General features: G+C 67.7%; 38 protein-coding genes and 3 pseudogenes (1 of these 41 running past the window's edge). 22 read left to right on the forward strand and 19 right to left on the reverse strand.

Features of this window, described 5'->3' with window-relative positions; translation table 11 throughout:
* On the forward strand, positions 1-27 hold the final stretch of the coding sequence (locus BN4251_RS17670) for a hypothetical protein (RefSeq protein ID WP_087486287.1). The gene continues 681 nt to the left of window position 1, outside the view; 27 of the gene's 708 nt are visible here — the last part of the coding sequence; the start codon falls outside the window, past its left edge; its stop codon occupies positions 25-27.
* 17 nt (positions 28-44) lie between these two features.
* On the opposite strand, the gene BN4251_RS17675 is transcribed toward BN4251_RS17670, so the two are convergent.
* On the reverse strand, positions 45-827 hold the full coding sequence (locus BN4251_RS17675) for a hypothetical protein (RefSeq protein ID WP_140398472.1): 783 nt from the start codon (positions 825-827) through the stop codon (positions 45-47).
* Positions 828-837: 10 nt separating this feature from the next.
* Positions 838-2,058, reverse strand: a pseudogene (locus tag BN4251_RS17680) (IS110 family RNA-guided transposase).
* A 72-nt stretch (positions 2,059-2,130) separates the two neighbouring features.
* Between BN4251_RS17680 and BN4251_RS17685 the strand changes: the two are divergent.
* Positions 2,131-3,204, forward strand: a pseudogene (locus BN4251_RS17685) (IS256 family transposase); the annotation flags it as partial.
* A 24-nt stretch (positions 3,205-3,228) separates the two neighbouring features.
* On the opposite strand, the pseudogene BN4251_RS17690 reads toward BN4251_RS17685, so the two are convergent.
* Together BN4251_RS17690 and BN4251_RS17695 are read right to left on the reverse strand one after the other, a co-directional pair.
* Positions 3,229-4,517, reverse strand: a pseudogene (locus BN4251_RS17690) (IS3 family transposase).
* 61 nt (positions 4,518-4,578) lie between these two features.
* Positions 4,579-5,376: an IclR family transcriptional regulator gene (locus BN4251_RS17695; protein ID WP_087486289.1), complete on the reverse strand. Its 798-nt coding sequence runs from the start codon at positions 5,374-5,376 to the stop codon at positions 4,579-4,581.
* A 728-nt stretch (positions 5,377-6,104) separates the two neighbouring features.
* Here BN4251_RS17695 and BN4251_RS17700 point away from each other — a divergent pair.
* The 9 genes from BN4251_RS17700 to BN4251_RS17740 all read left to right on the forward strand — a co-directional run bounded on the left by BN4251_RS17700 (position 6,105) and on the right by BN4251_RS17740 (position 16,271).
* Entirely contained in the window at positions 6,105-7,403 is a 1,299-nt protein-coding gene (locus BN4251_RS17700; protein WP_087486290.1) for an ABC transporter substrate-binding protein, read from the forward strand.
* 67 nt (positions 7,404-7,470) lie between these two features.
* Entirely contained in the window at positions 7,471-8,358 is an 888-nt protein-coding gene (locus BN4251_RS17705) for a carbohydrate ABC transporter permease (RefSeq protein ID WP_087486291.1), read from the forward strand.
* Position 8,359: 1 nt separating this feature from the next.
* On the forward strand, positions 8,360-9,229 hold the full coding sequence (locus BN4251_RS17710; RefSeq protein WP_087486292.1) for a carbohydrate ABC transporter permease: 870 nt from the start codon (positions 8,360-8,362) through the stop codon (positions 9,227-9,229).
* Positions 9,230-9,293: 64 nt separating this feature from the next.
* On the forward strand, positions 9,294-10,508 hold the full coding sequence (manD, locus tag BN4251_RS17715; protein ID WP_087486293.1) for a D-mannonate dehydratase ManD: 1,215 nt from the start codon (positions 9,294-9,296) through the stop codon (positions 10,506-10,508).
* Positions 10,509-10,583: 75 nt separating this feature from the next.
* On the forward strand, positions 10,584-11,708 hold the full coding sequence (dgoD, locus tag BN4251_RS17720; protein ID WP_245810412.1) for a galactonate dehydratase: 1,125 nt from the start codon (positions 10,584-10,586) through the stop codon (positions 11,706-11,708).
* 68 nt (positions 11,709-11,776) lie between these two features.
* Positions 11,777-13,015, forward strand: coding sequence for a D-mannonate dehydratase ManD (gene manD, locus BN4251_RS17725; RefSeq protein WP_087486294.1), 1,239 nt, complete (start codon positions 11,777-11,779; stop codon positions 13,013-13,015).
* Between the two features lie 305 nt (positions 13,016-13,320).
* Positions 13,321-13,953 (forward strand): 2-dehydro-3-deoxy-6-phosphogalactonate aldolase, encoded by a 633-nt coding sequence (locus BN4251_RS17730; RefSeq protein ID WP_087486295.1) that lies wholly within the window; start codon positions 13,321-13,323, stop codon positions 13,951-13,953.
* Entirely contained in the window at positions 13,950-15,098 is a 1,149-nt protein-coding gene (gene dgoD, locus BN4251_RS17735; protein WP_087486296.1) for a galactonate dehydratase, read from the forward strand. The genes BN4251_RS17730 and dgoD (BN4251_RS17735) overlap by 4 nt, the downstream gene beginning before the upstream one ends.
* 138 nt (positions 15,099-15,236) lie before the next feature.
* Positions 15,237-16,271 (forward strand): IS30 family transposase, encoded by a 1,035-nt coding sequence (locus BN4251_RS17740; protein ID WP_087486297.1) that lies wholly within the window; start codon positions 15,237-15,239, stop codon positions 16,269-16,271.
* A gap of 80 nt (positions 16,272-16,351) precedes the next feature.
* Here BN4251_RS17740 and BN4251_RS17745 read toward each other — a convergent pair whose 3' ends face one another.
* Both BN4251_RS17745 and BN4251_RS17750 read right to left on the reverse strand, forming a co-directional pair.
* Positions 16,352-17,314, reverse strand: coding sequence for a sugar kinase (locus BN4251_RS17745; protein WP_087486298.1), 963 nt, complete (start codon positions 17,312-17,314; stop codon positions 16,352-16,354).
* A complete protein-coding gene (locus BN4251_RS17750) occupies positions 17,311-17,964 on the reverse strand; it encodes a bifunctional 4-hydroxy-2-oxoglutarate aldolase/2-dehydro-3-deoxy-phosphogluconate aldolase (protein ID WP_087486299.1) in 654 nt (217 codons plus the stop codon). Before BN4251_RS17750 ends, BN4251_RS17745 begins: the two co-directional genes overlap by 4 nt.
* A 165-nt stretch (positions 17,965-18,129) precedes the next feature.
* Here BN4251_RS17750 and mgtE point away from each other — a divergent pair, with 165 nt between their 5' ends.
* Together mgtE and yicI are read left to right on the forward strand one after the other, a co-directional pair.
* On the forward strand, positions 18,130-19,488 hold the full coding sequence (gene mgtE / locus BN4251_RS17755) for a magnesium transporter (RefSeq protein WP_087486300.1): 1,359 nt from the start codon (positions 18,130-18,132) through the stop codon (positions 19,486-19,488).
* 145 nt (positions 19,489-19,633) lie between these two features.
* Positions 19,634-21,679, forward strand: a complete 2,046-nt coding sequence (gene yicI, locus BN4251_RS17760; RefSeq protein ID WP_087486301.1) for an alpha-xylosidase — start codon at positions 19,634-19,636, stop codon at positions 21,677-21,679.
* Between the two features lie 49 nt (positions 21,680-21,728).
* Here yicI and BN4251_RS17765 read toward each other — a convergent pair whose 3' ends face one another.
* Complete coding sequence (locus BN4251_RS17765; protein WP_087486302.1) at positions 21,729-22,502, reverse strand: isocitrate lyase/PEP mutase family protein; 774 nt, start codon at positions 22,500-22,502, stop codon at positions 21,729-21,731.
* Positions 22,503-22,859: 357 nt separating this feature from the next.
* Between BN4251_RS17765 and BN4251_RS17770 the strand changes: the two genes are divergently transcribed.
* Entirely contained in the window at positions 22,860-23,297 is a 438-nt protein-coding gene (locus tag BN4251_RS17770; RefSeq protein WP_087486303.1) for an HNH endonuclease signature motif containing protein, read from the forward strand.
* A 73-nt stretch (positions 23,298-23,370) separates the two neighbouring features.
* On the opposite strand, the gene BN4251_RS17775 is transcribed toward BN4251_RS17770, so the two are convergent.
* The 4 genes from BN4251_RS17775 to BN4251_RS17790 form a co-directional block, all read right to left on the reverse strand.
* Positions 23,371-24,201: a carbohydrate ABC transporter permease gene (locus BN4251_RS17775; RefSeq protein WP_087486304.1), complete on the reverse strand. Its 831-nt coding sequence runs from the start codon at positions 24,199-24,201 to the stop codon at positions 23,371-23,373.
* 1 nt (position 24,202) lies between these two features.
* A complete protein-coding gene (locus tag BN4251_RS17780) occupies positions 24,203-25,210 on the reverse strand; it encodes a carbohydrate ABC transporter permease (protein ID WP_245810413.1) in 1,008 nt (335 codons plus the stop codon).
* Positions 25,207-26,523 (reverse strand): extracellular solute-binding protein, encoded by a 1,317-nt coding sequence (locus BN4251_RS17785; RefSeq protein WP_087486305.1) that lies wholly within the window; start codon positions 26,521-26,523, stop codon positions 25,207-25,209. The genes BN4251_RS17780 and BN4251_RS17785 overlap by 4 nt, the downstream gene beginning before the upstream one ends.
* A 350-nt stretch (positions 26,524-26,873) precedes the next feature.
* A complete protein-coding gene (locus tag BN4251_RS17790; protein ID WP_087486306.1) occupies positions 26,874-27,959 on the reverse strand; it encodes a Gfo/Idh/MocA family protein in 1,086 nt (361 codons plus the stop codon).
* Between the two features lie 272 nt (positions 27,960-28,231).
* Between BN4251_RS17790 and BN4251_RS17795 the strand changes: the two genes are divergently transcribed.
* A complete protein-coding gene (locus tag BN4251_RS17795) occupies positions 28,232-29,851 on the forward strand; it encodes an aspartate-alanine antiporter-like transporter (protein WP_170932020.1) in 1,620 nt (539 codons plus the stop codon).
* A 55-nt stretch (positions 29,852-29,906) separates the two neighbouring features.
* Here the strand turns inward: BN4251_RS17795 and BN4251_RS17800 are convergent, their stop codons facing one another.
* The 4 genes from BN4251_RS17800 to BN4251_RS17815 are packed head-to-tail and all read right to left on the reverse strand — an operon-like array spanning position 29,907 to position 34,228.
* Entirely contained in the window at positions 29,907-31,061 is a 1,155-nt protein-coding gene (locus BN4251_RS17800) for a Gfo/Idh/MocA family protein (protein ID WP_087486308.1), read from the reverse strand.
* Positions 31,062-31,083: 22 nt separating this feature from the next.
* Entirely contained in the window at positions 31,084-32,202 is a 1,119-nt protein-coding gene (locus tag BN4251_RS17805) for a Gfo/Idh/MocA family protein (RefSeq protein ID WP_087486309.1), read from the reverse strand.
* Entirely contained in the window at positions 32,199-33,008 is an 810-nt protein-coding gene (locus BN4251_RS17810; protein WP_087486310.1) for a ThuA domain-containing protein, read from the reverse strand. Before BN4251_RS17810 ends, BN4251_RS17805 begins: the two co-directional genes overlap by 4 nt.
* A complete protein-coding gene (locus tag BN4251_RS17815) occupies positions 33,005-34,228 on the reverse strand; it encodes a Gfo/Idh/MocA family protein (protein ID WP_087486311.1) in 1,224 nt (407 codons plus the stop codon). The genes BN4251_RS17810 and BN4251_RS17815 overlap by 4 nt, the downstream gene beginning before the upstream one ends.
* Before the next feature lie 364 nt (positions 34,229-34,592).
* On the opposite strand from BN4251_RS17815, the gene BN4251_RS17820 reads away from it, so the two are divergent.
* Both BN4251_RS17820 and BN4251_RS17825 read left to right on the forward strand, forming a co-directional pair.
* Entirely contained in the window at positions 34,593-36,992 is a 2,400-nt protein-coding gene (locus BN4251_RS17820) for a glycoside hydrolase family 3 protein (RefSeq protein WP_087486312.1), read from the forward strand.
* Positions 36,989-38,224 carry an endo-1,4-beta-xylanase gene (locus BN4251_RS17825; protein ID WP_087486313.1) on the forward strand — a complete coding sequence of 412 codons (1,236 nt, stop codon included), beginning with the start codon at positions 36,989-36,991 and terminating at the stop codon, positions 38,222-38,224. The genes BN4251_RS17820 and BN4251_RS17825 overlap by 4 nt, the downstream gene beginning before the upstream one ends.
* Here the strand turns inward: BN4251_RS17825 and BN4251_RS17830 are convergent.
* Positions 38,193-38,885 carry a DUF624 domain-containing protein gene (locus BN4251_RS17830; protein WP_087486314.1) on the reverse strand — a complete coding sequence of 231 codons (693 nt, stop codon included), beginning with the start codon at positions 38,883-38,885 and terminating at the stop codon, positions 38,193-38,195. The genes BN4251_RS17825 and BN4251_RS17830 overlap by 32 nt on opposite strands.
* A gap of 454 nt (positions 38,886-39,339) precedes the next feature.
* On the opposite strand from BN4251_RS17830, the gene BN4251_RS17835 reads away from it, so the two are divergent.
* The 4 genes from BN4251_RS17835 (at position 39,340) to BN4251_RS17850 (ending at position 44,234) form a co-directional block, all read left to right on the forward strand.
* The gene (locus BN4251_RS17835; RefSeq protein WP_087486315.1) at positions 39,340-41,010 is read left to right on the forward strand and encodes an ABC transporter substrate-binding protein; all 1,671 of its coding nucleotides are present in this window, start codon (positions 39,340-39,342) and stop codon (positions 41,008-41,010) included.
* A gap of 34 nt (positions 41,011-41,044) precedes the next feature.
* On the forward strand, positions 41,045-42,019 hold the full coding sequence (locus tag BN4251_RS17840; RefSeq protein ID WP_087486316.1) for an ABC transporter permease: 975 nt from the start codon (positions 41,045-41,047) through the stop codon (positions 42,017-42,019).
* Positions 42,020-42,027: 8 nt separating this feature from the next.
* Positions 42,028-42,954, forward strand: a complete 927-nt coding sequence (locus tag BN4251_RS17845; protein ID WP_087486317.1) for a carbohydrate ABC transporter permease — start codon at positions 42,028-42,030, stop codon at positions 42,952-42,954.
* Positions 42,955-43,055: 101 nt separating this feature from the next.
* Positions 43,056-44,234, forward strand: coding sequence for an endo-1,4-beta-xylanase (locus tag BN4251_RS17850; RefSeq protein ID WP_087486318.1), 1,179 nt, complete (start codon positions 43,056-43,058; stop codon positions 44,232-44,234).
* Between the two features lie 129 nt (positions 44,235-44,363).
* Here the strand turns inward: BN4251_RS17850 and BN4251_RS17855 are convergent, their stop codons facing one another.
* A complete protein-coding gene (locus BN4251_RS17855) occupies positions 44,364-46,361 on the reverse strand; it encodes an alpha-glucuronidase (protein WP_212647632.1) in 1,998 nt (665 codons plus the stop codon).
* Positions 46,358-47,341: an acetylxylan esterase gene (locus tag BN4251_RS17860; protein WP_087486320.1), complete on the reverse strand. Its 984-nt coding sequence runs from the start codon at positions 47,339-47,341 to the stop codon at positions 46,358-46,360. Before BN4251_RS17860 ends, BN4251_RS17855 begins: the two co-directional genes overlap by 4 nt.
* A gap of 199 nt (positions 47,342-47,540) precedes the next feature.
* Between BN4251_RS17860 and BN4251_RS17865 the strand changes: the two genes are divergently transcribed.
* Positions 47,541-48,587, forward strand: a complete 1,047-nt coding sequence (locus BN4251_RS17865) for a LacI family DNA-binding transcriptional regulator (RefSeq protein ID WP_087486321.1) — start codon at positions 47,541-47,543, stop codon at positions 48,585-48,587.
* Here the strand turns inward: BN4251_RS17865 and BN4251_RS17870 are convergent.
* Positions 48,517-49,722: an ROK family protein gene (locus BN4251_RS17870; protein WP_087486322.1), complete on the reverse strand. Its 1,206-nt coding sequence runs from the start codon at positions 49,720-49,722 to the stop codon at positions 48,517-48,519. The genes BN4251_RS17865 and BN4251_RS17870 overlap by 71 nt on opposite strands.
* Between the last annotated feature and the right edge of the window lie 225 nt (positions 49,723-49,947).

The raw sequence follows: 49,947 nt of genomic DNA on the forward strand, positions 1-49,947 counted from the left end.
CAGCGGGTCACTGCCGGGGAGGCCTGAGCGCGCCGTCGCCCCGCTCAGCGCAGAGCTTCGACGCGCTCCCGCAGCGCCCGGAACCAGCGCAGCTCGTACGCGCTGCGGGGCATCGCGAGCGCCTGCTCGCACCACTGCAGCACCTGCTCACGCTCCCAGTGCCCCTCCCGGATCAGCCGCGGAACGAGGTGCCGGCCCAGGCTCAGTCCGGGCATCGTCTCGTCCCGCTGCGCGGTCGACGCCCCCGAGCGGCCCTCGACCGTGAACAGCAGCGGCAGCGTGGTCCCGATCAGCACCGGGTGCTGGTCGAGGTATCCGGAGAGGTCATGCTGCGCGATGAGCAGCAGCACTGCGCCGCGCTGGGTGGGCGGCGGGACCAGGCCCTGCTGCGCCCAGTCGAACATTGCCTCGACGCCGCGCAGCCGGTCCCAGGCCCTGGGGTTGCTGAGGAAGGCCTGCGACCACACCTCCACGAAGACGTCCAGCTGCTCGGGGAACAGCCGTGGGATGAGATCCCTCGCCACCGGCAGCTCGATCGGATGGACCCGCTTGGCTGCGATCTGCGCTTCGCGGGTGCCCAGCCTCGCCACGGTCGCGGCATCCCAGTGCGCCTGACGCAGCCTGCCCACCCAGCGCCCCTGGGGATCGCGGGCGCTGTCCGGGGACAGGTCGATGCCGTCGGCCGCCTCCCGCAGCGCCGGGGTCCAGGCGCGCCTGCGCTGCGCGGGGGGCAGCGGCTCGAGCACCTCGAGCGCATCGAGCGGCCGACCGTTCCGCACCGCGACCAGCAGGGCCTCGGCGGGGAAGGGCGCACCTGGGGCAGCCAATGCAGGGGGCCTATGTTCTGAGCCAAGCCGCGAGAGCGGCCGGCTCAGGCGTCGGGGCAGGTATGGATGCTTTGTAGTAGGTGCTGTTGACAGCCGTCGCGGAGCATCGCGAAGATGACGTTGCAGTGGCGGCGGGCCAGGCAGATCACGGCAGCGTTGTGGCGCTTGCCCTCGGCTCGTTTGCGATCGTAGTAGGCCGTGGAGATCGGGTCGGAGTGCGAGGCGACCCAGGCGGAGTAGAACAGCGCGTTCTTCAACCGCTTGTTACCTGAACGCGCGGGGAACTCGCCGCGGATCGAGGTGCCGGATCTTCGCGTGACCGGCGCGATTCCGGCATAGGCCGCGAGGTGGCCTGGGGTATCGAACGCGGAGCCGTCGCCGATGTTCAGGAGAATCTGGGCGGCGGTCTTGATGCCGATCCCCGGCATGCTCATTAAGACCGAGGCGAGAGGAAGTCCCCCAGCATGGTCTCGACCTCCCTCGCCACGGCCGCTCGCTGCTCCTTCAGCTCCTTCACCTGACCGGCGACTCTGGGAATCACGAGTCCCACTGCCGCGGTTGCCGGCACGATCACGGTCTGCTCCGCGAGCGCGGTGAAGATCTGGTCGATCAGCGCTTCGGGGTCACGGCGCGAGTGGGCCCGGGCGAACCGTAGGACCCTGCTTCGACCTGCAGTCTTGAACTTGGTCGGGCCGCCGAACTTCTCCAGCAGGTCCAGCACGAGTCCGGTCGATAGGGTCCCGCCGACGAAGGCGCGTTCGAGCGCTGGGCGGATCTGTGTGAGCAGAGATTGGATCCGGTTCAGCGCCCGGGTGGTCTCGTGGGCGAGGTCTTCGTCGAAGCCGGCGAGGACCTTCAGGGCGGAGAGGATGTCGTTGTCGCGATCGACCTGCCGGAGGGTGCGGGGCATGGTGCGGGCCGCGTCAGCGATGATGAATGCGTCGCGCGCGTCGGTCTTTGACCTGCACGGATAGAGGTCTGCGGCCTTCCGCATCGCCAGACCGGGCAGGTAGGCGACAGAGCAGCCAGAGTCGCGGGCGACCGCGATCGGCAGTGCTCCGATGGTGTTGGGCTGGTCGACGACCATCAGTACTTCGCCGTGGTTCTGTAGCTGGGTGAACAGCTCACGGAGCTTGGTCTCGTCCTGCGGGAGGGGCTTGTCGAACAGCTTGTTCCCGTCCGGGTCGAGCGCGCACGCGTGGTGGGCGGTCTTCCCGACATCCAGACCGATGACGACCGCGAATCGGGGCGTGTCAGATGGTCTGTGTAAGCCGTACCGAGAGGAACGGTAAGAATCATGACCATGACGGACGAGAAGAAGCAGGGCGAGCCATCGGGCCAGGACTTGGTCGAGCAGCTGAAGGCCTCTGGCCAGCTTGATGCCCTCTTCGAGCAGATCGATGCCGGGAAGGTCGAGCTGACCGGCGATGGAGGGTTCGTGCCCGCGCTGGTCAAAGCAGCGCTCGAACGCGGACTGCAGGCCGAGCTGACCAGCCATCTGGGCTGTGAGAAGGGCTCGAGCGAGGCGTCGAAGCACTCCAACTCCCGGAACGGGACCACGTCGAAGAAGGTCGAGTCCGAAGTCGGACCGATCCAGCTCGACGTCCCCCGGGATCGGGGTGGGTCGTTCATGCCGCGCCTGGTCCCCAAGGGTCAGCGGCGGCTGGGAGGCCTTGATGACATGATCATCAGCCTCTATGCCGGCGGGATGACGATCCGGGACATCCAGCACCATCTGGCCTCCACGCTCGGCACGGATCTGTCGCACGAGATGATCTCCAACATCACCGACGCCGTCAGCGAAGAGGTGCTGGCCTGGCAGTCGCGGCCGCTGGAGGAGTTCTATCCGGTGATCTATCTCGACGCGATCCGGATCAAGATCCGAGAGAACAGCCAGGTCATCAACCGTGTCGCCTATATCGCCGTCGGCGTGGACCTCGAGGGGATCAAGCACGTGCTGGGGATCTGGGTCCAGGACACCGAGGGCTCGGCGTTTTGGGCCCACGTCTGCGCGGACCTGGCCAACCGGGGCGTGCGGGACGTGCTGATCGTCTGCTGCGACGGCCTCAAGGGCCTGCCAGAGGCGATCGAGGCGACCTGGCCGGACTCGATGGTCCAAACCTGCGTCGTCCACCTGATCCGGGCCGCGATGCGGTTCGTGGCCTACTCCGACCGCAAGAAGGTCGCCAAGGCGCTCAAGCCGATCTACACCGCACCCAACGAGGAGATCGCCCGGAAGGCGCTGGCAGAGTTCGAGGCCTCCGAGCTCGGGAAGAAGTACCCCTCCGCTGCTACGACCTGGGCGAACTCCTGGGAGCGGTTCATTCCGTTCCTGCAGTTCCCGCCGATGTTGCGCAAGGTCATCTACACGACCAACTGAATCGGCCCAGGTTTTCTGCCGCTACTTTGCGGGTTCGGGCTCTCGGGCGAGGGCCTCGTAGTGGAGCGCCTCGGACTCTACCGGGGTCAACATCCCCAGGGAGCCGTGGAGGCGTCGGTTGTTGTACCAGTCGACCCAGCCGGCAGTCGCGAACTCGACGTCCGAGAGCGTCCGGAACGGGCCGTGGTGGAAGACGGTGGTGCGGATTCACTCGGTCTTGAACAGCCCATTGACCGTCTCCATGAGCGCGTTATCGAACGCATCGCCGACGGTCCCGATCGAGGGAGCGATGCCCTCGAGGTCGAGGTGCTCGGTGTACCGGATCGACGTGTACTGCGATCCGGCATCGCTGTGCGCCACCAAAGAGCCTGGTGAGACCTGGTTTCCCTCGCGTTCCCGCTGCCACAGCGCGATCCGCAGTGGCGTCATGACGAGATCGGTGCGCATGCTCGAGGACGCGTGCCAGCCCACGATCCGCTGAGCGAACACGTCGACGACGAAAGCGACGTACACGAACCCGGCCCAGGTGCGAACGTAGGTGAAATCGGTGACCCAGACCAGGTTCGGAACCGGGGCCGTGAAGTCGCGATTGAGCAGGTCACCCGCCCGTTTCCCATTAGGGTTCGGGATGGTGGTGCGCAGCTTCTTCGCCCGCCGAATACCTTCGAGGCCGAGGGTGCGCATCGCCCGGTCCACCGCCCCACGGGAGGTGCCGGCCAGGCCTTCCTGACGGCGGAGCAGCGCGACCCACTTCCGGCGCCCGTAGAGGCCTTCAGGGGTCATCTGCCACCGCTGGGTGGTGGCGTTGAACGTCCAGGCCAGCTCACGGATCTTGTCCTCGACCAGAGCGTCTGTGACGGTGCGGGCCGCGATGCGGGGCGGTCTCTTCCAGGCCCGGTAGGTGCGTGCAGCGATCTTCAGGCCCTGCTGGCGCAGGACGCGGAGGATCGGCTCGACTGCATACCCTTCGGCTCTCATCTCGTCGATGAACGCGCAGATCAGCGGTTTCGGGGGTCGAGCTCCCCCGCGAAGAAAATTGAAGCCCGGCGGAGGATCTCGTTGTCCTCCCGCAACCGCTTGTTCTCGGCCTTCAACCGTTTGACCTCGGCAGACTCCTCGGTCGTGACGCCGGGACGGGTTCCGTCGTCGACCTCGGCCTGGGCCAGCCAGCGCCGCACGGACTCGCGAGAGACGCCCTCTTGACGGGCCACCGCAGCGGTGGCCGCGGTCAGGGTGGGGTACTCCTGCTGGTGCTCGCGCACGAGCCGCACGCACCTCGCGCGCAGCTGGGGATCGATCTTCTTCGGCATGCTGTCCATCCTTCCGGACTCAAACAGCAGCGGCATCAAACCCGGGCCGATTCAACTCGCCTCATGGGACGCTCGCGACTTGGAAGCCGTGAGGTCCGAGTTCCGTGAGTCTGTCGCGCAGCAGTGCCCCAATCTCCGCGCGCCGTTGCTCGTCCATCCGCTCGATTGGGCCGGTGATGCTCACTGCGAAGGAGCGTCCTCCTGGTCGAGTGAGGGCGACCCCCACGCAAGCAATACCGGGCTCGTTCTCCTCAACCTCAATAGACCAGCCACGTGCAGCGGTATCGGCAATCACTGACTCGAGCCGAGGCAGAGAGATGACGGCCCCCGGGCTCTGCTGAGGATCTTCGGTTGCTCTCGAGTACGGAGCTAGAGCCTGGCCGTTCACCCCGTCGGCGGCCAACATCGCCCTTCCCATGGCTGTCCGGGCTGCGAGGGCACGACTGCCCACGCGGGACCAAACTCTGAGCGCACGCTCGGGTTCGACTTTGTCCAGGTAGAGAACGTGGGCTCCATCCAGGCGTCCGAGATGGACCAGCTCTCGAGCTTCCTGTGAAATTGCGGCGAGCGCTGGTGCGAGCAAGAGTGCCATGTTCTCCTCCTGCTCGAAACGGCTGGCCAGAATTGGAAGTGCGCTGCCGAGACGATAGTTCTGCTCAGGTAGCACCTGTTCGGCGAATCCTCGGTACATCAGAGCTCGTAGTAGGCGGTGCACCGAGGCCTTGTTGAGCGCGCTCTCCGAGGCGATCTCGCGCAGTGTCATCCCCGTTGGTCCAGCCCCGGCAAGGATCTCTAGAACGATAAGCGCTCTGTCGACACTGCCGACGGGGGAAGATTCGGGCGGAGGCGAGATGGTCATAGAGTAATCAATTCTAAGAGTCATTGGGGAGGAGCCTCATTGCTTGGTATGCCATTCGGAGCGAATGGCTCAGAAAGGCAATTCCACCTCCAGTGTAAAAGCGACATGTTTCAGAATCGGTCGAGAGCGATCACTTGCCTGCGGCAAGCCAACTGATCGCCAAGTTTCATTTCAATTGGGGGGCTGGGGCGGCACGCTGGAGTCGTGTGCGAGAGATGCACTGGCGCGGCGTAGGCAATGCCGTGCGTGAAATGTAGGCTCGAGATCCCTCAACACTATAGCGCAGACCTTCCTTCGGTAGCACCTGCCCTAGATTGCTCCACCCAATCAAGGCTCCGATTCGACCCGCGAGTCCGGGCCGGCATCCAGCGACCACGACCTCCGGGCTAGGTTGCGGTCTGGTCTCGGTGTGGACTCCGTCTGTTGCGGGACCGATGCCGATGATCTACTCTCGAGCAACGCAGAGCGAAACGAACGTTCCGCAACGTGGAATGTGGGGGCGTTGGCGCTGGCCGCTCCCCCCGTCCCGCGTAGAGGGTCGGTCGCCCCAGGGAGGGGCGGACGGTCATCTCGGCGTAGGAAGTCGCATTACCGCCAGTGTCAGGGCGGGCATGTACTCGGGGCCGCCGCGCGGTGGCTCTAAGCCCGCAAGGTATTGGCGACGAAAGTTCGTGAGTGGCAAAACGCGGGGTCGATGAAGCCCTGCGGTGGTGAGCAAAGGAGACATCATGAGGCTCAACAGGCGACAGTTCCTTGGTGGCGCGGCCACAGTGGCGGGTGCCGCAGCCCTGAGCGGCTGTGGAGGTGGTGGAAGCGGAGGCGGCAACGTCCTCAACGTCTCCGCGTGTAACCATCCTTGGTCAAACTACATCAAGGATCTCCTTCCCGAGTTCGAGGAAGAGCATGATGTAAAGGTTCAGCTGAACGAGTTTCAGGCAGATCAGCTCTCAACCATGTACAGCACGAGGCTCAGCGCGAACGCAACTGACCTCGATGTGATGATGTACCGCCCACTCCAGGAGGGCGTGCAGTTCATGAGGAACGAGTGGCTTCTGGATCTCGACGCGAGTGCGGCGGGCGATACAGCCTACGATCTTGCGGACTTCCAGGAAGCCGCTATGGAAGTCGTGAAGGTCGACAGTGCAGTTTACGGGATCCCCATCGTTACGGAGCGGGAGGTTCTCTTCTATCGAAAAGACCTCTTAGACGTAGCGGGCATCTCGGTGCCAGAGACGATGGAGGATCTCGAAGACGCGGCCGAGATGCTCACTGACCCTGCCTCAGGCGTGTTCGGGATTGCCATGCGGGGGCAGAAAGCAGCAGCCGTGACCCAGTTCTCCGGCTTCCTCTACAGCTACGGGGCGGATTTTATGACAGAATCCGGCGAGGCCTCCATCGATACGCCGGAAGCTATTGCTGCTTATACGATGTACGGTGATCTTTTGCGGAACTACGGCCCCGAGGGCGTTGAATCGATGTCGACCGAGCAGATCAACCCGCTGTTCCAGCAGGGAAAGATCGCGATGTTCATCGACGCCGAGGTGTTCTGGTCGGAACTCATCCGAGAAGGGACCTCCACGGTCGCCGCAGACCAGTTGGGTGTTGCTCCGTTGCCGGCGGGCCCTGCCGGTTCCAAGCCCTACAGCGTACCGTCCTGGGCGCTCGCAGTGAACGCGAAGACTACAAAGGCAGATCTCTCTTGGGAGTTCGTGAAGTGGGCGACGAGCCCCGACATGGTTCTGGCTGCACAGCAGGCTGGAGTTTCTGGAGCTCGGACGTCGGTGTGGGAGAACCCGGATAGCCTCACTGGCATTCCGGAGGATTTCCAGGAAACCCTTCGTGTCTCCACAGAAAACGGAGTCGGTTACGACCGTCCTCGCGTGGTCCAGGTCGGTCGAGCCCGCGACATCGTAGGTGAACCCCTGATCGCAGCTATTCGCGGTGAAGATGTGACGGCGGCTGCGCAGACTGCTCAGGCCAATTTTGCGGCCTTCCTGGAAGAGGACGCGACTGCGACTGGCGAGTAAAGCGGCAGCCAGCGGAACACCTCGAGGGGCCACAAAGTGCTCCTTCCCGCCATTTAGAAGGACATTTATGAGCACACTCCAGCGCAAGTCTCGGCTGCTGCAGTGGGGGATGATTCTTCCCGCACTTCTAGCGATCGTAGCTCTCATTGCGTTTCCGATCGGTTACACGATCAACTTGAGCCTTACCGACACCTCTGGTCCCGCTTCTGCGGGCCCGGCGCCGTTCGCTGGACTTGAGAACTATGCGGACGCCCTTAGGGACACGGCTAGATTCTGGCCTGCGCTGGGGAGGACGATCGTGTTCACCGTGGTTGCCCTTTCCATCGAGTTGATCCTTGGTATCGCCATCGCCCTGCTGCTGCGGAAAGATTTCCGCGGCAGCATGGTGGCCCGCACGATCATGTTGGTCCCGCTTGTTACCAGCCCGGTCGCTGTTGGAGCCATCTGGATGCTGATCCTCGACCCAAACACGGGATTCGCGAACACGATGATCTCGGCAATGGGGCTAGATAGGATTGGATTCCTCACCAATCCCGACTACGCCTTGTGGACCATTATTGGCTTGGATGCCTGGCAATGGACCCCCCTGGTCATTCTCATCGTGCTTGCGGGGCTCGCGGGAGTTCCCGACGAGCCGGAGGAAGCGGCTCTAGTTGATGGAGCAAGCACCTCGCAGAGGATTAGATTCGTGACGCTCCCGATGATCAGGAACACAATTGTTGTTGCCGCAGTTCTCCGGGGGATTGACGCCCTGAAAACATTCGACATCATTTATGCCACAAAAGGGCCAGGGGGTGGATCGTCGAACGAGGCGGAGACGCTAAATGTGCTGGTCTATGGCTTGAGCTTTGACTATATGGAGTTCGGCCTGGCCTCGGCGATACTCGTGCTGTTCTTCGTGCTTGTACTTGTGGCTGCTGTTTTCGTGGTCCGTCAGTCGACGAGGGATGTGTGACATGACTACCTCCACCATGCCAAGGAAGAGTATGAACCCCGCTATCAAGGCCCGTAAGCGCAGAGCCCGTCCTGCTGACATCGCGCGCATGGCTTTGATCGTTGTTGTGTGCCTGGTCTTTGCCTTCCCGTACTTCTGGATGCTACTTGCTTCGTTGAAGACGAACGTGCAGATCAGCGACCCAAGTCAAACATTTGTTTTCACGCCGACGCTCGAGAATTACGTCAGAGTGTTTGAGACCAACAACTATGGTCAATATCTTACCAACAGTATTGTTGTGGCGGTTGCGTCTACTGGAATATCCTTACTGCTGGGAGTTCCGGCAGCTTGGGCTATCGCGCGGTTCAATATGGGGAAGTTCAATGGCTTGATCCTGCTGGCTCGAATCGTCCCCGCAATCTTGCTTCTGGTGCCTTGGTACTATGTTTTTTCGCTTGCCGGATTGGTGGGTACTAGTTGGGTTCTTGTGATCAGTCATGTCTTCGTGGGCTTGCCTCTCGTTACCTGGATCATGACGGGATTCTTCCGCTCGCTCCCAGAGGAGTTACGTGAGGCTGGGCTGGTTGACGGGCTTACGGAGGCAGGGACCTTCTTGCGAATATCACTTCCTTTGTCGGTCCCGGGAATCGCGACTGCGTCGATGCTCTCGGTAATCTTCAGCTGGAACAACTTCCTGTTCTCCCTGGTGCTCACAGACTCGACCACGCTAACCCTCCCTGTTGCGCTCTATCAATTCATGGCCTATGCCGGGGTCGACTGGGCTGGCCTCATGGCTGCGGCTGCCGTCATGAGCGCACCGATCATTCTGTTTGCTCTGTTTGCTCAGCGTTATGTCGTCAGCGGCCTGACCGCTGGCGCGACGAAGGGCTGATTTCGGACTATCGCAATGGCCCGTCGAATCTCGCCGGGCCCCATACAAGGAAGAGAAAATTCCCATGGCCACCATCCAGAGCGCTGAGGTTCTGGTGTCCTCGCCGGGACGCAACTTTGTAACTCTGAAGATCTCGACGAGCGATGGCGTCGTCGGCTGGGGTGATGCAACAGTCAATGGGCGCGAGCTCGCTGTTGTTGCATACCTGCAGGAGCATGTATGCCCTCTCCTGATCGGCAGGGATCCGGCCCAAATTGAGCAAACCTGGCAGTACCTATATCGAGGTGCGTACTGGAGAAGGGGCCCGATCACGATGGCGGCCATCGCCGCCGTGGACATGTGTTTGTGGGACATCAAAGGCAAGATTGCGGGGATGCCTGTCTATCAACTCCTTGGGGGAGCGTCACGCGATGGGTTGCGAGCCTATGGGCATGCTTCGGGCAGCACAATTGAGGAGGTCCTCGTTGCTGTGGAAGGACTCCTCAACGAGGGGTATCGAGCTGTCCGGGTGCAGTGCGCAGTGCCGGGATTGCAGCGTGTCTATGGCGTAGCCCATGGTGATGACCGCCCGACAGGTGGTGACGGTGGCGCACTGCCAGTGGTGGAGGATTGGGACAGTGCGAAGTACCTTGCGTATATCCCTCGAGTATTTGCTGCTGTGCGCGAGCGTTTCGGCCCAGATCTGCCCCTCCTCCATGATGTACACCACCGCCTGACACCCAATGAGGCCGGTCGATTGGGACGCGCTCTCGAGCCGTTCAATCTCTTCTGGCTGGAAGATTTCACCCCGGCTGAGAATCAGGAATCTGCTCGGGTGGTCCGATCAATGACTTCACAACCGCTCGCAATAGGCGAAATTTTTAATACCGTGTGGGACTATCAGACGTTGATCTCTGAGCAGCTCATCGATTACGTGCGCAGTGCCGTGACGCACGCCGGGGGCATCTCCCATCTACGAAAGATTGCCGAATATGCGGCTATTTATCAGATTAAGACGGGTTTCCATGGCCCGGCCGACATCTCTCCGATCGGACAGGCTGCTGCATTGCATCTGGGTCTGGCTATCCACAACTTCGGCATTCAAGAGTACGCAAAGCATCCTGACGATACCGCGAGTGTTTTTAAGACCACTTTCACTTGGCGCGACGGTTTGCTTCATCCAGGGCACGAGGCGGGCCTTGGGGTGGAGTACGACGAGGTTGCCGCTCGAGCGTATCCATACGTTCGGGATTACCTTCCTGTGAATCAGCTTCTAGACGGCGCGGTCCATGATTGGTGAATGCCGAATCGGTTCGGCATGGGATTCAAGGGATCTCGCGTCGGCGCCTAAGAAATGGGTCCGATAGTGAAAATAGTGCAGATTGAGACTTACCACATCAAACCACGATGGCTTTTCGTTCGAGTTGAGGCGTCAGGTGGTTTTGTGGGGTGGGGCGAGGCGATCGTCGAGGGTGCCTCTAGGACGGTTGCTTCGCTGATTGATGAGTTATCCGACTTGGTACTGGGGCAGGACCCTCGTCGCATCGAGCACATTTGGCAGATGCTGTATCGAGGCAATTTCTATCGCGGCGGCCCTCATCTCATGAGTGCGATCAGCGGGCTCGATCAGGCCCTATGGGATATCAAGGGTAAGGCCCTTGGGGCTCCTGTGTACGAGCTGTTGGGTGGGCGGGTTCGTGACCATGTGAGGGTGTACGCGCATTCGCGTGCGAACGGGACGGAGACCGCCGTAGAATCCGCGACGCGGCTTGTCGCAGCAGGTTTCGATGCGCTGAAGCTAGGGATTACAGTTCCTTTCCCGGTCCAGCCGAGCCCAGCAATGATTGATGCCGAGCTGGCATCCTTGATGGTTGTGAGGGAAGCTGTCGGTCGGGAAGTAGATATCGCGATCGACTTTCACGGCCGAACTTCGGGCGATGCAGCTATCTCGCTTATTCGCGGGTTGGACGAATTTGCGCCACTGTTCATTGAGGAGCCGGTAGTGCCGGAAGATCCTGGTGAGATGGCGAGGGTTCGTCGTGCTACGGGGGCGGTTATTGCGACAGGGGAACGCCTGTTTAGTCGCTGGGATTTTCGAAAGACGATAGAGGCTGGCGCCGTATCTATCGTGCAGCCTGACCTCTGTCATGCTGGTGGGATTTCAGAGGTGCGGCGCATTGCATCGTACGCGGAAGCCAATTCGCTGCAGATTGCCCCCCATAATCCGCTCGGGCCGATTTCTCTTGCGGCCTGCATTCAGATTGCTGCGGCATCCCCGAACTTTCTCATTCAGGAGCATCCGACGCTCCCGGACGGCTCGGATCTCGGGCATGGAATCCTTCAGGAACCATTTGTTGTCGAGGGCAGTCGGATTGCTATTCCCGAGCGGTCTGGACTTGGCGTGGAGGTCTCGGAGGAAAGCCTGATCGAGCGGGTCTACGACGGAGGGTGGAGAACCCCTCAAGTGCGGCATTCAGACGGTGCCGTCGCGGATTGGTGACGCTTTGGTGATCTATCGATAGCATCACCCACTCCCGACGTACACATACGAGACTTAGGATTTCGATAATGGCCATCGAACGCATCGACGTGAACGTCACCAGCCCCGGCCGCAACTTCGTGACCGTCACGGTCACCACGACCGACGGCGTCACCGGTCTCGGCGACGGCACTCTCAACGGGCGCGAGCTGTCGGTGGTCTCCTACCTGCGAGACCATGTCGCCCCCACCCTCATCGGGCGTGACGAGTCGCAGATCGAATCGATCTGGCAGTACCTCTACCGCGGCCCCTACTGGCGGCGCGGGCCGGTCACCATGAGCGCGATCGCCGCGATCGACATGGCGCTGTGGGACATCGCCGCGAAGAAGGCCGGGGTGCCGCTGTACAAGCTGCTCGGCGGTGCCTCCCGCACCGGTCTGCTCGCCTACGCCCACGCCTCCGGCACCACCCTCGAGCGCCTGAACGAGGCGATCCACGGCTACGTCGAGGAGGGCTTCGGCGCGGTGCGGATCCAGGCGGGCGTGCCGGGGCTCGACCAGATCTACGGCGTCCACGACGCAGCCCCCGGCGGGACGTACGAGTACGAGCCGGCCGGCCGCACCGCGGCAGGAGCGTCGATGCGGCCGACGGAGGAGGTCTGGGACACCCGTGCCTACCTCCGCCACCTGCCCACCGTGTTCGAAGGCGTGCGCGAGGAGTTCGGCCCCGCGCTGCGTCTGCTGCACGACGGCCACCACCGCATGAGCCCGATCGAGGCGGCGCGCCTGGCCAAGGACATCGAGCCCTACGACCCGTTCTGGCTCGAGGACTGCACCCCCGGCGAGGACCAGGCCGTGCTGCGCCTGGTGCGCCAGCACTCGGTGACCCCGCTCGCGATCGGCGAGGTGTTCAACTCCGTCCACGACTACCAACAGCTGATCACCGAGCGGCTGATCGACTACGTGCGCTCCTCCGCCACCCACGCCGGTGGCATCACGGGACTGCGCCAGATCATGACCTTCGCCGGGATCTACGGGATCCGTTCCGGCTTCCACGGCCCCACGGACGTCTCGCCGGTGGGCATGGCCGCGAACCTGCACCTGGGGCTCGCGATCCACAACTTCGGCATCCAGGAGTACATGCCCCACTCCGAGACCACGAAGTCCGTGTTCCGCACCAGCTACCGATTCGAGGAGGGCCTGCTGCATCCGGGTGAGGCCCCGGGCCTGGGCGTCGAGCTCGACGAGGAGGCCGCGGCCGCGCACGAGTACCAGCCTGCCTACCTGCCGGTGAACCGCCTGCGCGACGGGTCTGTGCACGACTGGTGAGCGGCGCGATAAGACGTGCCGAGCCCGCTGCGAATCGGCCGGTTGCTCCTTGGTCTTTCGAGGTCGGCGGGGATGTAGGCAGTGACTTATGATCGCTATTTATTCATTGCGTAACGCCGGCAATTGGTGAGATGGTCGCGGTCGATAATTGGAAATAGAGCGGAAGCAAATGGGGGTCACTTAAGTTCTGCGTTCGGCAGTGGTGAACTGCTAGTCGATCCCGACGAAGTCGACTACATGCCCCGTGCACTAGCGCCCGTTCTCCGCCAGACGAAGTGTCTCAGTCCCGCCAGGAGCCCTTAACCATGTCCACTTCACAAGCCGCCGGTTTAGTTGCGATTCTTCGCGGAATCACGCCTGTCGAGGCGCCGGCTATTGGAGAAGCTCTCTACGACGCCGGGTTTCGACGTATCGAGGTGCCCCTGAATTCCCCGAATCCCCTCGAATCCATCCGTCTGCTCGCTGAGCTTCTCCCTTGTCACACGCTGATCGGGGCCGGAACCGTCGTCGATCCGGCTGATGTCGATCGTGTCCACCAGGCTGGAGGGAAGCTCGTCATCGCCCCAAACACCGACCCCGAGGTCATTGCAAGGACCCTCGCACTCGGCATGGAGCCGTACCCTGGGGCCGCCACTGCCACGGAAGTTTTCTCCGCCCTGAGTTCTGGCGCCCGGACTGTGAAGGTATTTCCGGCTCCCAGCGTGGGCATCGCCGGCATGAAGGCTTGGGCGGCGACCGTCCCCGAAGGGACGCAGTTCCTTCCCGTTGGTGGGATCGATGCCGAGACCCTGCCTGCTTGGCTCGCCGCCGGGGCCACCGGGGCCGGCATCGGCACCAACTTGTACACCCCTGGACGGAGCGCCGACGAGGTGCGGCTTGAAGCCGGCTCATTGCAGCGGATCTGGGCTAGCCAGTACGTCGGGGAGGTCGCCCCATGAAGATCAGTTCAGTCAACACCTACCAAGTCCCACCCCGGTGGGCGTTCGTGAAGATCGAGACTGACGAGGGTATCGTCGGGTGGGGAGAGCCCGTAATTGAGGGGCGTGCCGCGACGGTGTGCACTGCGGTCGAGGAGCTGTCCGACTATCTGATCGGTCAGGACCCAGCGAATATCGAAGACCTCTGGACCGTCATGTACCGCGGTGGCTTCTACCGCGGTGGGCCGATTCTTATGAGCGCGATTTCAGGAATCGATCAGGCGCTCTGGGATATCAAGGGGAAGGCGTGCGGCTTGCCCGTCCACCAGCTACTCGGGGGGCGGGTCCGTGACCGTATCAGTGTCTACTCCTGGATCGGCGGCGACCGGCCCAGCGAGACCGCGAAGCAGGCGCAGGACGCAGTTGCGCGTGGGTTCTCGGCAGTGAAGATGAACGGAACTGACGAGATCCAGTTCATCGACTCTTGGGACAAGGTTGCGAGAGCGATCGACAATGTTGCGACGGTCCGTGGGGCGATTGGTGACGAAATCGGCATTGCGGTGGACTTTCATGGCCGGGTGCACGCGCCGATGGCCAAGGTGCTTATCCGCGAGCTCGAGCCACTCCACCTGATGTTTATTGAGGAGCCCGTCCTCAGCGAGAACCTCGATGCCGTGGTTGATACCCTCCGTGCGACTCCTACCCCGATCGCCCTGGGCGAGAGGTTGTTTACCCGGTGGGATTTCAAGAGTATCTTGTCCACCGGCGCAGTGAACATTATCCAGCCAGATCCCTGTCATAGTGGCGGCATCACTGAGACCCGAAAGATCGCTGCTATGGCAGAGGCGCATGACGTCGCTCTGGCTCTTCATTGCCCACTCGGTCCGGTTGCCTTGGCCACCTGTCTTCAGATCGACGCAGGAGCCTACAATGCTTTCATTCAAGAGCAGAGTCTCGGAATTCATTACAACGACGACAATGATTTGCTCGACTATGTTGTCGATCGTTCCGTCTTCGAGTACGTCGACGGCATGGTCAAGATTCCGACGGGTCCGGGCCTCGGTGTCCAGATTGATGAGGATTACCTAAAGGGGCGTGCGGCCTTGGGTCACCGTTGGCGAAATCCGATCTGGCGCCACCGTGATGGGTCGCTCTCTGAATGGTGAAAGCGCTTTGGTCCCACTCCAATTCGAACATCCATCTGCATAGTCGTCAAGATGCATTGCGACCCGATGCAAAGGGTGGTGTCATAGCGTCGTAGCAACACTCCCGGTCGGTGGGGGTATCGACGGGTGAGGGTGCTGATGGCGCGGGTGGGGTTGTCGTTTGGTGAGCGGTCGGAGATTTCCACCGCGTCGAAGGCAGGGTGGGGCGTACGGAGAATCGCTCGTCACCTGGGCCGATGTCCGTCGGTAGTCTCGCGGGAGATCCGGCGGAACACGACGAAGACCCGCGGTTATCAGGCCGTAACCGCGGACGTGGCCGCGCAGCGTCGCCGGGCGCGTCCGCAGCAGCGGAAGGTCGCCAGAGATCCGGTGCTGCAGGCGAGGGTGGAGGCGGATCTGGCCGCGTCGTGGACGCCGAACGAGATCGCGGGTCGCTTGCGTCTGGAAGCCGCAGACCCGACTGTTGGCCGTATGGCGAACTCACCCGACGCGCAGGGCCGCACTGTCTCCGGCGAAGCGATCTACCAGTACATCTACGCCATCCCCAAAGGCGAGCTCGCCCGGCGCGGCATCTTCCTGCAGTCCAAGCGCACTCGGCGCAAGCCCCGCACGACCGGCCGGTCTCGGGGCGGGCCGATCGTGGGGATGGTGCCGCTGAGCGAGCGGGGCGAGGACGCCGCTGAGCGACGCGTGCCCGGGCACTGGGAGGGCGACCTGATCATCGGGAAGAACGGCACCTCATGCGCGGCAACGCTGGTGGAGCGGATGAGCGGGTTCACCGGCCTGCTGGCCCTGCCCTCGAAGCACGCCGAGACGACGGCGGACGCGGTCATTGAGTACTTCAACGAGCTGCCCGAGATGATGCGAGCCTCGCTGGCCTGGGACCAGGGCAGCGAAATGGCTCAGCACGCGAAGGTCTCCCTGGCCACGTCGATGCCGGTCTACTTCGCCGACCCTCACTCCCCGTGGCAGCGACCGTCCAACGAGAACACCAACCGGCTCTACCGCGAGTACTTGCCCAAGGGAACCGCGATCCCCGATCACCAGCCCTACCTCACCACGATCGCGGAGGAGATCAACAACCGTCCCCGCCGCCGGCTCGGCTTCCTGACACCGACAGAATCATTCACTCGACTACTGGCCGGCGAGCCCCATGTTGCTTCGACGCTTTGACACCACCAAGGCCTGTGGTGGGGGCGCGACCCGGCGTCCGATGAGATTCGGGCCGCGACTTTCGTGATGTGGATGGGGCGTTAGCGCGAGACGGGATCCGAAACTCCGCCGGTCAGAAGTGCGTCCAGATCGATCCGCCGCGGAGCATCCTCCCAATCACTGGGAGTTGTGCAGGCTGCAGCCCCGCAGGCATTCGCTCTTCTCAATCGTGTGGGGACATCGAGCCCGTCCAGCTGCGCGCTGAGGTAGCCGGCGACAAATGCGTCTCCCGCGCCCACGGTGTCAACCACGTCCACCGCGCGCCCGGGCGCCTCATAGAGCCGCCCGTTAGCGAGGGCGGACGCCCCATCGGCCCCGAGTTTCACGACCACCTGTCGCCCCTCTGCTGCGAGTGCTTCGAGGAGGCTGTGGGGGGAGGACTCGTCGGCCTCTGGTGCGAGTATCGAAAGCTCTTCCGTGCCGCCGAAGAGCAGGTCTACTTGCCCAAGCACGTCGCCCAATAGCTGTGCCAAGCGTTCCCGTGAGCCGAGCCGGGAGCGGTAGTTCACGTCCAGGCTGACCTGCACGCCAGCCGCCGCCGCGCGCCGGACCGCAGCGACCACGGTGGCGTGTGCACTCGCTGAGAGGAGCGAAGTGATTCCGCTGATGTGCAGGATGCGCGCCTGCTCGATCAAGCCTTCGGGGAGATGGGAGGGCTCGAGTGCGGACGCGGCCGATCCTGCCCGGTAGTAATCAACCCGTGTGCTCGTGACGTTGGGTCGAGATTTGATCATCAGTCCCGTCGGACGCTTCGGATCGAAGTCGCAATGCACCTCGACTCCTTCGGCCCGGATTTCGCGCACCACCCGCTGTCCTAGCGGATCGTCGCCCACCCGGCTGATCCAGGCGGTGGGCACCTCGAGCCGGCGTAGCCCGATCGCGAGGTTCGATTCCGCTCCGCCCAGGGAGATGTCCATTGAGGGCAGGTGGGCGAGGGAGCCGATGGTACCGCTGCGCATCATTGCCATCGTCTCGCCGACCGTCACGACTTGCAGTGTGCTCACGCTCCCTCCTCCCGAGTGGTCACGCCCACGAACTGCACGGCCCGCTCGGCCAGCTCCTCGAGGCTGCCGCCCCTGAGCGCATCGCCCAGCAGCGGCCCGCCCACGGATACCGCCTCGGCCCCCGCCTGCAGCCACGCCCGGGCCGCCTCGAGGTCCACCCCGCCCGAGGGGATCACGCGGATCCCGGGGAAGGGCCCGCGCAGATCCTTGACATACCCGGGCCCCACCACGGAGGCGGGGAACACCTTGACCGCCGCGGCACCCGCCGCCCATCCCGCGTGCAGCTCGCTCGGGGTGAGGCCGCCGGGCACGATCGGGATCCCGGCGTCGGCCGCCGCCTCGAGGAGGTCGGCGCGAGTGATCGGGGTGACGATGTAGTGCGCGCCGCGCTCGGCGGCGATCCGCAGATCCTCCGGGGCGGTGACGGTGCCGACGCCGATGTCCAGGCGCTCCCCGAAGCTCTCGAGCAGTGCGGGCAGCTCATCGAGCGTGCCCGGGGTGGACAGCGTCAGCTCCACCGAGCGGATCCCGGCGCCCGCGAGGGTCTCGAGCACGGGGGCGTACTGGTCGGCGCGCTCGCCGCGGATCACCACGATCAGGCGCGCGGCGGCGGTGCGCTCGGGAAGCTGGGGGCGGGAGTCGACGGCCATGGCGGGGCTCCTGTGGGCTCGGCGGGTACGGGGCGACGGAGAGATCCGACGCCGATAGTTTCGCGATACGGAACGATAGTTCCGCTATGCGTGACATTGTATCTGTCCGGGCCCCTCCGAACACCTGCGGGGGCCAGAAAGAGGCCTGTCGGACAGAATGGTTCCGTGACCCCCGCGAGCGCCACCATCGACACCGTCCTGGCCCTCCTGCGCCGTGAGACGCAGGGCGAGGCCCAGCTCGAGCAGCTCGCCCTCGAAGCGCAGACCCTGCCCACCCCGGAGCTCGTCTACCTCGTCGAGACCCGCCCCGCCACCGAGGCCGCCCTGCTGTTCCGGGTGCTCGGCAAGGCCAGCGCGTTGGCCGTGTTCGAGGCACTGCCGGCCCACCACCAGGCCGAGCTGATCTCCGCGCTGCGCACTCAGCAGGTCGCCGACATCATCGGCGATCTCGACCCCGACGACCGCGCCTCCCTGTTCGACGAGCTGCCCGCCTCGGTCGCCGAGCGTCTGATGCGCGGCCTGGACGCCGACGAGCGCGCCATGACCACCGCCGTGCTCGGCTATCCGCGCCACGCCATCGGCCGCTACATGTCCCCCGAGGTGCTCACCCTCGACCCGCACCTCACGGTGCGCGAGGCGCGCGCCCACGTGCGAGCGCACGCCGAGGAGGCCGAGACGATCTACCTCCTGCCCGTCGTGGACCGCTCCCGCGTGCTGCTCGGTGTGGTGGGTCTGCGCCGGCTGCTCGTGGCCGACGAGGACGTCCTCGTGGCCGACCTCGCCCACGACGCCGTCCACGCCGCGGCGACCGACGGCAGGGAGGAGGCCGCCCGCCGATTCTTCGCCGCGAAGCTGCTGGCCATGCCCATCGTCGACGGCGAGGGTCGCCTGGTGGGGATCGTGACCGTCGACGACGCAGTGGACATCATCGAACGCGAGAACGCCGAGGACTCCGCCCGCGCCAGCGGCTCCGAGCCCCTGCCGCGCGCCTACCTCTCCACGCCGATCCTGCGCGTGGTGCGCAGTCGGATCGTGTGGCTGCTGGTACTCGCCATCTCCGCGATCCTCACCGTGCAGGTGCTCGAGGTGTTCGAGGACCGCCTCGACCAGGTGGTGATCCTGGCGCTGTTCATCCCGCTGCTGACCGGCACCGGCGGCAACACCGGCAACCAGGCCGCCACCACCGTGACCCGCGCCCTCGCCGTGGGCGAGGTGCGCGTGCGCGACCTGCCCCGTGTGGTGTGGCGGGAGCTGCGGGTGGGCACCGTGCTCGGCGCGGTGCTCGGCTCGCTGGGATTCGTCGTCGCCGGGCTCGTCTACGGGCTCTCCATCGGCGCGGTGATCGGGCTGACGCTGCTGTCCATCTGCGCGATGGCGGCGATCGTGGGCGGCATGATGCCGCTCATCGCGAGGCGGGTGGGAGCGGACCCGGCCGTGTTCTCCAACCCCTTCATCTCCACCTTCTGCGATGCCACCGGGCTGATCATCTACTTCTCGATCGCCACGGCTGTGCTGGGGCTCTGAGGCTCGGATTCCTTCTGCGCCGACGGGCGGATGCTTGACGCCTCTCGGACTGCGCCGCATACTTGCGGGCAACTTGCTGTCGAAGCGCTTCGACAATGATGGCGCACCGAGGCTCCCCACCCCTGAGCAGAAAGGAGCGCCGACCGTGCGCTTCACCAACGGATACTGGATGGACCGAGAGGGATACACGGTCCAGCGCGGCCGTCAGGTCCACGACCTGCAGGTCGACGCCGAGGCAGGCCGGCTGCGCGCCTTCGCCCCCACCCGGCCCGTGCGCGGCCGCGGCGACACCCTGAACAATCCTCAGCTCACCGTCACCTATGAGGCCGTGGCAGAGGGCGTGATCCGGGTGCGGATCGAGAACCACCGCGGCACCCGCACCCCGCAGCCGCGCTTCGAGATCGCGGCCGACGCCGCCTACCGCGGCACCGTCGAGACCGTCGCCGACGGGCGCACCACTCTGCGCGCCGGCGACCTCGCCCTCACGATCGGCGAGGGTGAGCAGTGGCTGGCCGAGTTCACCTCCGCAGGGCGCGCCCTGACCAGCTCCATGCCCCGCTCGATCGCGCACGTCATCGCCCCGGACGGCCAGCGGTACATGCACGAGCAGCTCAGCCTCCAGCCGGGGGAGAGCGTCTACGGGCTGGGCGAGCGCTTCGGCGCCTTCGTCAAGAACGGCCAGAGCGTCGACATCTGGAACGAGGACGGCGGCACCACCTCCGAGCAGGCCTACAAGAACGTCCCGCTCTACCTCACCTCGCGCGGCTACGGAGTGTTCGTCGAGGACGCCGGCGGGGTCTCCTTCGAGGTCGCCTCCGAGATGACCACCCGCGTGCAGTTCTCCGTCGAGGGCCAGTCCCTGAGCTACCTGCTGATCGACGGTCCCACCCCCAAGGACGTGCTGCGCCGCTACACCGCCCTCACGGGCCGCCCGCCGCTGGTGCCCGAATGGTCCTACGGGCTGTGGCTGTCCACCTCCTTCACCACCGACTACGACGAGGCCACGGTCATGTCGTTCATCGACGGGATGGAGGAGCGCGGCATCCCGCTGTCCGTGTTCCACTTCGACTGCTTCTGGATGCGCGGCTTCACCTGGACCGACTTCGTGTGGGACCCGGCGACCTTCCCCGACCCCGCCGGGCTCATCCGCCGACTGCACGAGCGCGGGCTGAAGGTGTGCGTGTGGATCAACCCGTACATCGCCCAGAAGTCGGTGCTCTTCGACGAGGGCCTCGAGCACGGCTACCTGGTGCGCACGGCCGACGGCAACGTGTGGCAGACCGACCTCTGGCAGGCCGGGATGGCGCTGGTGGACTTCACCAACCCCGAGGCCGCAGCCTGGTACCGCGGCAAGCTCGAGGGGCTGCTGGACATCGGCGTGGACTGCTTCAAGACCGACTTCGGGGAGCGGATCCCGGTGCGGGATATCGCCTGGCACGACGGCTCCGACCCCGAGAAGATGCACAACTACTACACGCATCTGTTCAACCGCACCGCCTTCGACCTGCTGGTGGAGCGCCGCGGCGAGGGCGAGGCGATCCTCTTCGCCCGTTCCGCGACCGCCGGTGGTCAGCAGTTCCCCGCGCACTGGGGTGGGGACAACGACTCCTCACTGCCCTCGATGGGGGAGACCCTGCGCGGCGGGCTGTCGCTCGCGCTGTCCGGCTTCGGCTACTGGAGCCACGACATCGGCGGCTTCGAAGGGGCCCCGGATCCCACCGTGTTCAAGCGCTGGCTCGCCTTCGGCCTGCTCTCCTCCCACTCGCGCCTGCACGGCTCGAGCTCCTACCGGGTGCCGTGGGCGTTCGACGACGAGGCCGTGGAGGTGGCGCGACGCTTCACCCTCCTCAAGCAGCAGCTCGTGCCCTATCTGCAGGAGATGGCGATCGCGGCGCACGAGCAGGGCACCCCGATCCTGCGACCGATGGTCCTCGAGTTCCCCGAGGACCGCACCTGCCACGCGATCGACACCCAGTACATGCTCGGTGACTCGCTCCTGGTCGCGCCGGTGTTCTCACCCGACGGGGAGGTCGAGGTGTACCTGCCCGAGGGGCGCTGGACCTCCGTGTTCGACGGCAGCGTCGAAGAGGGCGGCCGCTGGTTGCGCCAGCAGCACGGCGTCATGACCCTCCCGCTGTACGTGCGCGAGGGCGCGGAGCTCGGGATCGACCCGGCGGCGCTCGGGGTGTGAGGACGGGCCGGGTCGGGCGTCGTGGCGCCTGACCCGGCCGGCCTCTCGCTCAGCCCTGCGGGGCCCAGCTCGCGAGCTTCTCGGCGGAGACATCGCCGAGCCACTTCTGCCACAGCGGGCCGAAGGTGACGCGGCGGACGCCGAGCTCGGTGAGCTCGGCCAGGGACCCGGCGCCGTGCCCGTCGACGGGGTGGGCGGTGACGTTCACCGGCACCGAGACCGCCTCGACCAGTGCGGTGACCTGCTCGGCCGTGCTCAGCCCCACGGGGTAGACGGCGCGGGCGCCCGCGGACTCCATCAGCCGGATCCGCTCGACCGCCTCGGCCAGCGGATCGGAGAAGACGTCGGTGCCGAGCTTGACCGCGTCGGTGCGCCCGTTGATCACGAACGGGACCCCGGCCTCGTCGGCCGCGCTGCGGGCGGCGGCGATGTAGTCGGCGTGCTCCTGGCGATCGCGCACCCGCTTGTCCTCGCGGTGGACCACGTCCTCGATGTTCGCGCCCACGGCCCCGGCGTCGAGCAGCCGCTCGATCAGCTCCTTGGCGCCGAGGCCGTACCCGGACTCGACGTCCGCGCTGACGGGGACGTCGACGGATCCCGCGATCCTCCCGACCACCGCCAGGTAGTCGGCGAAGTCCATGTTCTCGCCGTCGGCGCTGCCGATCGCATCAGCGACGGGATGGCTGCCCACGGTGAGGCCGCGGAAACCCGCCTGAGCGGCGACCTGGGCGCTCCAGGTGTCCCAGACGGTGGGCAGGACGAGAATCTCTCCGGAGTCGTGCAGGTCGGCGAGGGTGGTGGCGTGGTCGGCGGTGCGGGACATGGGGCCTCCTGGACTCGTGGTCGTGCCGGTCCCGCCACCCTATGCACGGGTGCGTGCGCGGGGAAGGGGTTGAGGTCTGTCAAGCTTTCGGCCCAGGTCAGAGGCGGATGGAGGGCCCGGCCGTTCCTCCACATCCCAGCCTCGTCCAGATCTCCGGGAGGGTCCTGGTGCGGGGGATGAGAAGTTGATGGGCTGGTGACGGACCCAGAGCACCCCACAGGTGGGAGACCGTCATGACCATCGTTCCGCTGGCACCGAATGCCCCGGAGAACGAACGCCTGGATCGGACGGGCGCCGAGGAGAGGATCCAGCACCAGGCCGCGGTGATCGCGGCGGCGACCTGCGAGCTGCCACCAGATCCGCCACCTCGACGCCCATCACTTCGTCCCATGGTCCGAGGGAGGGCGCACGGACATCGACGGCCTCGCGCTGCTGTGCCGCCGTCACCACGTCATGGTCCATGAGGGCGGGATGCGCGTGGTGCACGATGCAGGCCGATCCTCGTCCCACCGGGCTCGGCTCCTGGTGCTCGACAGCTCCGGCCGTCCCGTCCAGGCTCGCTGGCCGGCGATGCTCGAACACGTCCGGGTCCGAGAGCCGAGCCGAGATGAGCCTGAGTCGAGGGCCGACGCCGGTGACGGTCCAGCGGAGGAAGGAGCAGCACAGTCGCCGCTCGGTCCGATCGCCGTGGCTGTGGACGGCATCGGGTTCAGTTTCGCGGCGTGCGTCGATGCCCTGTGCGAGAGCCTGATCGACGAATCCAGCACCCCTCGCACAGCCCCCGGCGCGGCATGAGAACGCCCGGGCCTCCCGAAGAAGGAGACCCGGGCATCGCCGAGCGAGCGGGCTCAGGCCCGTCGGCCCTGAACTACTTGCTGAAGCCCGCCGTCAGGCCGCTGATCAGCTGGCGTCGGCCCGCGATGTACAGCACCAGGATCGGCAGCGCGGAGAGCATCACCGCGGCCAGCACGGCCGGGATGTTCACGGTGAACTCGCCCTGGTAGGCCCACAGCGACAGCGGCAGCACGCGCATCTCGGAGCTCTGGGTGAGCACCAGCGGGAACAGGAATCCGTTCCACACCTGCAGCGCGTCGTAGATGCCCACGGTGACCACGGCCGGCTTCGCCAGCGGCAACACCAACGAGCGGAACATCTGCCAGTCCGAGGCGCCGTCGACGGTCATCGACTCGTACAGCTCCTTGGGCACATCCCGCAGGAAGTTCGTCAGGATCAGCACGGTGATCGGGATGGCGAAGGCGATCGAGGGCAGGATCAGCGCCCACAGGGTGTCGTACAGGCCCAGCTGCACGATCAGGTAGTAGATCGGGATGATCGTGGCCTGCAGCGGGATCGCGATGCCCATCAGGAACAGCTTCTGGCTGAAGCGCGCCAGGCGGGTCCTCGAGCGCACGATCACGTAGCTGGCCAGCAGCGAGGCGGTCACCACGGCGATCACGGTGATCACCGTGACGAACACCGAGTTCGCGAAGTAGCGCAGGAAGTCGTTCTCGAGCACGAAGCGGAACGGCTCGAGGGTGAACTCCGTGGGCAGCGACAGCGGGTTCGAGGAGTAGTAGTCCTCGCGCGGGCGCACGCTGGTGACCACGATGTAGTAGATCGGCACCAGGATCACCAGCAGCCAGGCGAAGCCCAGGAGGCCGCCGACGACGTTGGGGGAGCGGTGGGTGGTCGTGCTCATCTCAGGCGCCCTCCATCTGGCTCTCCATGCGATCCGCACCCGAGATGCGGTTCAGGATCAGCGACAGGGTCAGTCCCACGACCACCAGGATCACGGCGATCACGCTGGCCGGACCCATCTGGTAGGAGCGGAAACCGGTCAGGTACATGTCCAGCGGCAGGATCCTCGTGGCATTGCCCGGCCCGCCCATGGTCAGGATGAACACCAGGTCGAAGTAGGTCAGCGAGCCCACCAGCATCAGGGTGGAGCTGGTGACGATGGTGTACTTCAGCTGCGGCAGGGTCACGGAGAAGAACTGCCGCACACGGCCGGCGCCGTCGAGGGTCGCGGCCTCGTACATCGACTTCGGGATCTGCCGCACCCCGGCCTGGTACAGCAGCGAGTGGAACGGCACGAACGACCACGAGATCACCATGATCACCGTGTAGAAGGCGAAGTTCGGCGAGCCCAGCCAGTCCTGGCGCAGGAAGTCCAGACCGAAGGCGCGGGAGATGCCGAAGTTCGGGTCCAGCAGCGCCTTGAAAGCGATGCCCACAGCCGCCGCGGAGAACAGCAGCGGCAGGAAGTACAGGATGGAGAACACCTCGCGGTAGCGCTGGTGCCCGGCCATGAAGGTCCCCAGCAGCAGGCTGAGGGGGAACTGGACTGCGTAGCTCAGCACCGTCATCAGCAGCGTCAGCCACATGGCGTTGAGCGTGACGGGGTTCTGGAACACGTGCAACCAGGCGTCCAGGCCGGCGAACTCGGGGGTGCCCAGGCCGTCCCAGGCGAAGAAGGACAGCACCACCACGCCCGCCAGGGGCAGCAGCGCGAAGACGCCGAAGAAGCTCAGCGCGGGCACCAGCAGCCAGTTGCTGGGTGCGGTCCTGAGCTGGTTGCGCCGGCCGCGCGGGGAGCCGACGGGTCCGCGGGCCGCCTCGCGGGAGGGCGTGGTGCCCTCGGGCGAGGCGGCGGCGGGGTCGGCAGCGGCGGCACCGTGGACGGGTGCGTTCGACTGCCCGGCGGTCATGCGTCCAGCGTCGCGTTCATGTTGGTGACGAACTCATCCGGCTGGATCTCGCCCAGGAAGATCCGGGAGAGGTTGTTCAGCAGCTCCTGCGCGGGAGCCGGGGCCAGGGCCTGGTCCCAGGAGAGCTGGAAGTGCGGGGCGTTCAGCACCATGTCGTAGGCGAAGGAGAGGAAGTCCTCGTCGTCCAGCCCCGCGAAGGAGTCCTCGAGACCGGCCACGGCCGGGATCGCGCCCATCGCCAGGAAGCTGTCCACCATCTCCTGGTTGAGGTTGAACTCGTTGAGGTACTGGATGGCCAGCTCCTGGACCTCCGGGTCCGCATCTGCGGAGACGGACCAGTAGTTGGCGGGGTTGCCGACCACGTTCGCGGGATCGCCCGCGCCGCCGTCCATCGCCGGGAAGTTGAGGAACCCGAGGTTGCCGTCGGCGACGAAGTCCGGGGCGTCCTGCTTGAAGGTGCCGTAGACCCAGCTGCCCTGCAGCAGCATCGCGGCCTGGCCGGTGTGCACGAGGGCGGCGTCGGCGCCTGCGTCGGCCGAGACGGAGCCGAAGGCGTTGCCGAAGGCTCCGGCGTCCACCAGCTCGATGATCGACTCGAGCGCCGAGGTGATCGCGGGATCGGACCACGCATCGGCCTCGCCGGCCACGGCCTTCTGGAACACGCCCTCGCCGCCGATGCGGTCGGTGAGGTACTGGATGTACATCAGCTCGGGCCACACGCTCTGACCGGCCAGGGAGATCGGGGTGATCCCGGCGGAGGAGAAGGTCTCCACGGCGGTCATCAGCTCGTCCCAGGTGGTGGGCGGGGTGACCGAGTGCTCCTCGAACAGCGCGGTGTTGTAGTAGAGGATCACCGGCTGGGTGTCGTTGTTGGGGACGCCGTACTGGGCGCCGTCCACCTGGCCCACCTGACCGATCGACTCGATCGTGCGGCCGAGCACGTCATCGACCTTGCCGGAGAGATCCACGACGGAGCCGTTGGCGACGTAGTCGGCCAGCGTGCCGCCGGCCCAGTTGAACACCAGGGTGGGGGCGTTGCCCGAGCCGATCGCGGTGCGGATCTTCTCCTTGTAGGAGTCGTTCGCGAAGAACTCCATGGAGAACTCGTTGTCGGGGTTCGCCTCGTTCCAGGCGTTGAAGGACTGCTCGTAGGTGTCCTGCTTCGCGCCGGTCAGGGCCCAGACGGAAAGACTCGACGGAGAGCCGCCCCCGCCGCTGGGCTGCGTGCCGCCGCCGCAGGCGCTGAGGCCTGCCAGGGCGGGGATCGTCAGGCCGAGGCCCGCGAGAGTTGCGCGGCGAGTGGGTTGCATCATTGCTGCCTCCAGATCACGGTCCGACACTCTACAGAAAGATTTCGGAAACTAATGTCGGTAGGCAGTAGTAAATCCTGCTTCCCGCCCTGGGTCAAGCGGGATCGGATCCAGGAGGTCCAGGCGGCAGATGGCCAGCGTCGTCGCAGGGTGCTGCGCGGGGTGCGGTGGTGGAGGGTGTGGGCGAGAAGGGAAGAAAACTTTCGTGCCGCAGCGCGAGTCGTCCGATGTCCTGCGGTGCGGGAGAGCGGGCGCACGACGAGACGCCCCCGCCTCCCGCCGCGTGCGGCGGGAGGCGGGGGCGTCGTGCGGAGTGCTCGGGCGCCGACGGCGCGGGAGGCGCGCCGGGCGGCTCAGGCGCGGCCGGTCAGCTCCCGGGCCTGCTGCTGCGCATCGAGCGCGAGCTCGACGGCCTTGAAGGCGTGCTCCTGGGTCATCGCGTTCTCGGTGCGGTGCAGCACGTCGAGGATCAGCTCGCCGAAGAAGGGGTAGCCCACCGCGCCGGTGGCGTTGAGGCGGTGCTCGCCCTCGGCATCGACGAGGATCACCTGGCCGCCGCCGTTGTCCGTGGTGACGTCGATGTACTTGCGCAGCTCGATGTAGCCCTCGGTGCCGAGGATGAAGGTGCGCCCGTCGCCCCAGGTGCGCAGGCCCTTGGGGGTGAACCAGTCCACGCGCACGAAGCCGGTGGCGCCGCTCGAGAGCGCGATGTGCGCATCGCCGTAGTCGTCGAGCTCCGGGTGCTCGGGGTTGCCGAAGTTGCCGATCGAGGAGGAGAGGATCTCCCCGTCCTCGGAGCCGGTGAAGGTGAGCATCTGCTCGAAGTTGTGGCTGCCGATGTCGGTGAGGATGCCGCCGTAGCTCGCGCGCTCGAAGAACCAGTCCGGGCGGGTTGCGGGATCGCCGATGCGGTGCGGGCCCATCCCCTGCACCTGCAGCACCTTGCCGATCGCGCCGCGCTCGATGAGCTGCCCGGCCAGCACCGCGGCCTCCACGTGGATCCGCTCGGAGTAGTAGACCGCGTACTTCCGGCCGGTGCGCTCCACCGCGGCCTTCGCCTCGGCGAGCTGCTCGTGGCTGATCAGCGGGGCCTTGTCCGTGAAGTAGTCCTTGTCGGCCTCCATCACACGGATGCCCAGCGGCGCGCGCTCCACCGGGATCGCGGCGGCGGCGACCAGCAGCACCTCGGGATCGGAGAGCACCTCCTCCTCGCTCGAGGCGATCTTCACCTGCGGGAACTTCTCCTGGAAGGCCTTGGCCCGCTCGGGCTGGGTGTCGTAGACCCACTTCAGGGTGCCGCCCGCGTCGAGCAGGCCCTGCGTCATGCCGCCGATGTGGCCGTGGTCGAGGTGCATCGCGGCGAAGACGAACTCCCCGGGCTCGACCACCGGCTGCGGCATCGAGTCGGGGGCGTAGTCGGCTCCTTCGGAGACAGCCATGGGATGTCCTTTCCATCGAGGGTGCGGCGCGGGCGCGGTCCCGGCCGATCGAGCGCGGATGATGGACCGCGTCGTCGCGGGCGGACGCAGGGCGCCGCAGGGTGGCTTCGATGTCAGTGTCCTGCATCACCAGGAGCTCGGGTGAGAGGTGCCGGATGTTGCCAGGTGCGGCCGACGGGGCGGCGGGGCAGTGACCTCGCCCAAGCCTGCTGCCGCAGCGCCCCACCCCGGGGCTATCGTGGGTGGCCAGTCCACACAGCGGTGCCCGCGCGATGCGCGCACCCACCCGGTGCCTGGCCGCGGGCCCTGAAAGGTTCACCGTGATCGCCGCCCTCGAGGGGAGCCCGCTCCTCACGCTGTTCCTGGTCGTCGCCACGGGCGCCGTGCTCGGCGCGATCCCCTTCGGCCGGATCCGCCTCGGCGCCGCCGGCGCGCTGTTCACGGGTCTGGCGCTGTCCGCGATCGCCCCGCACCTCGGCGAGGGCATGGAGATCGTCCAGACCCTCGGACTGGCCCTGTTCGTCTACACCGTCGGCATCTCCGCGGGCGCCGCCTTCTTCGGCACCCTGAACCGTCAGCTCTCGCTGCTGGCCGCCGCGACGGTCAGCACCGTCCTGGCGGCGGCCGCGACCCTCGCGCTCGGGCAGGTGCTGGGACTGGCGCGGGACCTGTCGCTGGGTCTGTTCACCGGTGCGCTCACCGCCGCCCCGGCGCTGGATGCCGCTGCCCGCCTCACCGGCACCGGCGGCCCCTCGGTCGGGTACTCCTTCGGCTACCCGATCGGTGTGATCGTCGGGATCGTGCTGGTCTCTGCCGTGGTGAGCCGCGCCTGGCCGGGACGCAGGGACACCCCGGCGCGGGCCGGCACCAGCCTGTCCTCGACCACGGTGCGCGTGCAGCGCTCGGTGAACCTGCGCGATGTGCCCCAGTGGCACGAGCAGCTGGTGCGCTTCTCCTACCTGCGCCGCGAAGGGCGGGTGCGCGTGATCGTGCCCGGAGAGGACCTGCTGGAGGGGGACGAGGTGGTCGCCGTCGGCATGCCGGACCAGGTCCGTGCCGTCACCGAGGAGCTGGGCGAGACCAGCGACCAGCACATCGCCCACGACCGCTCCCTGGTGGAGTTCACGCGCCTGACCGTCTCCAACCCTGATCTCGCCTCCCGCTCGATCGCCGAGCTGAACCTCCCGGTGCGCTTCGGCGCGGTGGTGACCCGGGTGCGGCGCGGCGACCTCGAGCTCCTCGCCCGGGACGACCTCGTGCTCGAGCCAGGGGATCGCATCGCCGTGGTGGTGGACCGTCGCGGGCTCGATGCCGTCCATTCCTTCCTCGGCGACTCCGACCGCAAGGCCGGGGAGCTGGACGTGCTCTCCCTCGGACTCGGGCTGGTGCTCGGCGTGGCGCTGGGTCTGCTGTCCTTCCCGATGCCGGGCGGCGGCATGTTCGCCCTCGGCCCGGCCGCAGGGCCGCTGCTGGTGGGCATGGTGCTGGGCGCGCTGCGCCGCACCGGACCCGTGGTGTGGGCCCTGCCCGGCAGCGCGAATCGCACCCTGCGCCAGCTGGGCCTGCTGCTGTTCCTGGCAGGGCTGGGCCTGACGGCGGGACCCGAGTTCGCGCAGATGCTCGCCTCGCCCACCGCCTGGCGGGCCGCCGTGCTCTCCGCGGTGGTGGCGCTGCTGAGCTGCCTCGCCCTGCTGATCGCCGCGCGCTGGGTGCTGGACCTCTCCGCGCCCCGGGCGGCGGGCGCGGTGGCCGGGTTCCTCGGGCAGCCCGCGGTGCTCGAGGCGGCCAACGCCAAGGCGGCCGACGAGCGGATCGAGGCCGCCTACGCCACCCTGTTCGCCTTCTCGATCGTGGTGAAGATCCTGCTGGTCCCGGTCATCTGGAACCTGTGACTACGGGGCGCGCTGCGACGGGGCGGGCCCAGCGGCCCGCCCCGTCGGCAGCGGCTCAGTGGGTGGGACCGATGATGGCCTCGCCCTCCTGGGAGCGCACCGAGGCGGTCTTCTCGTAGAAGCGCGGGGCGCGCTCCAGCAGCGTCTCGGAGCGGTACCAGGGGTTCTCCGCCGTGATCGGCAGATCGATGGTGCGACGTTCGATCGCCGCCGCGTAGATCGCGGTGACCAGCTCGATCGCGCGCTTGCCGGCCTCCCCGTCCACGAGCGGCGCACGACCCTCACGGATCGCGGCGATCACGTCCCCGAGCTGGCCGGTGTGACCGGTGTGCTCGAGCGGGGCGTGGCCCGCGGCGAGGGCCTCGAGCTCGGCGACCAGCTCCGCATCGCCGCCGGTCTCGGGGAAGCCGTTGGGGCGGGCGGTCTCGGCCGCGACCGACCACGGCTGCCCGATCCGGGCGTGCTCGCCCTGGACGATGATCTCCTGCTGCTCGCCGTGGTGGACCACGGAGCTGGTGAGCTCCGCGAGGCCCCGCTCGTACTGCAGCAGCGCCACCGAGAGGTCCTCCACCTCGGCGTTGTCATGGCCGGCGTTGGTCATCATCGCCGCCACCGCCTGCGGCCGGCCCAGCAGCCACAGCGCCAGGTCGATGTGGTGGATCGCGTGGTTCAGGGTGGGGCCGCCGCCCTCCGAGGCCCAGGTGCCGCGCCACCACAGGTCGTAGTAGGCGCGTCCGCGCCACCACGCCGAGGCGATGCGGGCATGGGCGATGCGGCCGATCCGGCCGGAGTCGAGCACGGCCTTGAGCTGGGCCATGTCGTCCCGGAACCGGTTCTGCGCGATCACCGACAGGAGCTTCCCGGAGCGGCGCTGGGCCTCGAGCATCCGATCGCACTCCTCGAGCGAGGGCGCCATCGGCTTCTCGACGATCACGTGCACCCCGGCCTCGAGCGCCTGGACGCTCAGCTCGCAGTGCGTGCCCGGGGGAGTGGCGATCGAGACCAGGTCCAGGTTCTCCGAGGCGAGCATCGTGGTCGCGTCCTCGTACACCCGGGCCCCGTCCAGGGCGAATTCGGCGCGGGCGGTCTCGGCCTTGCCGGGCTCGATGTCCGCCAGGGCCACGACCTGCACCTCCTCGGGGAACTGGAGGTAGGCGTGCAGATGGGCACGGGAGATGTTCCCGGTGCCGATGATGCCGATCGAGAGCATGGTCAGCGTCCTTCCGGGGCGCTCAGGAGGCAGCGGACTGCGTCGTGGCGGGCTCCGCGGCAGGCTCTGCGGCGGTGAGCTCGGTGAGCGCGACCGCCTCGGGGCGGGACACGGTGCTCGCGATCTCGAGGCGGGAGCCGCTGTGCGCGGATTCGAGCACCGCGTTCATCACCTCGAGCACGTGCTGGCCCAGCTCGCCGCTGGCCCGCAGCTCCCGGCCGCGCACGGCCATGTCCTGCAGGCCGATGCCGCGCCCCGCACCCACGTAGCCGCCGCCGACGGGCAGAGCCTCCCAGCCCTCACCGGCCAGCCGACGCACCGTCACCTCGCCGTCGAAATGGTTCGGATCGGGTACCGCGAGGGTGCCCTGCGTGCCATGGACCTCGATCGGATGGGCCGAGGTGGCGACCGCGTCGAAGCTCATCACCAGCGTGGACAGCACCCCGGACTCATGCACCAGCACACCGGTGACATGGGTGTCGGTGCTGACCGGGATCACCTCCCCGGCGCGGGGGCCCGAGCCGATGGTGCGGGTCTCGTGCGGGCGGCTGGCCGCCCCGATCACCGCGGAGACCGGGCCCAGCAGGGTGACCAGCGCGTGGATGTAATAGGGGCCCATGTCCAGCAGCGGCCCGCCACCGGGGACGTAGTAGAAGTCCGGCTGCGGATGCCAGCGCTCATGGCCCGGGCACACCATCGTCGCCATCGCCGCGGTGGGCATGCCGATCACGCCCTCGTCGATCGCGACGCGAGCGGTCTGGGTGCCGGTGCCCAGCACCGTGTCCGGGGCGGAGCCGACGAGCACACCCGCGGCCTGCGCCGCGGCGAGCACCTCGGCGCCCTCCTGCGTGGTCACCGCGAAAGGCTTCTCCGAGTACACGTTCTTGCCCGCCGCGATCGCCCTCAGATCCACCTCGGCATGCGCCGCAGGGATCGTGAGGTTCAGGATCGTGTCCACCTCGGCGTCCTCGATCAGCTCGTCCACCGTCAGCACGCGCACGCCCTCACGGCCCTCCGCCGCCGCGGCGGCACGGGCGGGGTCCAGATCCGCGACGGCCACCAGCTGCACGTCGGGGAGCGTGTCGAAGCTGTCGAGGTACTGCCGCGAGATGACCCCGCAGCCGATCATCCCGATCTTCACAGGGACGCCTCCTTCGTCACGGCCGGACGCCCGTGGCCGCCGTAGGGCTGCTCGGAGCCGCGCGCGGCCCAGAGCATGCCCCGCTCGATGATGGTGCGCACGTTCGGGTCCTCGAGCACCTCGACCCGGTGGCCGGGCGTGGTCACGAAGATGCGGCCCTCGCCCCACTGTCGGGTCCACAGCGCCGGCGAGGTGATCTCGCGGGTCCACGGATCCCACTCGCGCACCTTCTGCGTGGTCGTCGCCAGCACATCGCAGTAGTCATCTGCCAGCACCCAGTACTGCTCGGTGACCAGGTCGAAGTCGGTGATCCCCTCGGTGATGTAGTGCGAGGCCGCCGCGGGCAGCATGTTCACCGTGTAGGGGACGTAGTTGTCCGACTGCTCGCCCGTGCGCTCCTCGGGGTGCTTGCCCGGATGGCAGCCGAACTGGCCGCCGATCAGGGTCAGGTAGTCGGACTCGTTGCGGTAGGAGTCGGCGATGCCTCCGTGCCAGCCGGCCATGCCGGTGCCCGCCTCGATCGCGGCGCGCAGCCCCTCGAACTGGGGCCGCTCGATGGTGTTCATGGTGTTGCACTGGACGATCAGATCGACCGTGGCCATGTACTCCGCATCCGCGTAGATCGCGGGGGAGTCCTCGATGCGCACGGCGAAGCCGTTCTCCTCGAGGAAGGGGAGGAACATGTCGGTCGCCTCGATCGGCTGGTGGCCGTCCCAGCCGCCGCGCACGACGAGCGCCACACGGGAGGCGTTCGGCGCTTCGACGGCGTCGTCGGTCGTGGGGGCGGTGGTGCTCTGCTCGGTCATCGGGTGCCCTCCTGGGCGGTGGTGGACTGCGGATCGGTGCTCTGCCAGCGGGAGCCGGCCTCGGAGCTGGCCTCGACGGCGTCGAGGACTCGCTGCACCTGCAGCGCCTCCTCGAAGGACGGCGACGGGTCGGTGCCCTCGCCGATCGCCGTGACCAGATCGGCGATCTGGTGGGTGAAGGTGTGCTCGTAGCCGAGGCCGTGCCCGGTGGGCCACCAGTTCGCGGCGTAGGGGTGCTCGGGTTCGGTGGTCAGGACGCGGGTGAAGCCCTGGCGGCCGCCCGGGGCGGTCGCGTCGTAGACCTCGAGCTCGTTCATCCGCTCGAAGTCGAAGGCGACCGAGCCGGCCGAGCCGTTGATCTCCACGCGCATCGCGTTCTTGCGGCCCTGCGCCATGCGGGTGGCCTCGAAGGAGCCCAGCACGCCCGAGTCGAAGCGGGCGGTGAACAGGGCGACGTCATCGACGGTGACCTGCTCGCGCGCGCCGGAGACATCGCCGCGCCCGCCGAGGCCCTGCGAGGTGCCGGCCGACGGGCGGGTGGGGACCACGGTCTGCAGCGTCCCGGAGACCTCCGCGATCTGCTGGCCGGTCAGCCACTGGGTGAGGTCGATGATGTGGGCGCCGATGTCGCCGAGCGCGCCGGAGCCGGCGAGCTCCTTGTTCAGGCGCCAGGTCATCGGGGCGTCGGCATCGGAGAGCCAGTCCTGCAGGTACTGGGCGCGGATCTGGCGGATCTCGCCCACGACGCCCTCGCCGATCAGCTGCCGGGCGTAGGCCAAGGCCGGGGTGCGACGGTAGGAGAAGCCGCAGAGCGAGCGGACGCCCTGTGCACGGGCCTGCTGGGCCGCCGCGGTCATCTCCTCGGACTGCGCCACCGAGTTCGCCAGCGGTTTCTCGCACAGCACGTGCTTGCCCGCCGCGAGCGCCGCCAGTGCGATCTCGTAGTGGGTGTCGCCGGGGGTGCAGATGTCGACCACGTCGATCTCGGGATCCTCGATGACGTCCTGCCAGCGGGTGGTCGTCTGCGCGAAGCCGTAGCGCTCAGCCGCCTCGACGACGGCGCTCTCCGTGCGGCCGGAGAGGGTGCGCAGCTGCGGGGTCAGCGGCAGGTCGAAGAAGCGGTGGGCATTGCGCCAGGCATGCGAGTGGGCGGCGCCCATGAAGCCGTAGCCGATCATGCCTACGTTCAGGGTGCCCGCGCGGTCGTGCGTGGTGGTCATCGGTGAAGCACTGCTCCTGAGTGAAAGTTTCGGTGTGGGTTCGGGGCTGTCGCGGTTCGCGGGGGAGGGGCGGGCGCCGTGGTGCGGCGTCGGCGCCGAGCCTCTCGCCTCTCGACGGATGAGCGAGCAAGGAGCGCTTTCCGCACCGGATTCTCGGCGGGGCAGCGGTCCTCGTCACAGCCTAGCGGACGGTGACTGTTGACCCCATCATCCCTGCTGTCGTACGCTCACGCTACCGAAAGCAAGCGAAAAGATTGCTAAACCCAAACTGAAACTGCCTCCGGGGCGTGCCTCGTGGCGACCGGGACCGACGCCGCCGTCGGCCGCTCGCGCGCGACCGTCACGGGCCGTGCGAAGGAGCGTCATGACCATTCCGACGTGGAACGACCGGAGCCGCAGCACCGAGGAGCGCGTCGAGGCGCTGCTCGCGGAGCTGAGCCTCGAGGAGAAGACTGCCCAGCTGGGCAGCTACTGGAAGCGCCCCACCCTGGGCGATGCGGAGGGCTTCGCCCCGATGCAGTCCACCTTCGAGGAGGGCCGAGATCCCTTCGACGCCGCCGTCCAGGGCGGGCTGGGGCACCTCACCCGCCCCTACGGCAGCGCGGCGCTCGAGCCCGAGGAGGGCGTCGAGAACCTGCGGAAGATGCAGCAGGCCGTGGTCTCCGGCTCTCCGCACGGGATCCCGGCACTGGTCCATGAGGAGTGCCTGACCGGCGTCATGGCGCACGGCGCCACGACCTACCCCGCCGCGATCGCGTGGGGAGCGAGCTTCGATCCCGAGCTGATCGGCGAGATGGCGCGGCGCATCGGCGCGGACATGCGCGCGATGGGCGCCCACATGGGTCTGTCCCCGGTGCTCGACATCGTGCGCGACTACCGGTGGGGCCGCATCGAGGAGACGATGGGCGAGGACCCCTACCTCACCGGCATGCTCGCCACCGAGTATGTGCGCGGCCTGCAGTCCTCCGGCGTGATCGCCACCCTCAAGCACTTCGCCGGCCACGCCGCCTCCCGCGCGGGCCGCAACCATGCTCCCGTCTCGATCGGCATGCGCGAGCTGCACGACATCGACCTGGTGCCCTTCGAGATGGCGGTGCGCCACGGCGAGGTGGGCGCGGTGATGAACTCCTACGCGGACCTGGACGGCACCCCGCCCGCCGCGAGCCGCTGGCTGCTGACCGATCTGCTGCGCGACACCTGGGGGTTCGACGGCACCGTGGTCGCCGACTACTGGGCCGTGAGCTTCCTGCAGTCCATGCACCGCGTGGTCGAGGACGACCGGGCCGCGGCGATCGCGGCGCTCAGCGCCGGGCTGGACATCGAGCTGCCCGAGAGCACCGCGTACCCGCACCTGGTCGCCGCCGTGCGCGAGGGCGAGCTCGACGAGCAGGTGCTCGACACCGCCGTGCGCCGCATCCTGCGCCAGAAGGTCGAGCTGGGCCTGCTCGATCCCGAGTTCGACGCCGGCGCCACCGGCGAGGTGCTCGACCTGGACTCCGCCGAGAACCGCGCTTTCGCGCGGCGCATGGCCGAGGAGTCCATCGTGCTGCTGGACAACCCCGAGGGCCTGCTGCCGCTCGCGGCTCCGGCCGACGGCGGCGCCCCCGCCTCGATCGCCCTGATCGGACCGGCCGCCGTGCAGCCTCGCAGCTTCCTGGGCTGCTACAGCTTCACCAACCACGTCCTCTCCCGCCTCGAGGACAACGGCAGCTCGGTCGACGTCCCGACCCTCACCGATGCGCTCACCGCGGAGTTCCCGCAGTCGGCGATCACCACCGTCGGCGGAACCGGCTTCTCCGACGGTGACACCTCCCAGATCGCCGAGGCCGTCGCCGCGGCGCAGGCCGCGGAGCTGGCCGTGCTGGCGGTGGGCGACCTCGCGGGCCTGTTCGGCGCCGGCACCTCCGGCGAGGGCTGCGACGTCGAGAGCCTGCGCCTGCCCGGCGCGCAGCACGAGCTGGTCGAGGCGGTGCTCGCGACCGGCACGCCCGTGGTGCTGGTGCTGGTCACCGGCCGTCCCTACTCGCTCGGCGCCTACGCCGGCCGTGCCCGCGCGATCATCCAGGCCTTCATGCCCGGCGAGGAGGGGGCCAGCGCGATCGCCGGCGTCCTCTCCGGCCGCGTGAACCCCTCGGGCCGCCTGCCCATCGGCATTCCGAACGGTGTGGGCGGTCAGCCCGGCACCTACCTCGCCCCCGTGCTCGCCTGGGTCAGCGACGGCATCTCCAACCTCGACCCCAAGCCGCTGTTCCCCTTCGGGCACGGTCTGAGCTACTCCCGGTTCGAGTACACCGACCTGGCGATCTCCGCCGAGCAGATCGCCGGCGACGGCACCGTCGAGATCTCCGCGACCGTCTCCAACACCGGCGACCGCGACGGTCAGGAGGTCGTCCAGCTCTACCTCAGCGACCCGGTGGCCAGCGTGGTGCGCCCGCTCAAGCGCCTGGTCGGCTTCACCAAGGTGGGCCTCGCCGCCGGCGAGAGCACCCGCGTGAGCTTCAGCCTCCACGCCGACCGCACCTCGTTCACCGGCCCCGACCTGCAGCGCATCGTCGAGCCCGGCGAGTTCCGCGTGCGCCTGGGCGCCTCGAGCGAGGACGTCACCCTCGAGGGCTCCTTCCGCATCGGCGGCGAGGTGCGGGTGGTCGAGCCCGGCCGGGCCGAGCTGCGGACGCCTGTCACGGTCTCACCCGTGGCCCTGCGCGGCGCGACCCAGGGCGCGGCGGCCGGCGCCGCCGTCGCGACCGGCGGGAGCGAGCAGTGACCACGACTCGCACGCCCCGCACAGCACCGGGCGGACGGGTCGAGACCCTCCGCCTGAGGATCCTCGACGAGCACGGCCAGGCCCGCGCGGGCCAGGACGCCCGCCTCACGCAGGTCAGTCACACCTTCGGCTTCGGCTGCTCGGCCTTCGAGCTGCGTCCCGAGGAGCCCGACGAGCACACCCGGCTGTGGCTGGACCTGTTCAACATGGCTACCCTGCCCTTCTACTGGCGGTGGTTCGAGACCGCTCCGGGACAGCCGGACACCGACCGGTTGCTGCGCCTGGCCGAGGGGCTGCGCGGCCACGGGGTGCGCCTGAAGGGGCACCCGCTGCTGTGGCACACGCTTGCCCCCACGTGGCTGCTGGAGAAGGACGACGCAGAGGTCGAGCGGCTGATCCGTGAGCGCATCACCCGCGAGGCCACCGACTTCGCGGGCCTCATCGAGCAGTGGGATGCGATCAACGAGACCGTCATCCTGCCGGTGTTCGAGGCCGAGGAGAACGCCGTCACGCGTCTCGCGCAGGCACGCGGCCGCATGGAGGTGGTGCGCCTCGCCTTCGAGACGGCGCGCGCCGCCGACCCGTCGGCCCGCCTGGTGCTCAACGACTTCGATCTGTCCTCGGCCTTCGAGGACGTGATCGAGGAGTGCCTCGAGGCCGGGCTCGAGATCGACGCGATCGGGCTGCAGACCCACATGCACCAGGGCTACCGCGGCGAGGAGCAGATCGCCGAGGTCATCGAGCGCTTCTCCCGCTTCGGCCTGCCGCTCCAGCTCACCGAGACCACCCTGCTCTCGGGCGAGATCATGCCCGGCCACATCGTGGATCTCAACGACTACGTGGTGGACTCCTGGCCCTCCACGGAGGAGGGCGAGGCGCGACAGGCCGACGAGATCGAGCGCCACTACCGCACCGTGCTCGCCCAGCCCGCGGTCGAGTCGCTGACCTACTGGGGGATGGGGGACGCCGGTGCCTGGCTCGGCGCGCCCGCCGGTCTGGTGCGGGCCGACGGCACGCCCAAGCCGAGCTATGACACCCTGCGCTCCCTGATCCGCGAGGAATGGTGGGTGGACGGGCACGCCGTGCACGCCGACGGAGACGGCGTGCTGGCACTGCACGGCTTCGCCGGCGAGTACGTCCTCGAGCTCGACGGGGAGAGCATCCCGCTCACGATCCCCCGAGGGGGCGGGGAGCAGGAGCTCAGGCGACCTCGTCCGGCACCGCGGGGCTGACGAACTGCTCGGTGAGCAGCTGCACCACGGGTCGCTCCGAGGCCCACAGCGCGAACACCAGCAGTGAGGCCGTGAACAGCAGCAGGAACTCGCCCACCAGCAGCACGATGCCCAGCACCAGCACGCCCAGCGAGAGCAGCGCGAGCGTGGACAGCGGCCTGACCAGCAGCGTGAAGGCCGCGAGCCGGTACACGTCGCGCACCCGGAAGCTGAAGGTCGACACGATCGAGAGCACTCGTGCGAGCACCAGCAGCGCGGCCGCGCCTGCCACCAGCAGCACGATGGTCAGCAGCCGGTTCGCCGCCGCCCCGGCGGAGGTGAGGTTGAAGGCCAGCAGGGCGAGCACGAGCAGCACCGGCATGCCGACCTTGAGGCTGTCCGCCGCGTTCAGCCGGTAGCCCTTGAGGACATGGCGGGCCGGAGTCAGCTCCCGCTCCTCGCGCCAGGCACGGCAGGCGTAGAGCCCTGCGGCCAGCGCGGGCAGCAGCGGGAAGGCTCCGAGCACGAACAGCAGCGAGCTCATCGGGCCGGGCGACATCACCGTCCACAGCACCAGCGTGGGCGCCGAGGCGAGCACCAGCAGCACGTCGAGCGCGAGGAACCAGTAGACCCCTTCGGTGAGATCGATGAACAGGCCGCGCGGGCGACGAGGTGGCGTCATTGCTCCTCCTGGAGACGTACGGAGTGCCGCCGGACACGACACCCCCCAGTATGCCCGAAACTTTCGGCCCTTGTCGAGCTGAAGTTGCAGGACTGTGACCTTGGGGCGTCGCCCCTGTGTGGGGGTGATGACTCCTGATGGCCCGCAATCTTCCTGGTCGCAGCTGGGTCGCAGGAGCCTCGACGGGTGCCTGCGTGTTTTCGTGAAGTTCTTGACCGAGGTCACATCGGCGGTTAAGTTAAGGCCAGCAACGAAAGCTTGACGAAAGTCTCGGCAACTCCCCGGTACAGCCGCCGGCGAGAGCAGCTCGCACGAGACGGATCGTCCGGCACGATCGGGCACCTCCACGGTGACGTGAGGGATCCCGTGTCGACGCACCTGCAGCACCGGATCGAACAGCTTCACCCTCGCCGCACCGACCGGTCGTGGCACTGACCCTGATGAGGAGACGGCAATGACGACGCCCCGCACCTTCCCCTTCGCTCCCAGCCGACGCAGCTTCGTCGGCCTCTCGGCCGCGGCCTTCGCCACCGTGGCGCTGGCCGCCTGCGGCTCCGGCGACGCCGAAGAGGTCGATCTCGAGACCCAGAACGTCGGCGCGATGGATGACTACGCGGCCGATATGCAGTTCAAGGCGACCGAGCCGATGCAGGTCAGCATGCTGTGGACCGACTGGCCCGAGGTCCCGGTCGAGGACACCTGGCGGCTCTTCGACCACATCAAGGAGCTCACCAACGTCGAGATCACGCTGACGCACATCCCCTTCAGCGATGCGACCGAGAAGCGCTCGCTGCTGATCAGCGCCGGCGATGCACCCACCCTGATCCCGCTGGTCTACACCGGTGAGGACGCCCCGTTCGTCTCCTCCGGCGCCGTGGTGCCGCTGAGCGACTACGCGGACAAGATGCCCAACTTCCAGAAGTACGTCCAGGAGTGGGACCTGGCCGACATGATCGAGAACATCAAGCAGGCCGACGGCAAGTACTACATGATGCCTGGCCTGCAGGAGGTCTCCGTCCCCGTCTTCAGCCTCGTGGTCCGCAAGGATGTGTTCGAGGAGCTCACCGGCTCGGTGCCCAACACCTGGGAGGAGCTGCACGAGGGCCTGCGGATGATCAAGGAGGAGTACCCGGACGCGACCCCGCTCGCGGACGGCTTCGAGGCGCAGTCCATGCTCAACTACGCCTCCCACGCCTTCGGCACCAAGGCCGGCTGGGGCTTCGGCGACGGCATGATCGACAACGGTGGCGAGTTCGTCTACGCGGCGACCACCGACGAGTACAAGCAGATGGTCGAGTTCTTCCGCACCCTGGTCGAGGAGGGCCTGCTGGACCGCGAGTCCCTCACCGCCTCCAACGACGGCAGCGGCGCGGCGGGCGTCGACGAGAAGTTCGCGAACGAGACCTGCTTCGCGGCCTCGGGCTCCTCCGGCACCGCGATCGAGTTCGCGCAGGCGCTGAACGAGACGGTCGGTGAGGGCAACCACGACGTCGCCCTCATCCCACCGCCCGCCGGCCCTGCGGGCGAGAACATCGAGCCGCGCAACTTCTGGCACGGCTTCATGCTCAGCTCGCAGGTCACCCAGTCGGAGAACTTCCTGGCCACCCTGCAGTTCGTGGACTGGCTGTACTTCAACCCGGAGGCACGGGACATGCTGCGCTGGGGCGAGAAGGACGTCCACTTCACCAAGGCCGACGACGGATCCATCGAGCTGAAGCCCGAGTTCTCCCTCGACGACTACGCGATCAACCCCGACGGCGAGACCGACATCAAGGTGGACCTCGGCTACTCGACCTTCCCCGCGGAGTCCACCGAGTCCCGGGCGCTCAAGGAGTCCTACAGCACCGACGCGTTCGTCCAGTACATCGACGACGTGCTCACCACGCGCACGCCCCGCGAGCCCTACCCGCCGGCGCCGCTCGACGAGATGGAGCTCGAGCAGGCCTCGCTCCTGGCGACCCCGATCAAGGACGCGGTGGACACTGCGACGCTGCAGTTCATCATGGGCGAGCGGGACATGGGCGAGTGGGATGCCTTCGTCGGCGAGCTCGAAGCGGCCGGTCTTCCCCGTTATCTCGAGCTGCTCAACGGTGCGCGCAAGCGGTTCGAAGAGGGGGCCGGGTGAGCGGCTCCACGACGACTGAGGAGGAGGGGAGCTCATGACCATCACGGAGACCCGGGAGGTCGCGGCGCAGGAGCCTGCGCCGCGGCCCCCGGCCCCCAAACGCCGTCCGGGAGGGTGGAAGCGTGCACTGCGGCGGGACTGGCCGCTGTACACCTTCGCCATCCTCCCGCTGATCTTCCTGGCGATCTTCCGGTACGTGCCGATGCTCGGCAACGTGATCGCCTTCCGACGCTTCCGCCCAGGCGGGAGCATCTTCGGCGACGAGTGGGTGGGAACCCTCTACGTCGACATGTTCATCCGCGACCCCGCGTTCTGGAACGTCTTCTCGAACACGGTGATCATCGGCGCGATGACCCTCGTGGTCTGCTTCCCGCTGCCGATCATCCTCGCGCTGATGCTCAACGAGGTGCGGCGCAAGCACTTCAAGAAGATCGTCCAGTCGATCAGCTACCTGCCGCACTTCCTCTCGGTCGTGATCGTGGTGGGCATGGTCTACCAGCTGCTCTCGCTGCAGGGGACGGTCAACCAGATCACCGAGGCCTTCGGCGGCGACCCGGTCGCCTTCCTGCAGAAGCCCGAGTGGTTCCGGTTCATCTACGTGGCCTCCGAGGCCTGGCAGACCGTCGGCTGGGGGACGATCCTCTACCTCGCCGCGCTCACCGCCGTGGACGACGCCCTCTACGAGGCCGCACGCATCGACGGCGCGAACCGCTGGCAGCAGACCTGGCACGTGACCATCCCAGGGATCCGCCCCACGATGATCACGCTGCTGATCCTGAACATCGGCAACTTCCTCAACGTCGGGTTCGAGAAGGTGCTGCTGCTGTACAACCCCATGACCTACTCGACCGGTGATGTCATCTCGACGTACCTGTACCGCGTGGGTCTGGTGTCCAACAACCTCAGCTATGCGGCGGCCATCGGTCTGTTCCAGGCCATCATCGGATTCGCGATGGTCATGTCCGCGAACTACATCTCGAGACGATTGGTGGGGACGAGCCTGTGGTGATCGAAGCTATGGCCCCGGAGCGACCGCGCAAGTCGGCGGCGGCTTCGCGGTCCTCCCGCATCAAGGACTCCAGGTCCTACAAGGTCTTCACGGCCGTGAACACCATCGCGCTGCTGCTGATGTGCGCGGTGATGCTGTACCCGTTCATCATGCTGCTGGCGCAGTCGTTCAGCTCGGCCGGTGCGATCAGCGCCGGGAAGGTCAACCTCTTCCCCGTCGACTTCAACATCGACACGTACCGCGCCGTCGCCAACAACGACAGCTTCTGGCGCAGCTACGGCAACACTGTGGTCTACACGGTGCTCGGCACGACCATCGCGATGGTGCTGACCACCACGTACGCCTTCGTGCTCTCGAAGAAGCATCTGCGCGGTCGCAGCCTGCTGATCGGCATCGCCGTGTTCACGATGTTCTTCAACGGCGGCATCGTGCCCAACTACGTGCTCATCTCCTCGTTGGGCATGAAGAACACCATGTGGGCGGTGATCCTCCCGCCGGCGCTGTCCGTGTTCAACCTGCTGGTGATGAAGGCGTTCTTCGAGAACCTTCCCACCGAGCTCGAGGAGGCGGCGCACATCGACGGCCTGAGCTGGTTCGGGATCTTCTTCCGGATCACGCTGCCGCTGTCCAAGGCGGTGATCGCCACGATGGTGCTCTTCTACTCGGTGCAGTACTGGAACGACTGGTTCGCGGCCTTCCTCTACCTGGATCGCACGGACCTGTTCCCGGTGACGCTGTTCCTGAGGAACCTGATCGCCGGCGCCTCGACCGCCGCGTCGGAGGGCGCTGCGGCCTCCGGCTCCGCGGTCAGCGACATCAACGCCAACATCCAGTCGGTGACGATGATCCTGATCCTGATCCCCATCCTGTGCGTGTACCCGTTCGTGCAGCGGTACTTCGTCTCGGGGATCATGCTCGGCTCTGTGAAGGGTTGAGTCCCCGGCGCCCCGTCGGCCCTCGGTGGCGGGCGGGGCGCCTGCACGAGAAGTGGCAGTCCCGAACCATGCAGATCAGACGACGATGTCGAAGGAGACCCATGAGACGCCGCGAGATCCTCACCGCCGGAGCAGTGGCCACCACGATGGCCGCCGCCGCACCGGCAGCCGCCGCCCCCGGACGGGGCGGAGGACCGAAGAAGCCGCCCGGCAACGGGCAGACGAAACCTCCGGGCCTGGCCAAGAAGGACAACCTCGCCTTCGCCGCAGGCAGCACGTTGAAGATCGGCTGCGCTGTCGCGGGCGGCGGGCACCACACCGAGCAGGACTATCCCGACCCGTTCACGAGCGATGAGCCCTACCGCGAGGTGCTCGCCGCGGAGTTCACCTCGCTCTCGGCGGAGAACCAGATGAAGTGGGACCACCTGCGCCCTGCGCCGGACGTCTACGCCTTCGAGGACGCGGACGCGATCATGGACTTCGCCGAGGCGAACGGCCAGGTGGTGCGCGGCCACACCCTGATGTGGCACAACCAGAACCCTGCCTGGCTCGCGGAGGGCGACTACAGCCCCGAGCAGCTGCGCGAGATCCTGAAAGACCACATCACCACCGTGGTGAGCCGCTACGCCGGCCGGATGCAGCAGTGGGATGTGGTCAACGAGATCTTCGACGACGATGCGCAGCTGCGGCTCGAGGGGAACATCTGGCTGCGCGAGCTCGGCACCGAGATCATCGCCGACTGCTTCCGCTGGGCGCACGAGGCGGATCCGGAGGCGCTGCTGTTCTTCAACGACTACAACGTCGACGGCATCAACCCCAAGTCCGATGCCTACTACACGCTGATCCAGGACCTGCTCGCCGACGGCGTGCCCATCCACGGCTTCTCCACCCAGGGCCATCTGTCGATCCGCTACGGCTTCCCCGGCGATCTCGCGGAGAACCTCCAGCGCTTCGCCGACCTCGGCCTGCAGACCGCGATCACCGAGCTCGACGTGCGCATGGATCTGCCGGACGGCGGGGAGCCGACGCAGGCGCAGCTCGAACAGCAGGCCGACTACTACCGCCGCGCCACCGAGGCGGCGCTGGCCGTTGACGGCTGCGACTCCCTGACCCTGTGGGGTGTGCTCGACAAGTACTCGTGGGTGCCGGGCACCTTCCCGGGGGAGGGCGCGGCGACCGTGCTGTGGGACGACTTCACCCGCAAGCCCGCCTACTACGCGGTGCAGGACGCGCTCGCTGAGGCGAGCGGACGGGCAGGGCACCCGGCGCTGCGGCGCTGAGAGCGCCTGAGGCCGTCGGCCCCCAGGGACGACGGGCCTGTGCAGGAAGCAGCGGGGGCGGTGCCACGGCACGGCCCCCGCTGTTCTGCGCCGACTCCCTCGGCGCTCGGCCTCCCGGAGGAGCCGGGGTCAGTAGATCGGTCGCCCGCTCGCGTCGGGGATGCCGGAGGCGCGGTAGAAGTAGGTGCGCAGCTGATCGCGCCATTCTTCCGCGGAGCGCTCCTGCTCGCGCAGCAGCTCCTCCACCCGCTGGTGCAGGGCCGACGGGACGCGCCCGGCGAGCTCCTGCCAGCGCGGGCGCAGCGTGAGCACCTGCTCGTAGGCGTCGGCCCGCGAGTCGTAGATGTGCTGGATGACGGTCTTGCCGCTGTGCAGCCGGTGCGTGTACGGCACGTGATGGAAGAACAGCAGCAGCTCGTCGGGGCAGGTGCGCACGTCCTCGTAGCGAGAGGCCCACGGCTCGGGGAACAGACCGGCGAAGCCGGTGCCGGTGGCGACGCTGCGATCCACGCCGATGCCGTCGCGGTCCGCGAAGTGGTAGGTGCCCCAGGGGGTGTACTCGTAGCCGTCCACGTCGGGGCCGTAGTGGTGGCCGGGCCGCACCATGAACCCCACCCCGAGCGGGGCGGTGTACTGCTCGTACAGCTGCCACGACTCGATCAGCAGCTCGCCCAGCACCTCACCCACCAGGGGGTCGGTGCCGAAGGTCGCCTCGATCCACTCCTGGAGGATCCGTGCGGGGTCGAGCTGCGGGTCCCAGGCCAGGCGTCCCAGCGCGAACAGGTTCGCCTGGGCGAGGGGGTGCCCGGTCCAGAACTCGTCGGCCCCGACGTTCGAGACGGCGACCAGCCCACCCGGATGCTCCGCGGTGCCCGCGACCAGCTCGGCGAGCGTGGGCGCCCCGGCTTCCTCCTCACCGAAGGGGAAGCGCAGGTTCTCGCTCCACCAGGGCGCGAGGTAGCACAGGTGCTTCTGCTGCCCGGTGTACTCCTGGGTCACCTGCATCTCGACGGCGAGGCGGGTGCGGGGCATCGCGCCGATCACGGGGGAGACCGGCTCGCGAGTCTGGAAGTCCATCGGGCCGTGCTTGACCTGCACGATCACGTTCTCGTCGAAGTGGCCGTCCAGCGGGGCGAAGTGATCGTGCGCGGCGCGCGCCCGGTCGGTGCGCCGATCGCGCCAGTCCTGGTGGTGGTCGTAGACGAAGGCCCGCCAGAACACCTCCCCGCCGTGCGGGGCCAGAGCCCGGGCCAGCAGGTTCGCGCCATCGGCATGGTCGCGGCCGTAGGCGAACGGCCCGGGCTGGCCCTCCGAGTCGGCCTTGACCACGAAGCCGCCGAAGTCCGGGATCGCGGCGTAGACCGCGTCGGCGGCGCGCCGCCACCAGTCCTGCACCTCGATGTCCAGCGGGTCGGAGGTCTCCAGCCCGCCCAGCAGGCGCGGCGAGGCGAAGGAGACCGACAGCAGCACCGAGATGCCCTGGGCGCGGAAGATCTCCGCGAGGCGCGCCACCTGGTCCAGGCGCGTGGTCAGCAGCGTGGCCTCGTGGGCGTGGACGTTCACGTTGTTCAGCGAGACCCGGTTGATGCCCACGGCGGCGAGCAGGCGCGCGTAGTGCTCCACTCGGCGCAGATCCTCGCGCAGCTCGCCGTGCTCGTAGAACAGGGAGCCCCCGGCATACCCGCGCTCGACCTGCCCCATCACCGGGTGGACGGTCATGTTGTCCCAGTGGTCGAGCATCCGGATGGGCTGCGCGGGGCAGCGCAGCGACCAGTCCTCGCTCGCGGAATCCCCGAGGCCCAGCAGCACCGCGTAGAAGCCGTGCAGCAGGCCCCGGTCGCCGCCGGCGACGAGGAGGCGCTCGCCGTCGGACCGCAGGGCGAAGGACTCCTCGCCCGCGGCGGCGAGCTGCGCGAGCACCCCGTCGTCGATCCCCGCCGCGCGGGCCGTGGCCGGATCGTGTAGCACCAGGGATCCGTCGGCCCCCTCCGCGAGCGCGCGCAGGCGAGCGATCTCGGCGCGGACGGTCGCGGCGAGCGGCCCGCCCGCCTGCAGGTCCACCTCGCGGGGCAGGCGCGCGGCGGCCTGCGCACCGAGCCAGGCGAAATCCTCGATCACTGCGCTCACAGGTGATCTCGCAGCCAGTCGAGCTGACGGCGCTGCTGAGCAGGGCCGCCTCCCTCGTGGTTGTTGTAGGGGTAGATGACCATCTCCCGCTCGGGCTCCGCGTCGGTGGCGCTGCCGTAGAGGTTGTGGGCGGCGAACACCGTCGAGGGCGGGCAGATCACGTCCCGCAGCGCGACCGAGAACATCGCCGGCGCGGTCGCACGGCGGCCCAGGTGGAGGGCGTCGACGTAGGACAGGGTGCGGAAGGTCTGCTCCTCGAGCTCCCGGTGCACCGCGAGGTAGCGCACGATCTCCTGGTACGGATCCGCATCGGTGATCTCGACCGCGCGGCGCATGTGGGTGAGGAAGGGGACGTTGCTGACCAGGGCGTCGACCTCCGGCACCAGCCCGGCGGTGCCGAGCGCGAGCCCGCCGCCCTGGCTGTTGCCGGTCAGCGCGATGCGGCCGTCCGCACCGGGCAGCTGGCGGGCCGTGTCCACGGCGCGCACCGCATCGGTGAACAGGCGCGTGAGATAGGAGGTGTGCGGGGAGGCGACGCCGCGGGTCATCACCCCGGAGGCGGCAGGGCCGGAACCGGCCGGATCGGCGGTGTGGCCGCCCGCTCCCCAGGTGGAGCCCTGCCCACGGGTGTCCATCACCAGGTGCCCGTAGCCGGCCCCGGCGAAGGCGAGGCGCTCGAGGGGCTCGCCGCGACCGCCGCCGTAGCCGAGGTACTCGACCACCACCGGCAGCTCCGCCTCGACCCCGGCGGGGCGGTTGTACCAGGCCCGGATGGGGGAGCCGTCGTGCCCGGCGAAGGTGACATCCCAGGTGTCGATCAGCGTCAGGCCGTTGTCGACCCGCTCGAGCGCGAGGAGCGGGTCGGAGGCCTCGCGCGCCTGCGAGAGAGTCTGCTCCCAGAAGGGCATGAGATCCTCGGGCTCGCTGAGCTGCGGGCGGTACTCCCGCAGCGCCTCGAGGGGCATGTCGAACAGCGCCATACGGGTGGCCTCCACAGTGAGGACCGGGCGGAGAGCGTGCTCGCGCACCGGTGGGCGAAACTGGCGAAAATGCTACTGAAACTTGCGTCGTGGTTTAGGCTATGTGTGGCGGAGATGCCGGTCAAGGCCTGGTCCTCCGGATACCGTTCGTGGTGGTGCGCCAGAGCCGGTGCCGCCGGAGGAGGGAAGAGGTGAGGACATGGCGCAGAGCGAGTCGCGCAGCGAGCGCGTCACCCTGAAGGACGTGGCGGAGAAGGCGGGGGTCTCCCTGGCCACCGCCTCCAAGGTGATGAACGGCCGCGCCGACGTGCGCCAGGCGACCCGCGAGACCGTCGCCCAGGCCGCCCGCGAGCTCGGCTACGAGCCCAAGCGCCGCGAGACCGACGGGCGCCGCTCCGCCCTGATCCACTTCGACACCCTCACCAGCCCGTACTCGCTCCAGGTGCTCGAGGGTGCCGAGCAGGCCGCCCACCGCGCAGGCGTGGACCTGCTGGTGATCAGCGGCGACCAGACCCCCGCCGGTCTCACCCGCGCCTGGATGGCCGATGCCGCCGCTCGCGGCGTCGAGGGCGTCATCCTGGTGACCACCCCGATCGGCGCCCAGCACGCCCGCTGGAGCAGGGACCTGCGCCTGCCGCTGATCGCGATCGACCCGGTCTCGATCGACCCCGACGTCAACGGGATCGTCACCATCTCCGCCACCAACTGGGAGGGCGGCAGCACCGCCGTCCAGCATCTCCTGGACCTCGGCCACCGCCGCATCGGCGTGCTCGCCGGCCCGAAGGACTCCGTCCCCGCCCGCCAGCGCCTGCAGGGCTACCACTCCGCGCTCGGTGCGGCCGGTGTGGTGTGGGAGAAGGAGCTCATCGCGCACGGGAACTTCTCCTACGAGGACGGCCAGAGCGGCGCCGAGCGCCTGCTCCAGCTGCCCGAGCCGCCCACCGCGATCTTCGCCGTGGCAGACACCCTCGCCGTGGGCGCCCTGAGCGCCGCACGCCGCCTCGGGGTGGACGTGCCCGAGCAGCTCAGCGTGATCAGCTTCGACGACACGATGATCGCCCAGTGGACCCACCCGCAGCTGACCGCCGTGCGCCAGCCGCTGTTCTCGATGGGGCAGGTCGCGGTCGAGCGGCTGCTCGCGCTGTCCTCGGATCCGGGGCTGTTCGCCCACCCCTTCAAGCTCGAGACCCATCTGATCGAGCGCGAGTCGACCGCCGCCCCAGGATCCACGCCCCCGGAGCGCTGAACACCGGCTGCAGCGCCGCACGCGCCGCGCCGTGCAGGGCGGGGTCGGCATAGTCATCCGAGCGCTCGATGCGCACCGGTCCGGCCTCCGCCGCCAGGGCGTGCCGCTCGACCGTCCCGCGGATCACCGGCTCGAGCTCGTCCGCGATCGGGGCGAGATAGCCCGAGAGAACCACCGTGGTCAGGTCCAGCACGTTCAGCGCGTTCGCGATCGCGAGTCCGAGCGAGCGGCCGATCATGCCGATCACCTCGGTGCGGTCGCTCGTGCGAGAGAGCGCCTCGACGAGATCCTCGATCAGCACGTCGTCGTCGAGCCCCGCCCGTTCCCGCAGCGCGTGATACGAGACGTAGGCCTCCAGGCAGCCCCGTCGGCCGCAGCGGCACTTCGCGCCGCCGGGCTCGATCACTGTGTGCCCGAACTCGCCGGCCCAGCCGTGCGCGCCGGTCATCAGGGCGCCGTCCAGCACCACCGCGCCGCCGATGCCGGTCGAGCCGCGCAGATAGATGAAGGACTCGCCCGGGCGGTGATCGATCTCGGTGAGCACCGAGAGGCGGTTGTCGTTCTGCGCCCGCACGGCCAGGCCCTCGAGCTCGGGATGCGCCAGCAGGCGGCTCACCAGCGGCACCTCGGTCCAGTCGAGGTTCGGTGCCGAGAGCACCCGGCCGTCGTCGGGCGCGATGCGACCCGGCACCGCGACCACCACGCCCTCCGTCGGCAGATCGCCCGCCTCGGCGCGCACCAGGCCCACCAGCTCGGCGGCGAGATCGATCGCGGCCTCGGCGGAGCCCGCGGTGACCTTGCGGTACTCGATGTGGTGGCTCAGCGTCCGGCCGGCCAGGTCGATGCCCAGGCAGGCGATATGGTCCGCGGCGATCTCGAGCCCGATCGCCAGCAGCGTGCCGCGCGCAGGGGTCAGCGGCACCATCGGCCGCCCGGCTCCGGCGGAGATCGGTGCGCCCTCCTCGACCAGGCCCGCGCCCACGAGCTCCTCGATCAGCTTCGAGACGGTGGGCTTGGTCAGGCGGGTGAGCTTCGCCAGGCCCGCCCGCGAGGTGGGGGAGTCGACGGTCGAGGCGGCCGCGAGGGCGGTCAGGAGCGTCGAGAGGTTGTGCTCGCGCAGATGTGCGGACTGCACCCGTGCCCCCTTCCGTCGGCCCCGACGGGGTCGCGCGGTGCGCGCCCCGGAAGTTCTGCGCACAGCTTGGCATGTCCGCGTTAGTTACGGTAACTTACTAACAACGGCGCACGGCCGCTCAACGACGAAGGAGCCCACGAATGACTGCCCCCACCCCCACCCGCGACGACAAGTTCTCCTTCGGCCTGTGGACCACCGGTTGGCAGGCCCAGGACCAGTTCGGCT

Source organism: Brachybacterium massiliense (genome assembly GCF_900184245.1).
Lineage (GTDB): Bacteria > Actinomycetota > Actinomycetes > Actinomycetales > Dermabacteraceae > Brachybacterium > Brachybacterium massiliense.

Excerpts from the sequence above, each read along its gene's own strand:
- BN4251_RS17695 (WP_087486289.1), bottom strand. The coding sequence starts at position 5,376 with ATGACCATCTCGCCTCCGCCCGAATCTTCCCCCGTCGGCAGTGTCGAC.
- BN4251_RS17700 (WP_087486290.1), top strand. The coding sequence starts at position 6,105 with ATGAGGCTCAACAGGCGACAGTTCCTTGGTGGCGCGGCCACAGTGGCG.
- BN4251_RS17705 (WP_087486291.1), top strand. The coding sequence starts at position 7,471 with ATGAGCACACTCCAGCGCAAGTCTCGGCTGCTGCAGTGGGGGATGATT.
- BN4251_RS17710 (WP_087486292.1), top strand. The coding sequence starts at position 8,360 with ATGACTACCTCCACCATGCCAAGGAAGAGTATGAACCCCGCTATCAAG.
- manD (WP_087486293.1), top strand. The coding sequence starts at position 9,294 with ATGGCCACCATCCAGAGCGCTGAGGTTCTGGTGTCCTCGCCGGGACGC.
- manD (WP_087486294.1), top strand. The coding sequence starts at position 11,777 with ATGGCCATCGAACGCATCGACGTGAACGTCACCAGCCCCGGCCGCAAC.
- BN4251_RS17730 (WP_087486295.1), top strand. The coding sequence starts at position 13,321 with ATGTCCACTTCACAAGCCGCCGGTTTAGTTGCGATTCTTCGCGGAATC.
- dgoD (WP_087486296.1), top strand. The coding sequence starts at position 13,950 with ATGAAGATCAGTTCAGTCAACACCTACCAAGTCCCACCCCGGTGGGCG.
- BN4251_RS17740 (WP_087486297.1), top strand. The coding sequence starts at position 15,237 with ATGGCGCGGGTGGGGTTGTCGTTTGGTGAGCGGTCGGAGATTTCCACC.
- BN4251_RS17750 (WP_087486299.1), bottom strand. The coding sequence starts at position 17,964 with ATGGCCGTCGACTCCCGCCCCCAGCTTCCCGAGCGCACCGCCGCCGCG.
- BN4251_RS17765 (WP_087486302.1), bottom strand. The coding sequence starts at position 22,502 with ATGTCCCGCACCGCCGACCACGCCACCACCCTCGCCGACCTGCACGAC.
- BN4251_RS17775 (WP_087486304.1), bottom strand. The coding sequence starts at position 24,201 with ATGAGCACGACCACCCACCGCTCCCCCAACGTCGTCGGCGGCCTCCTG.
- BN4251_RS17780 (WP_245810413.1), bottom strand. The coding sequence starts at position 25,210 with ATGACCGCCGGGCAGTCGAACGCACCCGTCCACGGTGCCGCCGCTGCC.
- BN4251_RS17785 (WP_087486305.1), bottom strand. The coding sequence starts at position 26,523 with ATGATGCAACCCACTCGCCGCGCAACTCTCGCGGGCCTCGGCCTGACG.
- BN4251_RS17790 (WP_087486306.1), bottom strand. The coding sequence starts at position 27,959 with ATGGCTGTCTCCGAAGGAGCCGACTACGCCCCCGACTCGATGCCGCAG.
- BN4251_RS17795 (WP_170932020.1), top strand. The coding sequence starts at position 28,232 with ATGCGCGCACCCACCCGGTGCCTGGCCGCGGGCCCTGAAAGGTTCACC.
- BN4251_RS17800 (WP_087486308.1), bottom strand. The coding sequence starts at position 31,061 with ATGCTCTCGATCGGCATCATCGGCACCGGGAACATCTCCCGTGCCCAT.
- BN4251_RS17810 (WP_087486310.1), bottom strand. The coding sequence starts at position 33,008 with ATGACCGAGCAGAGCACCACCGCCCCCACGACCGACGACGCCGTCGAA.
- BN4251_RS17815 (WP_087486311.1), bottom strand. The coding sequence starts at position 34,228 with ATGACCACCACGCACGACCGCGCGGGCACCCTGAACGTAGGCATGATC.
- BN4251_RS17820 (WP_087486312.1), top strand. The coding sequence starts at position 34,593 with ATGACCATTCCGACGTGGAACGACCGGAGCCGCAGCACCGAGGAGCGC.
- BN4251_RS17830 (WP_087486314.1), bottom strand. The coding sequence starts at position 38,885 with ATGACGCCACCTCGTCGCCCGCGCGGCCTGTTCATCGATCTCACCGAA.
- BN4251_RS17835 (WP_087486315.1), top strand. The coding sequence starts at position 39,340 with ATGACGACGCCCCGCACCTTCCCCTTCGCTCCCAGCCGACGCAGCTTC.
- BN4251_RS17840 (WP_087486316.1), top strand. The coding sequence starts at position 41,045 with ATGACCATCACGGAGACCCGGGAGGTCGCGGCGCAGGAGCCTGCGCCG.
- BN4251_RS17845 (WP_087486317.1), top strand. The coding sequence starts at position 42,028 with ATGGCCCCGGAGCGACCGCGCAAGTCGGCGGCGGCTTCGCGGTCCTCC.
- BN4251_RS17850 (WP_087486318.1), top strand. The coding sequence starts at position 43,056 with ATGAGACGCCGCGAGATCCTCACCGCCGGAGCAGTGGCCACCACGATG.
- BN4251_RS17860 (WP_087486320.1), bottom strand. The coding sequence starts at position 47,341 with ATGGCGCTGTTCGACATGCCCCTCGAGGCGCTGCGGGAGTACCGCCCG.
- BN4251_RS17865 (WP_087486321.1), top strand. The coding sequence starts at position 47,541 with ATGGCGCAGAGCGAGTCGCGCAGCGAGCGCGTCACCCTGAAGGACGTG.